Origin of the sequence: Pseudomonas sp. MOIL14HWK12:I1 (assembly GCF_000510705.1) — a bacterium.
Taxonomy (GTDB): Bacteria; Pseudomonadota; Gammaproteobacteria; order Pseudomonadales; family Pseudomonadaceae; genus Chryseomonas; species Chryseomonas oryzihabitans.
Map to the genome: position 1 here is coordinate 277,455 of NZ_AZNY01000003.1, position 55,932 is coordinate 333,386.

The 55,932-nt window shown below is 65.6% G+C and carries 53 protein-coding genes (2 of these 53 running past the window's edge); 34 read left to right on the forward strand and 19 right to left on the reverse strand.

Annotated features, from left to right (window positions below):
• A protein-coding gene (gene radC / locus PSEK12I1_RS0101250) for a DNA repair protein RadC (RefSeq protein ID WP_027598637.1) crosses the window boundary here: on the forward strand, positions 1-273 show its 3' end. Its footprint begins 402 nt before the window's first position; only the last 273 of its 675 coding nucleotides appear in the window; the start codon falls outside the window, past its left edge; it ends in the stop codon at positions 271-273.
• Positions 274-467: 194 nt separating this feature from the next.
• Here the strand turns inward: radC and PSEK12I1_RS24705 are convergent, their stop codons facing one another.
• Complete coding sequence (locus tag PSEK12I1_RS24705) at positions 468-608, reverse strand: hypothetical protein (protein WP_177323725.1); 141 nt, start codon at positions 606-608, stop codon at positions 468-470.
• 11 nt (positions 609-619) lie between these two features.
• Here PSEK12I1_RS24705 and tssA point away from each other — a divergent pair, with 11 nt between their 5' ends.
• The 22 genes from tssA (at position 620) to PSEK12I1_RS24505 (ending at position 26,416) form a co-directional block, all read left to right on the forward strand.
• On the forward strand, positions 620-2,149 hold the full coding sequence (gene tssA / locus PSEK12I1_RS0101255; RefSeq protein ID WP_051399172.1) for a type VI secretion system protein TssA: 1,530 nt from the start codon (positions 620-622) through the stop codon (positions 2,147-2,149).
• A 29-nt stretch (positions 2,150-2,178) separates the two neighbouring features.
• Entirely contained in the window at positions 2,179-2,673 is a 495-nt protein-coding gene (gene tssB / locus PSEK12I1_RS0101260; RefSeq protein WP_027600438.1) for a type VI secretion system contractile sheath small subunit, read from the forward strand.
• A gap of 14 nt (positions 2,674-2,687) precedes the next feature.
• Positions 2,688-4,166 (forward strand): type VI secretion system contractile sheath large subunit, encoded by a 1,479-nt coding sequence (gene tssC / locus PSEK12I1_RS0101265; protein WP_027600439.1) that lies wholly within the window; start codon positions 2,688-2,690, stop codon positions 4,164-4,166.
• Positions 4,167-4,172: 6 nt separating this feature from the next.
• On the forward strand, positions 4,173-4,577 hold the full coding sequence (gene tssE / locus PSEK12I1_RS0101270) for a type VI secretion system baseplate subunit TssE (protein WP_027600440.1): 405 nt from the start codon (positions 4,173-4,175) through the stop codon (positions 4,575-4,577).
• A 4-nt stretch (positions 4,578-4,581) separates the two neighbouring features.
• Complete coding sequence (tssF, locus tag PSEK12I1_RS0101275) at positions 4,582-6,366, forward strand: type VI secretion system baseplate subunit TssF (protein WP_027600441.1); 1,785 nt, start codon at positions 4,582-4,584, stop codon at positions 6,364-6,366.
• Positions 6,330-7,340, forward strand: a complete 1,011-nt coding sequence (tssG, locus tag PSEK12I1_RS0101280) for a type VI secretion system baseplate subunit TssG (RefSeq protein WP_027600442.1) — start codon at positions 6,330-6,332, stop codon at positions 7,338-7,340. The genes tssF and tssG overlap by 37 nt, the downstream gene beginning before the upstream one ends.
• A 15-nt stretch (positions 7,341-7,355) precedes the next feature.
• Positions 7,356-9,884, forward strand: coding sequence for a type VI secretion system ATPase TssH (tssH, locus tag PSEK12I1_RS0101285; RefSeq protein WP_027600443.1), 2,529 nt, complete (start codon positions 7,356-7,358; stop codon positions 9,882-9,884).
• Positions 9,881-11,377, forward strand: a complete 1,497-nt coding sequence (locus tag PSEK12I1_RS0101290; RefSeq protein ID WP_027600444.1) for a sigma-54-dependent Fis family transcriptional regulator — start codon at positions 9,881-9,883, stop codon at positions 11,375-11,377. The genes tssH and PSEK12I1_RS0101290 overlap by 4 nt, the downstream gene beginning before the upstream one ends.
• Positions 11,378-11,388: 11 nt before the next feature.
• A complete protein-coding gene (locus tag PSEK12I1_RS24485; protein ID WP_144945613.1) occupies positions 11,389-11,517 on the forward strand; it encodes a type VI secretion protein in 129 nt (42 codons plus the stop codon).
• Positions 11,518-11,531: 14 nt separating this feature from the next.
• Positions 11,532-12,722 (forward strand): type VI secretion system-associated FHA domain protein TagH, encoded by a 1,191-nt coding sequence (gene tagH, locus PSEK12I1_RS0101300; RefSeq protein ID WP_027600445.1) that lies wholly within the window; start codon positions 11,532-11,534, stop codon positions 12,720-12,722.
• 1 nt (position 12,723) lies between these two features.
• Complete coding sequence (tssJ, locus tag PSEK12I1_RS0101305) at positions 12,724-13,194, forward strand: type VI secretion system lipoprotein TssJ (protein WP_027600446.1); 471 nt, start codon at positions 12,724-12,726, stop codon at positions 13,192-13,194.
• A 3-nt stretch (positions 13,195-13,197) separates the two neighbouring features.
• Positions 13,198-14,529, forward strand: a complete 1,332-nt coding sequence (gene tssK / locus PSEK12I1_RS0101310) for a type VI secretion system baseplate subunit TssK (protein ID WP_027600447.1) — start codon at positions 13,198-13,200, stop codon at positions 14,527-14,529.
• Between the two features lie 2 nt (positions 14,530-14,531).
• On the forward strand, positions 14,532-15,419 hold the full coding sequence (icmH, locus tag PSEK12I1_RS0101315) for a type IVB secretion system protein IcmH/DotU (RefSeq protein WP_027600448.1): 888 nt from the start codon (positions 14,532-14,534) through the stop codon (positions 15,417-15,419).
• A 15-nt stretch (positions 15,420-15,434) separates the two neighbouring features.
• Positions 15,435-18,866 carry a type VI secretion system membrane subunit TssM gene (tssM, locus tag PSEK12I1_RS0101320; RefSeq protein WP_027600449.1) on the forward strand — a complete coding sequence of 1,144 codons (3,432 nt, stop codon included), beginning with the start codon at positions 15,435-15,437 and terminating at the stop codon, positions 18,864-18,866.
• The gene (locus PSEK12I1_RS0101325) at positions 18,866-19,597 is read left to right on the forward strand and encodes a PP2C family serine/threonine-protein phosphatase (protein ID WP_155951392.1); all 732 of its coding nucleotides are present in this window, start codon (positions 18,866-18,868) and stop codon (positions 19,595-19,597) included. The genes tssM and PSEK12I1_RS0101325 overlap by 1 nt, the downstream gene beginning before the upstream one ends.
• A complete protein-coding gene (locus tag PSEK12I1_RS0101330) occupies positions 19,594-20,559 on the forward strand; it encodes a serine/threonine-protein kinase (protein ID WP_027600451.1) in 966 nt (321 codons plus the stop codon). Before PSEK12I1_RS0101325 ends, PSEK12I1_RS0101330 begins: the two co-directional genes overlap by 4 nt.
• Before the next feature lie 27 nt (positions 20,560-20,586).
• Positions 20,587-22,626, forward strand: coding sequence for a type VI secretion system tip protein TssI/VgrG (tssI, locus tag PSEK12I1_RS0101335; protein ID WP_027600452.1), 2,040 nt, complete (start codon positions 20,587-20,589; stop codon positions 22,624-22,626).
• Positions 22,627-22,681: 55 nt separating this feature from the next.
• On the forward strand, positions 22,682-23,977 hold the full coding sequence (locus tag PSEK12I1_RS23440) for an SH3 domain-containing protein (RefSeq protein ID WP_051399171.1): 1,296 nt from the start codon (positions 22,682-22,684) through the stop codon (positions 23,975-23,977).
• 388 nt (positions 23,978-24,365) lie between these two features.
• A complete protein-coding gene (locus PSEK12I1_RS24490; RefSeq protein WP_155951391.1) occupies positions 24,366-24,893 on the forward strand; it encodes a glycoside hydrolase family 104 protein in 528 nt (175 codons plus the stop codon).
• Positions 24,890-25,345, forward strand: coding sequence for a hypothetical protein (locus PSEK12I1_RS24495; protein ID WP_155951390.1), 456 nt, complete (start codon positions 24,890-24,892; stop codon positions 25,343-25,345). Before PSEK12I1_RS24490 ends, PSEK12I1_RS24495 begins: the two co-directional genes overlap by 4 nt.
• Before the next feature lie 355 nt (positions 25,346-25,700).
• The gene (locus PSEK12I1_RS24500) at positions 25,701-26,006 is read left to right on the forward strand and encodes a hypothetical protein (RefSeq protein ID WP_152643581.1); all 306 of its coding nucleotides are present in this window, start codon (positions 25,701-25,703) and stop codon (positions 26,004-26,006) included.
• 53 nt (positions 26,007-26,059) lie between these two features.
• Positions 26,060-26,416, forward strand: coding sequence for a hypothetical protein (locus tag PSEK12I1_RS24505; RefSeq protein WP_155951389.1), 357 nt, complete (start codon positions 26,060-26,062; stop codon positions 26,414-26,416).
• Between the two features lie 2 nt (positions 26,417-26,418).
• On the opposite strand, the gene PSEK12I1_RS0101345 is transcribed toward PSEK12I1_RS24505, so the two are convergent.
• Positions 26,419-27,090, reverse strand: a complete 672-nt coding sequence (locus PSEK12I1_RS0101345; RefSeq protein WP_027600453.1) for a uracil-DNA glycosylase family protein — start codon at positions 27,088-27,090, stop codon at positions 26,419-26,421.
• A gap of 139 nt (positions 27,091-27,229) precedes the next feature.
• On the opposite strand from PSEK12I1_RS0101345, the gene PSEK12I1_RS0101350 reads away from it, so the two are divergent.
• The gene (locus PSEK12I1_RS0101350; RefSeq protein ID WP_027600454.1) at positions 27,230-27,607 is read left to right on the forward strand and encodes a glutathione S-transferase N-terminal domain-containing protein; all 378 of its coding nucleotides are present in this window, start codon (positions 27,230-27,232) and stop codon (positions 27,605-27,607) included.
• A 110-nt stretch (positions 27,608-27,717) separates the two neighbouring features.
• Here the strand turns inward: PSEK12I1_RS0101350 and PSEK12I1_RS0101355 are convergent, their stop codons facing one another.
• From PSEK12I1_RS0101355 to PSEK12I1_RS0101405, 11 genes are all read right to left on the reverse strand, one after another.
• Positions 27,718-28,266, reverse strand: coding sequence for a DUF3299 domain-containing protein (locus PSEK12I1_RS0101355; protein ID WP_027600455.1), 549 nt, complete (start codon positions 28,264-28,266; stop codon positions 27,718-27,720).
• 167 nt (positions 28,267-28,433) lie between these two features.
• Complete coding sequence (locus tag PSEK12I1_RS0101360; protein ID WP_007160058.1) at positions 28,434-28,682, reverse strand: GlsB/YeaQ/YmgE family stress response membrane protein; 249 nt, start codon at positions 28,680-28,682, stop codon at positions 28,434-28,436.
• Between the two features lie 128 nt (positions 28,683-28,810).
• On the reverse strand, positions 28,811-29,893 hold the full coding sequence (locus PSEK12I1_RS0101365; RefSeq protein WP_027600456.1) for a 5-(carboxyamino)imidazole ribonucleotide synthase: 1,083 nt from the start codon (positions 29,891-29,893) through the stop codon (positions 28,811-28,813).
• The gene (purE, locus tag PSEK12I1_RS0101370; protein WP_027598658.1) at positions 29,890-30,384 is read right to left on the reverse strand and encodes a 5-(carboxyamino)imidazole ribonucleotide mutase; all 495 of its coding nucleotides are present in this window, start codon (positions 30,382-30,384) and stop codon (positions 29,890-29,892) included. The genes PSEK12I1_RS0101365 and purE overlap by 4 nt, the downstream gene beginning before the upstream one ends.
• A gap of 373 nt (positions 30,385-30,757) precedes the next feature.
• Complete coding sequence (locus PSEK12I1_RS0101375; RefSeq protein ID WP_027598659.1) at positions 30,758-31,678, reverse strand: dihydrodipicolinate synthase family protein; 921 nt, start codon at positions 31,676-31,678, stop codon at positions 30,758-30,760.
• Complete coding sequence (locus tag PSEK12I1_RS0101380; protein ID WP_027598660.1) at positions 31,675-32,466, reverse strand: AraC family transcriptional regulator; 792 nt, start codon at positions 32,464-32,466, stop codon at positions 31,675-31,677. The genes PSEK12I1_RS0101375 and PSEK12I1_RS0101380 overlap by 4 nt, the downstream gene beginning before the upstream one ends.
• The gene (locus PSEK12I1_RS0101385; RefSeq protein WP_027600457.1) at positions 32,463-33,698 is read right to left on the reverse strand and encodes an FAD/NAD(P)-binding oxidoreductase; all 1,236 of its coding nucleotides are present in this window, start codon (positions 33,696-33,698) and stop codon (positions 32,463-32,465) included. The genes PSEK12I1_RS0101380 and PSEK12I1_RS0101385 overlap by 4 nt, the downstream gene beginning before the upstream one ends.
• Entirely contained in the window at positions 33,695-33,931 is a 237-nt protein-coding gene (locus PSEK12I1_RS0101390; RefSeq protein ID WP_027600458.1) for a (2Fe-2S)-binding protein, read from the reverse strand. Before PSEK12I1_RS0101390 ends, PSEK12I1_RS0101385 begins: the two co-directional genes overlap by 4 nt.
• The gene (locus PSEK12I1_RS0101395) at positions 33,925-35,040 is read right to left on the reverse strand and encodes an FAD-binding oxidoreductase (protein ID WP_027600459.1); all 1,116 of its coding nucleotides are present in this window, start codon (positions 35,038-35,040) and stop codon (positions 33,925-33,927) included. The genes PSEK12I1_RS0101390 and PSEK12I1_RS0101395 overlap by 7 nt, the downstream gene beginning before the upstream one ends.
• Positions 35,037-35,975 (reverse strand): 4-hydroxyproline epimerase, encoded by a 939-nt coding sequence (locus PSEK12I1_RS0101400; protein ID WP_027600460.1) that lies wholly within the window; start codon positions 35,973-35,975, stop codon positions 35,037-35,039. The genes PSEK12I1_RS0101395 and PSEK12I1_RS0101400 overlap by 4 nt, the downstream gene beginning before the upstream one ends.
• 106 nt (positions 35,976-36,081) lie before the next feature.
• The gene (locus tag PSEK12I1_RS0101405) at positions 36,082-36,987 is read right to left on the reverse strand and encodes a LysR substrate-binding domain-containing protein (protein ID WP_027600461.1); all 906 of its coding nucleotides are present in this window, start codon (positions 36,985-36,987) and stop codon (positions 36,082-36,084) included.
• A gap of 154 nt (positions 36,988-37,141) precedes the next feature.
• Here PSEK12I1_RS0101405 and PSEK12I1_RS0101410 point away from each other — a divergent pair, with 154 nt between their 5' ends.
• The 6 genes from PSEK12I1_RS0101410 to PSEK12I1_RS0101435 all read left to right on the forward strand — a co-directional run bounded on the left by PSEK12I1_RS0101410 (position 37,142) and on the right by PSEK12I1_RS0101435 (position 43,702).
• Positions 37,142-38,575: an aspartate ammonia-lyase gene (locus PSEK12I1_RS0101410; RefSeq protein ID WP_007160068.1), complete on the forward strand. Its 1,434-nt coding sequence runs from the start codon at positions 37,142-37,144 to the stop codon at positions 38,573-38,575.
• 99 nt (positions 38,576-38,674) lie between these two features.
• Positions 38,675-39,676 carry an AraC family transcriptional regulator gene (locus PSEK12I1_RS0101415; RefSeq protein WP_027600462.1) on the forward strand — a complete coding sequence of 334 codons (1,002 nt, stop codon included), beginning with the start codon at positions 38,675-38,677 and terminating at the stop codon, positions 39,674-39,676.
• 46 nt (positions 39,677-39,722) lie between these two features.
• A complete protein-coding gene (locus tag PSEK12I1_RS0101420; RefSeq protein ID WP_037006573.1) occupies positions 39,723-40,082 on the forward strand; it encodes a cupin domain-containing protein in 360 nt (119 codons plus the stop codon).
• A 114-nt stretch (positions 40,083-40,196) separates the two neighbouring features.
• Complete coding sequence (locus tag PSEK12I1_RS0101425) at positions 40,197-41,228, forward strand: histone deacetylase family protein (protein WP_027600464.1); 1,032 nt, start codon at positions 40,197-40,199, stop codon at positions 41,226-41,228.
• A gap of 23 nt (positions 41,229-41,251) precedes the next feature.
• Positions 41,252-42,352 carry a polyamine ABC transporter substrate-binding protein gene (locus PSEK12I1_RS0101430; RefSeq protein WP_027600465.1) on the forward strand — a complete coding sequence of 367 codons (1,101 nt, stop codon included), beginning with the start codon at positions 41,252-41,254 and terminating at the stop codon, positions 42,350-42,352.
• 144 nt (positions 42,353-42,496) lie between these two features.
• Positions 42,497-43,702, forward strand: coding sequence for a diguanylate cyclase (locus PSEK12I1_RS0101435; RefSeq protein ID WP_027600466.1), 1,206 nt, complete (start codon positions 42,497-42,499; stop codon positions 43,700-43,702).
• Here PSEK12I1_RS0101435 and PSEK12I1_RS0101440 read toward each other — a convergent pair.
• Positions 43,699-44,487 (reverse strand): helix-turn-helix transcriptional regulator, encoded by a 789-nt coding sequence (locus PSEK12I1_RS0101440; RefSeq protein ID WP_027600467.1) that lies wholly within the window; start codon positions 44,485-44,487, stop codon positions 43,699-43,701. The two genes, PSEK12I1_RS0101435 and PSEK12I1_RS0101440, sit on opposite strands and share 4 nt — an antisense overlap.
• 271 nt (positions 44,488-44,758) lie before the next feature.
• On the opposite strand from PSEK12I1_RS0101440, the gene PSEK12I1_RS0101445 reads away from it, so the two are divergent.
• Together PSEK12I1_RS0101445 and PSEK12I1_RS0101450 are read left to right on the forward strand one after the other, a co-directional pair.
• On the forward strand, positions 44,759-46,213 hold the full coding sequence (locus PSEK12I1_RS0101445; protein WP_037006575.1) for a sodium:alanine symporter family protein: 1,455 nt from the start codon (positions 44,759-44,761) through the stop codon (positions 46,211-46,213).
• Between the two features lie 87 nt (positions 46,214-46,300).
• A complete protein-coding gene (locus PSEK12I1_RS0101450) occupies positions 46,301-47,284 on the forward strand; it encodes an asparaginase (protein WP_027600468.1) in 984 nt (327 codons plus the stop codon).
• A 507-nt stretch (positions 47,285-47,791) separates the two neighbouring features.
• Here the strand turns inward: PSEK12I1_RS0101450 and PSEK12I1_RS0101455 are convergent.
• The gene (locus tag PSEK12I1_RS0101455; RefSeq protein WP_027598676.1) at positions 47,792-48,694 is read right to left on the reverse strand and encodes a D-hexose-6-phosphate mutarotase; all 903 of its coding nucleotides are present in this window, start codon (positions 48,692-48,694) and stop codon (positions 47,792-47,794) included.
• A 171-nt stretch (positions 48,695-48,865) separates the two neighbouring features.
• Between PSEK12I1_RS0101455 and ampC the strand changes: the two genes are divergently transcribed.
• Entirely contained in the window at positions 48,866-50,020 is a 1,155-nt protein-coding gene (gene ampC / locus PSEK12I1_RS0101460; protein ID WP_027600469.1) for a class C beta-lactamase, read from the forward strand.
• 193 nt (positions 50,021-50,213) lie between these two features.
• On the opposite strand, the gene PSEK12I1_RS0101465 is transcribed toward ampC, so the two are convergent.
• The 4 genes from PSEK12I1_RS0101465 to PSEK12I1_RS0101485 all read right to left on the reverse strand — a co-directional run bounded on the left by PSEK12I1_RS0101465 (position 50,214) and on the right by PSEK12I1_RS0101485 (position 55,436).
• Positions 50,214-51,884, reverse strand: coding sequence for a Na/Pi cotransporter family protein (locus tag PSEK12I1_RS0101465; protein WP_027600470.1), 1,671 nt, complete (start codon positions 51,882-51,884; stop codon positions 50,214-50,216).
• 164 nt (positions 51,885-52,048) lie between these two features.
• A complete protein-coding gene (locus PSEK12I1_RS0101470; RefSeq protein WP_027598678.1) occupies positions 52,049-52,801 on the reverse strand; it encodes a TerC family protein in 753 nt (250 codons plus the stop codon).
• Positions 52,802-52,917: 116 nt separating this feature from the next.
• Positions 52,918-54,252: a CitMHS family transporter gene (locus PSEK12I1_RS0101475; protein WP_027598679.1), complete on the reverse strand. Its 1,335-nt coding sequence runs from the start codon at positions 54,250-54,252 to the stop codon at positions 52,918-52,920.
• A gap of 242 nt (positions 54,253-54,494) precedes the next feature.
• Entirely contained in the window at positions 54,495-55,436 is a 942-nt protein-coding gene (locus tag PSEK12I1_RS0101485) for a LysR family transcriptional regulator (RefSeq protein WP_028700295.1), read from the reverse strand.
• 99 nt (positions 55,437-55,535) lie between these two features.
• Here PSEK12I1_RS0101485 and PSEK12I1_RS0101490 point away from each other — a divergent pair, with 99 nt between their 5' ends.
• Positions 55,536-55,932 carry the 5' portion of an SDR family oxidoreductase gene (locus PSEK12I1_RS0101490; RefSeq protein ID WP_027600472.1) on the forward strand. 356 nt of this gene lie beyond the right edge of the window, so the window shows 397 of its 753 coding nt (coding positions 1-397); its start codon is at positions 55,536-55,538; its stop codon lies off the right edge, out of view.

Sequence of the window (55,932 nt, forward strand, 5' to 3'; positions counted from 1 at the left end):
CGGGTGCTGGCCTTCGAAGCCCTGTTCCACGGCACCATCGACGGCGCCAGCGTCTACCCTCGCCAGGTGGTCAAGCGCGCCCTCGCCCACAACGCCGCTGCCGTCATCCTCACCCACAACCACCCTTCCGGCATCGCCGAACCCAGCCAGGCCGACCGCCTGCTCACCACACGCCTCAAGGACGCCCTGGCGCTGATCGATGTGCGGGTGCTGGATCATTTCATCGTGGGGGATGGGGAGCCGCTGTCGATGGCGGAATATGGATGGCTTTAATAGCTTCGCGAACAGGCAAGCCCGACCCAACTTAAAATCTAACTTTATAGTTGTGACTTATCATATCTTTTAAAACTGACGATGACTGTCAGATTTTCACAGTTAGTTCGGACAATTTTTGTCACTTCACTAAATAGGCTTATTTTTCATTAAGAATTAAGCAATAAAAATTGGACATAGATCACAATTTTTTGCTACCAAAGCTCATTAAACAGCTCTAGGATGCGCACCTCAGACATTTTGAGCCAATAGCTGCTCAGCAACAGGCTGAAAAATTCTCCAGCATTTTTCGCCTTGGGAAGTTCAAGGAATGGAACTTCAACCTGTGAGGTCATGGATGACTTTATTGTCTTCGTTCGCCCAGATTTATATAGCGGTCGCCGATCACCCCATTACCACGGACAACTTCGTCGGGGAAGATCGCCGCTATAGCCCCGAGTTCGAGAGACTCGAAGCGGTCTGTCAGAACACCCAGGCGCTACATCGCGACGTCATGCCGGACTGGGAGTCCACGGCCGAGCAGGCGACCACCTTTCTGCGTGAGCACTCCAAGGACCTGCGCGTTGCCGTCTGGCTGACCTGGGCCCTGTACTGCACCCGGAGCTGGACGGGGCTGGAAGCCGGCCTGGCTCTGCTTGAGCGATTGCTGGAGGCTCACTGGCAGGACCTTTATCCCCGCAAGGAGCGCACCCGCGCCGCGGCGCTCGGTTGGCTCCAGATCCGCCTGGAAGGCGTCTTCGATACCACCGCCCTGACGACGCTGGAAGCATCCTGGCTACAGACCTTCAGTACCCAGCTCGGCCAGTTGGAGGCACTCCTCCAGCCACGCCTGGGCGAGGCCGCTCCGCTGCTGTTGCCGTTGGTACGTCGCCTCGATGAGCAACGACGTCGCCAGATCCAATCCACCGCTCCGGCGGAGTCGACCATCGCAGCCCTGTCACCCAGCCCGGTCGTAACCGCTCAGGCACCCCAGGGCCCGCTGGACTCGGACAAGGACGCCCATCGTCTGCTGCGCCAGCTGCAGGAAAGCGCCCGCACGCTGAGCGGCTGGTGGCTACGTCAGCGGAGCGGCGACCACCGCGCCCTGCGGCTGAATCGCGCCTTGCTGTGGAGCGGCATCGACAGTCTGCCCGCTCATGATACCAGGGGTGTCACCGGCTTGCGCGGCCTGCCAGCTGATCGCCTGAGATATTTCCAGGAGTGCCAGGCCGCTGGTGATTTTTCTCTGCTGCTCGGCGAACTGGAGGTCAGCCTGACGCGGGCGCCTTTCTGGCTGGATGGCCAGCGGCTGGCCTGGGAGTGTCTGCAGGCCCTCGGTGCAACAACGAGTTGTCGAGAAATCGAGTGGCCGCTGATGTTGCTGCTGGAACGGCTGCCAGGTCTGGAAGCCCTGGCCTTCCATGACGGGCAACCCTTTGCCGATGCCCAGACCCGCCTCTGGCTGTCCGGCCTGACGGCGGCTAAGGCGACGCAACCCGTCTCCGCCTCAAGCGAGGCGTGCCAGGACAGCTGGAGCGAAGCCCTTGCCGAAGCCCTTGGGGAGTTGCGCGCGAGCGGCCTCAGGAGCGCCGTGCGCCACCTGCGGCAGCGCAGCTGCAGTGCCCAGGGCGAACGCCAGCGCCTGCTGTGGGATCTGGCCAGCGTCCGGTTGCTGATCCAGGCCCGCCAGTTCGAACTGGCACACCTTCAGCTCGCGGCCCTGGATGCCGAACACGGCGCCCTGCTGGCGCACTGGGAGCCGCAACTGGCGCTGGAGATCCTGCAGGCCCGCCGCCAGTGCCTGGAAGCCCTCCCCGCCACCGCCGACAGCCGGATGCAGCTGCAACAGCTGCGTCCGCGACTCTGCCGCCTCGATCTCGAAGCGGCTCTCGACTGAGGCTTGTCCTCATACCCAAGGAGAAACACATGGCCAAAGAAGGCTCGGTTGCCCTGAAAGAACGCATCAACGTCACGGTTCGACCCGCCAGCGGCGGTACCGAGGAAGAACTCGAACTGCCCCTCAAGCTCATGGTGCTGGGCGATTTCACCCAGCGAGCCGACGACCGCAAGCTCGAAGACCGCAAGCCGGTAGCCGTCGACAAGGACAACTTCGATGAGGTGATGGCCAAGCAGCAGTTGGGCCTGACCCTGGCGGTACCCAATCGCCTGCAGGACGACAGCCAGGACGATCTGGCCGTCCAGCTCGACCTCAAGGCCATGGCCGACTTCAGCCCGGCGCGGCTGGTGCAGCAGGTGCCCGAACTCAAGCAACTGATGGATCTGCGCGATGCCCTGGTGGCGCTCAAGGGGCCGCTCGGCAACGCCCCGGCGTTCCGCAGGGCCATCGAGCAGGTGCTCGCCGATCCGGTCGCCCGGGCCACGGTGCTCGGCGAACTCGGCTTGCCGAATCAAGACGTCTGATCAGGAAGATCATCATGACCGCTACCCTGCTCCCGCAACCCGCTGCCGACGTCGCTGAAGACCGCGGCATCCTCGACCGCATCATCGCCGAGACTCGCCTCGCGCCCCACGACGAGGGCTATGGCGTGGCCAAACGCGGCATCTCCGCCTTTATCGAAGAGCTGCTCAAGCCGCAAAACGCCCAGCAACCGGTCAAGAAGGCGCTGGTCGATCGCATGATCGCCGAGATCGATGAGAAGCTCAGCCGCCAGGTCGACGAGATCCTCCACCACGCGGAGTTCCAGTCGCTGGAGGCCGCCTGGCGCGGCCTGCACCTGCTGGTGGAGCGCACCGACTTCCGCGAGAACAACAAGATCGAGATGCTCAACGTCTCCAAGCAGGATCTGCTGGAAGACTTCGAGGATTCGCCGGACATCGTCCAGTCGGGCCTCTACAAGCACGTCTATACCGCCGAATTCGGCCAGTTCGGTGGCGAGCCGGTCGGCGCCATCATCGCCAACTACGACTTCGACCCCACCGCACCGGACATCCGCACTCTGCAACAGGTGGCAGCGGTCTCGACCATGGCTCATGCGCCCTTTATCGCCGCCGCCGGTCCGCGCTTCTTCGGCCTGGAAAGCTTTACCGGTCTGCCCGACCTCAAGGACCTCAAGGATCACTTCGACGGTCCGCAATTCGCCAAGTGGCAGAGTTTCCGCGAGCAGGAAGACGCGCGCTATGTCGGCCTGACCTTGCCGCGCTTCCTGCTACGCACGCCCTACGATCCGGAAGAGAATCCGGTCAAGACCTTTGCCTATCGCGAAAACGTCAGCCGGGACCATGCCCACTACCTCTGGGGCAACACCGCCTACGCCTTCGCCACCCGCCTGACCCACAGCTTCGCCACGTACCGCTGGTGTCCGAATATCGTCGGTCCGCAGAGCGGCGGCGCGGTGGAAGACCTGCCGCTGCATCACTTCGAGAGCATGGGCGAGATCGAGACCAAGATCCCCACCGAGGTGCTGATCTCCGATCGTCGCGAATACGAGCTGGCCGATGCCGGCTTCATCGCCTTGACCATGCGCAAGGGCAGCGACAACGCCGCCTTCTTTTCCGCCTGTTCGACGCAAAAACCCAAGTTCTATGGCAACAGCGAAGAAGGTCGGGCAGCTGAGCTGAACTACAAGCTGGGTACCCAGTTGCCCTATTTGTTCATCGTCAGCCGCCTGGCCCACTACCTCAAGGTGCTGCAGCGCGAGCAACTGGGTGGCACCAAGGAGCGCACCGACCTCGAGCTGGAACTCAACAAGTGGATCCGTCAGTTCGTCGCCGATCAGGAAAACCCCAGCGCCGAGGTGCGCGGTCGTCGACCGCTGCGTGCCGCCAGCATCCGCGTCAGCGATGTCGAGGGTAATCCGGGCTGGTTCCGCGTGGGCCTGAGCGTGAGACCGCACTTCAAGTACCAGGGCGCCGATTTCACCCTGTCGCTGGTCGGCAAGCTGGACAAGGAGTAACGGCTCATGAATTACGGCAGTCTGTTCGAACGCCTGGCCGGTCCGGGCAGCGCGCACAGCCGGGGCGCGTCCGCCGACGCCTTGAGCGCCTCGGTGGCCGCCCACCTGGCCAAGATGCTCAGCACCCGTGCCGGCAGCGTCCCGATCCAGGTCGACTACGGACTGCCCGACCTCAATGACTTGCGGCTGTCGCTGCACGACTCGCTACAGCGTGCGCGGCTGGCCATCGAGGCGTTCGTGGCCGCCTACGAGCCGCGCCTGTCCGGTGTGAAGGTGCTGCCGCTGCAGCGGGAAAACACCACCCTGGCGTTCGCCCTCGAAGGCCAGCTCGAGCTCGACGGCCAGCGGTGCCCCATCCGTTTCACCGCGAGCCTGGATGGCAGCGGCCAGGTCAAGGTCAGCCAGGGATAGGTCCATGTCCTTCAATCACTACTACCAGAGCGAGCTGGCCGAGTTGCGTCAGCTGGGCGCGCGCTTCGCCGAACGCAATCCTGCGCTGGCACCCTTTCTGGGCCAGGCTGGTCAGGATCCGGATGTCGAGCGCCTGCTGGAAGGCTTCGCCTTTCTCACCGGTCGGCTGCGGCAGAAGCTCGACGACGAGTTGCCGGAATTGACCCATTCGCTGCTCAACCTGCTCTGGCCCCATTATCTACGGCCCCTGCCGAGTTGCGCCATCCTCGAATTCGATCCGCTACCAGCACCAGGCGCGGCCATTCAGGTTCCACGTGGAACGGAAGTGGAATCCCGGGCGCTGGACGAGGTGAGCTGCCGCTTTCGAACCTGCTTCACCACCGACGTTCAACCGCTACGCGTGGATGAGCTGAGCCTTGCCCAGCAGGGCAGCGGCGCGCGCCTGACGCTGCGCCTGCAGATCACCGGCAATGGCACCCTGGACGCGCTGGACCTGCGTCAGTTGCCGCTGCATCTGGCGGGCGATCGCACGCTTAGTCAGGATCTCTATCTTGCACTGCTGCACAACCTGGACGGCCTGAGCCTGGTACCCCTGGATGCCGAACGCCAGCCGCTGACTGACCTCCAGGGCAGCGAACTCGTCCTGCCGCTCGCTCGCGACCAGGTCCAGCCGCTGGGCTTCGGCGAAGACGAGGCGCTGCTGCCCTATCCACCCAATGCCTTCCGCGGCTATCGCCACCTGCAGGAATATTTCGCCTTTCCGGAGAAATTCCTCTTCGTCTCGATTCAGGGAATGACGAAGCTGAAGCAACTGGCAGACCCGGTGCGCCGCCAGATCCGCGGGCTGGAGGTGCGCTTCGACATCGCCCGGATCGCCCGGCAGCCGCGGCTTCCCAGTCGCGACAACCTGCGCCTGCACTGCGTCCCGGTGGTCAATCTGTTCCGCCATGACGCCCTGCCGATCCGCCTCGACGGCAAGCGCGACGAGTACCCGTTGTTTCCGGCCGGCCACGGCCGCGAACACCTGGGGGTCTTTGCCGTGGAGCGGGTGACCGGCTGGCAACCGGGCGGCCTGGGCCATCGTGACTATCTACCCTTCGAATCCTTTGCCCACGACCTGAGCTTCGGCGGCCAGAGCTGTCGGCCGCACTATGCCGTACGCCAGCGCAGTGCCCTGCTGCACGGCGGCATCGATACCTATCTGGCGTTTGGCGATCCGGGTACCGATCAGGACACCCTGTCCATCGAACTGACCTGCACCAACCAGAACCTGCCCCAGCGCCTGCGCGCCGGTGATCTGTGCCTGCCCACCGAAAATACCCCGGGTGGTCTGGGCTTTCGCAATCTGGCCGCCCCAACTGCCTGTCATGCGCCGGTGCTGTCCGGCAACCGGCTGTGGCAGCTGGTTTCCAATCTATCGCTCAATTATTTGTCGCTCACCGATGTCGCGGCCCTGCGTACGGTGTTGGCCAGTTACGACCTGCCCAGTCAGCACGACCGGCAGGCCGAGCGCATCAGTCACCAGCGCCTGGCGGCCCTGCAGGGCATCAGCCATCGCCCGGTGGATCGCCTCTACCGGGGCCTGCCGATCCGCGGTATCGCCACCCAGCTGGACATGGATGCCAGCGGCTTTCGCAGCGAGGGCGAGCTGTACCTGTTCGCCAGCGTACTCAACGAGTTCTTCGCGCTCTATGCCAGCCTGAATTCCTTCCATCAACTCAGTGTTCGCAGCCTGCAGGGAGAGGTGTATCTATGGACACCGCGCATGGGTCAGCAGCCGCTGATCTGAATCGCTCGGCGCTGTGCCGCGAGATTCGCGAGTACTCGCTTTTCCAGGGTATCGGACAGGTGCTCCTGCAGTTGCAGGGCCTGATGCCGAGTCTCTCGGAGGAGCAGCTCTATGAACGGCTGGAGTTCCATGCCAACCCCAGCCTGGCCTTTCCGGGTAGCGATATCGAGCACCTGCACTTCGTCGAGGACGCCGATGGGCTGCGCGCCCGCCTGCAACTCAACCTGGGCGCCCTGATGGGCAGCGGTTCGCCGCTGCCGGCCTTCTACAGCGAACAGGCGCTGAGCGATGGCGAACAAGGGCGTACCACCCGCGACTTCCTCGACCTCTTCAATCACCGGCTGCACCGGCTGCTGTTGCCGATCTGGCGCAAGTATCGCTATCACGCCCGCTTCCGGGAGGGCGCGCGTGACGAGTTGTCGGCCCGGCTGTTCAGTCTGATCGGTCTGGGCGACAGCAGCCTGCGCCAGGCGCCGGAGCTGAACTGGAAACGCCTGCTGCCCTATCTCGGCCTGCTCAGCCTCAAGGTGCATTCGGCGACGCTGATCGAAGCGGTGCTGCGCTATTACCTGGAGCAGCCCGAGTTGCAGCTGGAGCAGTGCCTGGAGCGCGCAGTGGTCATTCCCCCAGAACAACGCGCGCATCTCGGGCGGGCCAGCGCCCAGCTCGGAGAGACAGCCGTCCTGGGTGTGCAGGTGCGCGATCGTGGCGGCAAGTTTCGCCTGCACCTGCTCGAACTGGACTGGGAAGCCTTTCATTCATTCCTGCCCGGGGGCAGTCGGTACGCCGCCGTGCGTGCCTTGCTGAATTTCACCCTGCGCGACCAGCTGGACTACGACCTGCGCCTGCATCTGCGGCGGGACGCGTTGCGGCAATGGCGGCTGGAAGCCGCCAGCCCCTGCCGTCTCGGCTGGACCACTTGGCTCGGCCTCGGCCGAGCCAAGGGCCAGGTCACCCTGGCCTGCCACCGTTAATCAAGGACGATCAACATGCTCACCCTGGACCTGAACCTCCTTATCAACAGCCTTTCCGTGACCGCGCGCCAGGACCTGGAACAGGCGGCGCAGCGCTGCGTCCGTCGGGGCGGCCGGCAGATCCTGATCGAAGACCTGCTGGCGGTCCTGCTGGAATCCCGCGACGGACTGCTCACTCGCGTGCTGAAAGCGGCTGACCTGGACCCGGTGGATTTCGCCGCGACGCTGCAGCCGCGCCAGGGCAATGGAGAAGGCGGCGACCCGGTCTTCGATCCTGCACTGCTGCTGTGGCTGCAGGATGCCGTGCTGCTCGCCCGTCTCGAACTGGAACGGGCTGAGACCGATAGCGCCGCCCTGCTGCTGGCGTTGTTGCGCCATCCCGAGCGGCTATTGGGCACAGGTTACGGTCGCCTGCTGGAGCGGGTGGATGCCGCGCAGCTCCTGGACTTCGTCAGGGCTCAGCGGCCCGAGGGGTCACCGGTCATCAGCGAGTCCCCTCTGGACCGCTTCACCCATGACCTCAGCGGCCAGGCCCGTGCCGGGCGCCTGGATCCGGTGCTGGGCCGCGAGGCCGAGATCCGGCAACTGGTGGACATCCTCTCGCGGCGGCGCAAGAACAATCCCCTCGTGGTAGGCGAAGCCGGCGTTGGCAAGACCGCCATCGTCGAGGGGCTGGCGCTGCGCATCGCGGCAGGCGAGGTGCCCGACAGTCTGCGGCGGGTGGAAATACGCAGTCTCGATCTCGGGTTGCTGCAGGCCGGCGCCAGCGTCAAGGGCGAATTCGAACGCCGCCTGCAAGGTGTGATCGATGCCGTACGCCAGGCACCGTACCCCATCATCCTGTTCATCGACGAGGCCCATACCCTGATCGGTGCGGGTGGCCAGCCCGGGGGCTCGGACGCGGCCAATCTGCTCAAACCTGCCCTGGCGCGCGGCGAGCTGCGCACCATCGCCGCCACCACCTGGGGCGAGTACCGGAAGTACTTCGAAAAGGACCCGGCCCTGGCGCGGCGCTTCCAGCCGGTAAGGCTGGACGAATTCGACGTCGCCACCGCCATCACCGTCCTGCGTGGGTTGGCGCCGACCTATGCCGAGGGCCATGGCGTTTATCTGCGCGACGATGCGGTAGTGGCCGCCGCCGAGCTGGCCGCCCGCTATCTGAGCGGGCGCCAGTTACCGGACAAGGCCGTGGATGTGCTCGACACCTGCTGCGCCCGGGTGCGTATCAGCCTGGCCAGCCCGCCTCCGGCCCTGGATGCCTTGCGCGCACGCCTGGCCGCTACCGAGCGCACGCTCTCCGCCACCCGCCGCGATGCCGATCTCGGTCTGCCCGTCGCGCCCGGCCATCTGGATAGCCTTACCGCCATGCGGGACGCCGAGCACCTGGCAGCCACTGCGCTGCAGGCCGACTGGGAACGCCAGCGGGAGCTGGCCGAGCGCATCCTGACCCTGCGTACGGCCTCGGTCAGCACTGCGCTGGCTGCCACCCAGGCAGAGCTGGAGCAGCTGCAACGCCAGCATGGGCGCCTGGTCAACCTGGAGGTCTGCCCGCACCTCGTGGCGGAGGTGATCGCGGCCTGGACCGGCCTCCCGGTCGACCAACTCGCCCGTCGCCATAACCAGCGCCTGGCCCGCTTTGCCAGCGATCTACGCGGACGCCTGCGTGGCCAGGAGCAGGCGGTGGTCGCCCTGGATCGCGCCCTGCGCGCAGCCGCGGTGGGTCTGAACGCTCCCGAGGCGCCAGTCGGCGTCTTCCTGCTGGTCGGCCCCAGCGGGGTCGGCAAGACCGAGACCGCCCTGGCGCTCGCCGAATTGCTCTATGGCGGAGAGCGCTTTCTCACCACTCTCAACCTGTCGGAATTCGCGGAAAAACATAGCGTGTCGCGCCTGATCGGCGCGCCGCCCGGCTATGTCGGCCATGGCGAAGGAGGTCTGCTCACCGAGGCCGTGCGCCGCCAGCCCTATTCGGTGGTCTTGCTGGATGAAGTGGAAAAGGCGGATCCCGAGGTACTCAACCTCTTCTACCAGATCTTCGACCGTGGCCAGGCCACCGACAGCGAGGGCCGGCAGATCGACTTCCGCAACGTGCTCTTCCTGCTGACCTCCAATCTGGCCAGCGGCGAGATCCAGCGGTTGTGCGCCGACGTACGTCCGGACGTGGCCCAACTGACCGAGGCGATTCGCCCCACCCTGACAGGCCACTTCAAGCCTGCCCTGCTGGCGCGGATGCGCGTGGTGCCCTACTACCCGCTAGATGCCGAGCTGCTGCGTGAGCTGATCGTGCTCAAGCTCGAACGACTCGGCGTCCGGCTGGCCGCCCGCCGGGTCGCCTTCAGCTATGCCCCGGCCCTGCTGGAGGACCTGGCGGCACGTTGCTTGGACGCCGACAGTGGTGCTCGCCGGATCGACCTACTCCTGGAGCAGCGAGTGCTGCCGCTGCTTACCGACCAGTTGCTCGACGCCCTCGCCCGTGGTCAGACGCCAGGGCGGCTGCACCTCACCTGCAACGACCAGGGTGATTTCCGCTGTGAGGTGGCGGCATGATCCCGTCCCCCGCGCCAGAAGCCATGCTGCCCCTGTTCATCGCGCTCGGCCAGCACGAAGACCCCGCCCAACTCGCCCTCGGCCTGGTGGAAGGCATCCAGCGTCTGGCCCGGCTCGACCTGGTGCAGTACTACCGTCTGGACGCCACTCATACCCAACTGGTGTGCCTGGCACAAAGTCTGGACAGCACCGCCGCCATGGCCGGTGACGCCCTGCCGCTGGAGCAGGAGAGTCTGCTGCACTACTGCCTTTCGCAGAATCGCAGCCTGCACCTGCGTGAGCTGGACCCGCTGCTGCACACCACTACCTTCCTGCCTGGCGACGGCTGGCTCAGCCTTGGTTGCCTACCCCTGACTGGCCCGTCGGGCAGCGTCGAGGGTCTGCTGGTACAGGCCAGCCGCTGCCGCCGCGAACTGGAAACCCATGCAGAGGTACTGACACCGCTCGGATGCTTCGCCCTGGCGCAGAGCCAGCTGCTAGAGCGCGCCCAGACTCAGCCATTGGGCGCCGTAACGGAAAGGCCAACGTCACCGGCAGTGGGCGATGGCTTCGGCATGCTTGGCGATAGCGGCGCCATGCGGCAGGTCCATCGCTTGATCAGCAAGATACTGCACAGCCCCATCACCGTGCTGCTGACCGGTGAAACCGGCACCGGCAAGGAACTGGTGGCCCGGGCCATCCACGAACGGGGCTCGCGACGGACCCAGCCCTTCGTGGTGCAGAACTGCGCGGCGTTGCCCGAGCACCTGCTGGAAAGCGAGCTCTTCGGCTATCGCAAGGGCGCCTTTACCGGTGCCGAGCGCGATCGCGCCGGTCTGTTCGATGCGGCCAATGGCGGCACCCTGTTTCTCGACGAGATCGGTGATATGCCGCTGACCTTACAGGCCAAGCTGCTGCGCGTGCTGCAGGAAGGCGAGGTCCGCCCGCTGGGTAGTGCCGAAACCCACAGGGTCGACGTACGCATCGTTGCGGCGACCCATCGTCAACTGGTGCGGCTGGTCGAGCAGGGCACCTTTCGTGAGGATCTCTACTATCGCCTCACTCACTTTCCCATTCAGCTGCCGCCCCTGCGCGAGCGCGGCGAGGACCTGCCGCTGCTGGCCCGGCACTTCGCCGACCAGGCCTGCGCATGCCTGCAGCGGTCACGTTGTCGCTGGTCCAGCGCCGCCCTGGACCTGCTGGCGGGCTATGCCTTTCCCGGCAATGTCCGCGAACTCAAGGGGCTGGTGGAGCGCGCCGTCCTGCTTTGCGACGGCAACGAGCTGTTGCCCGAACACTTTGCCATCCGCTCCGCCGCCCTGACCGGCAATGCCGGCAGCCTGACTTTGCGTGAGCGCCTGGATCAGCTCGAACGCGGCCTGCTGATGGACTGCCTGCGCAAGAACCGCGGCAACCAGACCCAAACTGCCCAGGAATTGGGACTGCCTCGCCGCACCCTGCTCTATCGCCTGCAGCGACTGAGCATCCGCAGCGCCGATCTGCAACTTTCCTAGAGGAACGCCCCATGCCTGCACTACTTCGCTCCCTGTTGCTGCTGACGTTACTCGCCCTGGCCGCCTGCACCTCGTCGCCCGGGGATCTGCAGGACTATCGCCCCCTGGGCGAACCCCAGACATCCCACCGCCTCACCTAGGACAGGACAAGACCATGGAACTGGTATTCGATCTGGTCGGCAGTCGAGCGCACGCCCCCGGACTGCTCACCCAAAAGACCTTTCGCCACGTTGGCGGACTCATCGGTCGCAGCGAAGACTGCGATTGGTACCTGCCCGATCCGCAGCGGGTGCTGTCCAGTCAGCATGCCCGCATCAGCTACAGCGAAGGCGACTACTTTCTTACCGACCTGAGCAGCAATGGCGTCCAGCTTGCCGATGGTCAGCGTCTGACCAAGGGCGAGCCCTGGCGGATCCAGCATGGCCAGACCTTCGCCCTGGGCACCTTCGCCCTTGCTGCCCGCCTGATTCGCGATCCGGCCGGGTTCACCGACGATTTCCAGGTCCCCACCAGTGCCCCTGGACTGATCCCGGACGACGCCTTTCTCGAACTGGATCCGTTGCAGGCGCTGGAGCGTCGCGATCCTCACGGCATCGACGAGCTCGAGGGTCTGGATCCCTTCGCCACTGACATTACTCGCAGCGACTATGCCCGGGTCGATCTGGACAGCCTGGGCATTCCTGCTCTGGTAGAGCACAGCGCTCCGGCTCCGGTCGAGCGCCCGGCGGCGGCTCCGCAGCGCCAGACACCAACGTTCTGGAAGGCCTTCGGGGCGGCCCTGGGTCTGGAGCTTGCCGACCTCGACCACGAGGCGCGTGAAACCCTGGCACTCGAGGTCGCGCGCCTGCTGCGCCTGGCGACCCAGGGCCTGCACGGCTGCCTGCGGACCCGCAACGAAACGCGCAATGAACTGCGGCTGCCGCTTACCACGGTACAGAGCAGCGGCAACAACCCCTTGGCCTTCGCGGCCGACGGCGACGCGGCCTTGAGTCAGTTGTTGCGCCCCAGCGCTTCCGGCCAGCTCACCGCGGACCAGGCTCTGCTCCGCGCCTGTCGCGAACTTCAGGCCCATCAGGTTGGCCTGGTCGCGGCCAGTCGCCAGGCGGTGCTGGCCACCCTTGAACAGCTGGCACCGGCCCAGTGCGAAGCCCGCCTTGAGCGTGACGGCCGACGCCTGCGCTGGGGGCGCGATGCCAGACTCTGGCGTGCCTGGCAGCGCCAGTATCGCGAGCTGCGCCAGGACGACGACTGGCGCGAACGGCTGTTCGCCAAGGACTTCGCCCAGGCCTACACCGAGCAGGTCCGCCTCATCGCCACCCTCAATCCCACCCAGCAAGGACGCTGACATGAACACCCTATTACGCCTCGGCGCGCTCGGCCTGGCCCTGCTGCTAGGTGCCTGCACCAGCCCCAGGGCACCTGATCCGACCCGCATCGACCTGACCCTGAAGGGCGGTGAGGACCTCAATCCCGACCTCAACGGCCGGCCCTCGCCGCTGGTGGTGCGCCTGATCGAACTGAAGAATCCGGTCGGCTTCGAAAATGCCGAATTCTTTTCCCTCTATGAAAACGCCAAGCAGACCCTGGCTCCCGACTGGGTCGCCGAGGAAGAAGTCGAGCTACGGCCCGGTGAGTCACGCGAACTCAAGCTGAGGGTGCAGGACGCCAGCCGCTACGTCGGCATCTATGGCGCCTACCGCAACCTGGGCGGCAGCCAGTGGCGGCAGGTCATCCAGCTCAGGCCCGCGGCGCTGGCGCAGATCCGCCTGGATTTCACGGCGGATGGCATCCAGGCCGCTCCGCCGATCAAGGAGTAGGCCATGCAGCAACTCAAGGTGATCTGGCAGGAAGGCATGCTGCTGCGGCCGCAGCACTTCCAGCAGAACGACCGCTATCACGCCCAGCAGCTGCAGATTCGTACCCGTCGCCTGGGCGAGCCGGCATGGGGCTTTTTCGAGCTGACTCTCGATCGCCAATTCCTCGCCATGGGCAAGGTAGTGGTCAGTCAGGCCAGTGGCATCCTGCCCGATGGCACCCTCTTCGAACTGGGCGCCGACGGCGAGCCCCTGGCTCTCGATGTACCGGCCAATACCCGCGACAGTGCGGTCTGGCTGGCGCTCCCCCTGACCAGCGGCCAGCGCCTGGAGAGCCGTCCAGTCGACCAGGACGACGTCATCGCCCGTTACCTGAGCGTCGACAGCGAGATCGCCGACTCTCATGCCGGTTTCGGCGAGCGGGGGGCGGTCACCTGCGGACGTCCCGATTTCCGGCTGCTGCTCGATAGCCATCCGCGACTGGACGCCTATGTCCGCCTGCAGGTCTGTCAGCTGCTGGAAACGGCGCCAGACGGCAGCCTGGAGCTGGATACCGCCTTTACCCCCAGCGTCATCCAGGTGCGGGCAGCCGAGCCTCTGCTGGCGGGTCTCAAGGAGGTCGCCTCCCTGCTCGCCCATCGTGCCGAGGTACTTTCTCAACGCCTGCGCCAGGCTGGCAGCCTGGGCACCGCAGAGATCGGTGACTTCCTGCTGCTGCAACTGGTCAATCGCCATGAAGCGGTTCTGCGCCACTGCCTGGACTATGAACAACTGCATCCACGCAGCCTCTTTCGCGAACTGCTCGCCCTGCACGGAGAGCTGGCTACCTTCGCGGCTGCCGACCGGCGTCCGGCACTGGACCTTCACTATCGCCACGCCGATCAGGCCGGCAGCTTCGCACCGCTGTTCCAGGCCCTGCGCCAGGCATTGTCCATGGTGCTCGAACAGCATGCCCTGCCACTGCCCCTGCAACAGCGTCAGTACGGCATCCAGGTCGCGCCCCTGCAGGACCACGGTCTGCTAGCCAGCGCCAGCTTCGTGCTCATCGCCGGGGCCGAGTGCAGCACCGAGGAATTGCGTCAGCGCCTGCCGGCGCACCTCAAGGTGGGACCGGTGGAGCGCATCCGCCAGCTGGTGAATCTGCACCTGCCAGGACTCACCCTCAAACCGCTGCCGGTCGCGCCGCGTCAGCTGCCCTTCCATACCGACAAGGCTTATTTCGCCCTCGAACTCAGCGCCACCGACATCGCCCAGCTCGAGCAATCCGGTGGCTTCGCCTTTCATGTCTCCGGCGCCTTTCCGGGCCTCGACCTCGCCTTCTGGGCGATCAGGAGCTAAGCATGCAGACCGCAACCGACGCAGGCCGGGACGACAGGACCGTGGTGCTGAGTCGCCACGCCCAGGGGCCGGACACCCCCCGCAGCCGGCTCACCGACTTTGCCGAGCCACCGCGCTACGCCCAGCTGGAGGAACGCATGGTCCAGGCGGCACGCCTGCGACCGGGCGAGACCCTGAATCTGAGCATCAATCCCATGATAGGCGCTGCCGCGCCACTGCTCTCCGAGGTGGTGCGCCTGCGCCAGAGTTACGCCGCGGAAGACCTGCATGTGCTCAAGGAGCGCCTGGCCGCCAGCCTGCGGCTGTTCGAACAGCGTGCCCTGGCCAGCGGGCTGGACAGCGGTGAGGTCATGGCCGCCCGCTATGCCCTTTGCACCACGGTCGACGAGGCGGTGGTCACCACCCCCTGGGGCAATGCCGGTGACTGGTCGCAGCTCAGCCTGCTGAGCTGCTTTCACAACGAGACCTTTGGCGGCGAGAAGTTCTTTCTGCTGCTCGAACGCCTCAGTCGCAATCCGGCCAAGCACCTGGCTCTGCTGGAACTGCTCTACCTCTGCCTGGCGCTGGGCTTCGAGGGCAAATATCGGGTGCTACCGCGCGGCATGCTCGAGCTGGAAGCCATCCGCGACAGCCTCTATCGGCAACTTCGCCAGCTGCGCGGGGATGTGCCGCGCGAGTTGTCTCCGCACTGGCAGGGACTGGATGCCCGGCCACGACGGCTGGTCCGCCTGGTGCCCTGGTGGCTGGTCGCGCTGTTCACCCTGATCTGCCTTGCCAGCCTCTATGGCGGTTTCAGGCTGGCGCTGGAACAGCAGCGCGACAGCCTGCTGCAAGGCTATCCGGGTGGCCCTGCGGTCACCGCGCCAGTGGCCGCCCCACCCCACACCTGATACGGAAGCGCACCCATGAAAGGATTCATCATTGCACTCGGACGCATGCTGCGCCGTCCCTGGACCTGGACGCTGCTCGTGACCCTGGGTCTGGGCGGTCTGGTCTGGACCCTTGGCCCGCTGCTGGCCTTTGCCGGCTACAGCCCCTGGGCCTCGGTCACCCACCGCCTGGCCACCCTCTGCGGTCTGTTCCTAGGCTGGGGCCTGGTCATGGCGCTGCTGCAGGGCTGGCAGCAGCGCAAGCAACGGCAGCGTCTCGCCACCGAAGCGGGCCAGCACGATCAGCTGCGCGCCGAGCGCATCGACGACGAGGCCCACGAACTGGAGTCCCGCGCCCGTGACGCCTACCGCACCCTGCATGGCGCCGGCCTCTATCGGGGCCGCAGCCAGCGCTGGCGGCGCGAACTGCCGCATTACCTACTACTGGGGCCGCAGGGTGCCGGCAAGACCTCGTTGCTGGATTTCTCCGGTCTGGAATTCCCGCTCAATACAGAGCGTTCCCGGTTGACCCGCGATGTCAGCGGCACCCGTCACTGCGACTGGTACTTCGCCGAACAGGGGGTGCTCCTGGACACCGCCGGCCGCTACCTGACCCAGGGCGACGCTCTAGTGGACAGCAGTGCCTGGCAGACCCTGCTGCACCTGCTACGGCGCCAGCGGCGAACGCACCCGCTCAATGGCATTCTCATTGCTATCCCGGTAGCGCAGTTAGCCAGTGGCAACGAAGTCGCCCAGGAAATCCTGGCACGTCAAGTACGCGCCCGCCTGCACGAGGTGGCTCGCGAGCTCAAGGTCGAGGTCCCCGTCTATCTGGTGCTGACCCAGGCGGATCACCTGCCTGGCTTCGACGCCTTCTTCGACGGTCTTTCTCGCGAGGAAAATGAGCAGGTCCTGGGCACCACCTTTCGTGAAGCCCAGAACGGTACCGATCCCGGAGTGCTGCGCCAGGAATTCGAGGAACTGCTGCGCCGCCTCAACAGCCAGGTCATCCCGCGTATCCATCAGGAGCGCGACGGCCAGCGCCGCGGCCAGATCCTCGACTTCCCACATCAGCTGGGTCGTCTGGGCGATGGCCTCGCCCTCTTCGTCGAATTGGCCTTCGCGGGCAATCGCTACCAGCGCGCGGCCCAGTTACGCGGGTTCTACCTGACCAGCACCCCGGCGCTGAGCCAGCCACTCGACGCCCAGACCCAGGGCATCGGCGATCAGCTCGGTCTGCCCAGCAGCCTGCTGCCCCAATACCGTAGCGGCCAGCCACGTTTCATCCGCCAGTTGTTCAGTCGCGTGATCTTTCCCGAGGCGGCTCTGGCTGGCCTGGACCAGCGCGAGCTGCGCCGCCTGAGCTGGGGGCAGCGGGGTCTCTATGCCGCAGCCCTGGCCGGCCTGGCCTTGGGTGCGGCGCTCTGGACCAGCAGCTTCGCCGGCAATCACGCGCGACTGGAGCGCCTGCGCGACCTGGTGCAGCACGGCGTGCAGGCGCGCAGTCAGCTCAAGGCCGACGCCGATGCCCGCGCGGTGCTGCCGATACTGGATAACGCCTATGCCGGCACCCAGGTCTTTCCAGCCGCAGACGCTACGCCGCTGCGCGAACGCACCGGGCTCTATCAAGGAGAGGCCGTACGCCCAGTCACCGAGGCCGCCTATCACCAGGCCCTCGACAACTATCTGCTGCCGCGGCTCAAGGCGCAGCTGGAAGAGCGCATCCGTGGCAGCCTCGGCGACCGGGAGCGGCTGATCGGTCACCTGCGGGCTTACCTGATGCTGCAACTGCCCGAACGCCGCGACGCCCGCACCCTGCGCGATTGGGCCGCCGCCGACTGGTCTCAGCGCTATCCGGGTGACGCCCTCACCCAGAACAGTCTGGATACCCATCTGGCGCGCTTGCTGGAGCAGGGCTTTGACGCCTATCCGGTGGATACCCAGCTGGTGACCCAGGCGCGCCAGGTACTGCGCAGCGAATCCCTGGCCGCGGTGGTCTATCGCATCCTGCGCGACCAGGCCAGCGGCCTGCCGATCTATCGGCTGAGCCAGCAGCTGGGCGCCCAGGCCCTGACCTTCGAAGGCGCCGACTACCCCATCCCCGGGTTCTATACCCGTCAGGGCTATGCGCAGACCTTTTCCACCCAGGGCCTGACCGTGATCCAAGAGCTGACCGCCGACAACTGGGTGCTGGGCGATGGCGACGGCATCACCGGCATGGACCTGCGCCACCTGCAGGTGGAACTCGAGCAACTCTATTTCCGCGACTACGCCAATCAGTGGAGCGATGCGCTCGCCCGGATCACGCTGCAACCCGTGGGCGACGCCAACCAGGGCGCCACCCTGCTGGCCGGGCTCACCTCGGCCAACTCGCCGCTCTTGCAGCTCCTGACCGAAGTCCGCAACAACACCCGCCTCGCCGCGGCGGCCAGCCAGGGTGGAGCCCTGCCGGACACCGCGCGCCGCAGCCTGCAGAGCCGCTTCGAGAATCTGCATCGGCTGCTCGACGACCAGGGCGCTGCAGTGGCCGACCTTGCTCCAGCCATGGCGGCACTCAATGACCTCCAGCAACAACTGGCAGGCCTGGCCCACGCCAGCGCTCCGGAGCAGGCCGCCTTCGAACTGGCCAAGGCGCGCATGGCCGGCAACCGCGACGCACTCAACAGCCTGCGTAGTGCCGCCAGCCGGCTGCCCACCCCGGTCAACGGCTGGCTCGGTCTGCTGGTCGACGACAGCTGGAATCTGATCCTGGCCGGCGCCTACGACTACATCAATGGGCGTTACCAGAGTGAACTGCTGGCGAGCTATCGCAACGGCCTGGACAGGCGTTATCCGTTCAAGGCCGACAGCGAAAGCGATGTCTCTCTGGTCGATTTCCGCGAATTCTTCAAGGCCCAGGGTATCGCCGACAGCTTTTTCGAGACCTATCTGAAGCCCTTCGTGGTTCGCGGCGAGAGCGACGCCTATCGCGCGCGCAGCATTGATGGCCACAGCCTGCCGCTGTCTCGGGACTTCCTCGCCCAGATGAGCCGCACCCAGCAGATCAGGCGCGGCTTCTTTGCCGAGAATCCGGCCGAGCCCGGCATCGTCTTCAAGCTCGAGCCCTATTCGCTGGATCCAAGCCTGACCCGCGCCGACCTCAATATTGGCAAGGAGCGTCTGGAATACCGCCATGGCCCCATCGTCGCCGCCACCTTTCGCTGGCCGCAGAACGATGCCTTGAGGACGACCTTGGTCCTGGAGGAGCTGGGTGGACGCCGCGTGGGCCTGGAGCAGGACGGTAGCGCTTGGTCGCTGTTCCGCCTGCTGGACCGCATGAAGCTGCAACAGCACAGCGCCCGCGACGTGCTGCTGGTACAGGCCGACCTGGAGGGCCGCCATGCCGGCTATCTGCTGTCCAGTCAGCGTTCGCCCAACCCCTTCGACGTGGCCACCCTGCGCGGCTTCAGGCTGCCGGAGCGGCTCTGATGGCGACGGCCCTGAGCATTGCCCGTACCCATCCGGGCAAGGTACGTGCCCATAACGAAGATGCGCTGCCAGAGCGCCCCAGCGACGGCCTTTGGGCGGTGGCCGACGGCATGGGCGGCCATCAGGACGGTGCGCGCGCCAGTCGCCTGGCTATCGAGCGCCTGGCCGAGACGCCTTTGAGCGGTGGGCTCGACCAGCGTCTGGAACAGGTGCGCCGAGTGCTTCACGACATCAATCGACGACTCACCCAGGATCTCACGGTACTGGCCGAAGGTCCCGAGCGCCTGATCGGCACCACGGTCGTGGCGCTGGTGGTCAGTGGAGGCGAGGCGGCCTGCATCTGGGCGGGTGACAGTCGCGCCTATCTCTGGCGTGGCGACCGGCTCTACCAGCTGACCCGCGACCATCGCCTGCTGGAGCGCCTGATCGATGTCGAAGGCCTCAGTCCCCGCCAGGCAGCCCGCCATCCGGGCGCCCGCGCCCTGACCCAGGCGCTGGGTGCCCGGGAGGCCTTGGCCCTGGACATCGTCCGCTTCGGGTTGCAGCCCAGTGACCGCCTGCTGTTGAGCAGCGACGGCCTGCACGATGCCCTGGAAGAGCGCGCCCTGGGCGCCGCACTCTCGCTGCCCTCGCCCGCCCTGGCCCTGGAGCGCCTGCTCGATGGCGTGCTCAAAGGCCCCGCGCGCGACAACCTCACCGCCATCGTCATCCATCTTCGGGAGGCTGCATGAACCTTCAGGATCCAGCCGTCGATGACGGTCTCACCCACTTCGCCTTCGCTTCTCCCAGCACGACGGCTGCTACCCGCCAGCTGGCTCCACTGCCCGATGTGCTGGGCAGCCGCTATCGACTGGAAAGCCTGCTGGGCGTTGGCGGGATGGGCGCCGTCTACCGCGCCCGCGACCTGTTGCGCGAGCAGTATGGTGATCCCGCACCCCAGGTCGCGATCAAGGTGCTCAACGACGACTTCGCCGAGTACGGCGATGCCAACGCCCTGCTCTATGGGGAGTTCGCCCTGACCGTACGGCTGCGCCATCCGCATATCGTTCGCCTGCATGGTTTCGAGATCGACCCTGGCAGCGAGCGCGCCTTCATCACCCTTGAGCTGTTGCGCGGCCCAACGCTCGATGCCCTGCTCTGTGACCGTCCCGAGGGACTCGACTGGACCGAACTGCAGGAGATCGCCCTGCCGCTGCTGGATGCCCTGCAGTTCGCTCACGCCAACGGCGTCCTGCATGGCGATCTCAAGCCCAGCAACGTGATCCTCACGGAGAGCGGTCTGCGCCTGTTCGATTTCGGTCTTGGTCAGCCCTGCGAAGACCTGCTGCCCGGCCTGCCGCGGTTGAGTCGTGGACGCTTCAATGCCTGGACCGTGCGCTACGCCGCGTTCGAATTGCTCGAAGACGGACGGCTGACCCCAGCGGGCGATCTCTATGCCTGCGCCTGCGTGCTCTATGAACTGGCAACCGGCAAGCATCCCTATCGCCGCCTTAGCGCCAAGCAGGCCCGCAGCCTGCAAATCGAACCCGAACGGCCAGCGGCCATGCCTACCGACGCCTGGCAGGTGCTTCGCAAAGCCCTGGAAATCGATCCCGCCCGCCGCCAGCAGGACCTTGGCGAGTGGCGCACCGCGTGGCAGGCGCCGGCGCCTCCGCAGCCGTGGTGGCAGCGTCTGCTCTCGCGTTCCACGTGAAACCTCTCACTGTCAGGAAGACACTCCATGTTCAGCCCCGCCAATGCTCCGCGCTTCACCCTGACCCTGCCGGGCCTGGTCCATGACTTTCAGGTGCTGGCCTTCCATGGGCAGGAAGCCCTCAACGAACCCTATCGTCTGCGGGTGGAAGTCGTCAGCGAAAAGCCCGACTGGGCCCTGGAAGACCTGCTCAACCGTCCCGCCTGGCTTGGCTTGGGCCCTATGGACGTAGGCCTTCACGGACTGCTGGGCGCCATCGTTCAGGGGGACTCAGGACGACGCCTGACCCGCTATCGGCTCGAACTGGTTCCCCGTCTGACCTATCTGGCCCAGCGTACCAACTCCCGGATCTTCCAGAACCTCGCGGTACCCCAGATCCTCGCCAGGTTGCTCGAAGAGCATGGGATCCTGGAGGGTGCCTATCGCCTGGCACTCGGCCCAACGCCCTATCCTGCGCGCGACTACTGCGTGCAGTATGGCGAGAGCGATCTGCACTTCCTCAATCGCCTGTGCGAGGAAGAAGGCATCCACTACCACTTCGAGCACCGGCCTGACGGCGCCGTGCTGGTGTTCGGTGATGACGCCACCAGTTTTCCCCGTCTCGCCGCCACGCCCTATCATCCAGGCAGCGGTCAGGTCGCCGATCATCCCGTCGTGCGCGGACTCGAAGTCGGAGTCCAGACCCGCAGCACCCAGCTGATCCTGCGCGATCAGGATGCCCTGCAGCCCCGGCTGCGCCTGGAAAGCCGCACCGACCTCGAACAGCAGCCGACCTTGGAAAGCTACCGTTTTCCTGCCGGCTTTCGCGATCGGAATCGCGGCAAGCAGCTCAGTGCCCGCGGCCTCGAGGCGTTGCGCGTCGACAGCCAGACAGCCCAGGGCCACGGCGATCAGCCGCGTCTGGCCAGCGGCCACTTCCTACCCCTGACCGAGCATCCCCGCGCAAGCTGGAACCAGTTGTGGCTGCTCACCCGTATCGAGCATCAGGGCCGCCAACCCCAGGTGCTGGAAGAAGGCCTGGGCACCTCTGCACTGCTGAGGCTGCCAGACGACGATGGCTGGAGCCAGGGGTACCGCAATCGTTTCCACGCCATTCCCTGGCAACTGCCCTTTCGCCCTCTGCCTCGTCATGCCAAGCCACGCCTGCTCGGCCAGCAGAGCGCCGTGGTCACCGGCCCGGCTGGAGAAGAGATCCATTGCGACGCCCTGGGTCGGGTCAAGGTCCAGTTTCATTGGGATCGTGAAGGGCAGGCAGACGAACGCACCAGTTGCTGGCTACGGGTAGCCAGCAACTGGGCCGGTAATCGCCAGGGTGCCCTGGCCATCCCGCGGGTCGGCATGGAAGTTCTGGTGGGCTTTCTCGAAGGGGATCCCGACCAGCCCCTGATCCTTGGCTGCCTGTACCACGCCGAGCATCAGCCACCGGTACAACTACCCAGGGACAAGACCCGGAGCACCTTCAAGAGCCTGAGTAGCCCAGGCGGCCAGGGCTACAACGAACTGCGCATCGAGGATCGCCAGGGGCAGGAGGAAATCCACGTCCATGCCCAGCGCGACTGGGATGAACACATCCGCCACGACCACCGTAGCGAGATCGGCCACGAGCGCCATCAGCGTATCCATGGCAACAGCCACAGTGAGCTGCACGCCGAAGAGCACCGCCTCGTCCATAGCCTGCGCAAGGTCGAGGTCAAGGCCAGCGATCACTTGCTGATCGGCGGCAGTCAGCATCTCAAGCTGGGCAGCGGCCAGTTCGTCGAGGCCGGCCAGGAAATCCATATCAAGGCGGGTGATCGTGTCGTCATCGAGGCCGGCACCGAACTTACCCTGACTGCCGGTGGCAGTTTCATCAAGCTCGACCCCAGCGGTATCACCTTGGTCGGTCCCCTGGCTCGCCTGAATGCCGGCGGCGCACCCGGCAAAGGCTCGGGCATCGCCCTGCAGCGACCGCGAGCACCAGGTACCACCCAGCCGGGCACGGCTGGCGATTCAAACCAGCTGGCGCTTGCCAACGAACCGCAGCACCAGGACGCAAGGCCCCAGCGAATGCTCCATTTTTCCGTCTGACCCGGCCACTCGAGGGACCTGCCGCGACGACGCGGCCTCTGCAAAGGACAGCAGCATGACCAGCAACCCCACAGCACCCCAGCCCAAAGTGGAAAACTGGGCCTATCCCTTCAAGGCGAAAGGCGGCCAGGACGTCACCGATCCCCAGCTCTATCAGCAGGCACTCGCCCATGCCCAGGGTGGTACCTATCTGTTGGGTAGTAATGGCCTCTGGCACGGCGGTATCCACTTCGACGAAGGCACCTCAGCCTTTCTGGATCAGTCTCGCATTCACTGCATCGCGGACGGCGAGGTGGTCGCCTATCGTATCGACGACAGGGTTCATCGCTTCGCGCCCGAGGCGGATTCGGAGGGCAAGACCTACTCCACCAGCTTCGTCCTGATACGTCACCGTCTGGAAGCTCCGCAGTTGCCCAACGGCACCGAAACGCCTCCCTCGCTGGTCTTCTTCAGCCTCTACATGCACCTGCTGGACTGGGCCGGCTACGAAGCCAAGCCCACCCTGCCTCGCCCGGCCTTCTGGGGTAACGATCGCTATCGTGTACGGACCCAGGGGGGCAAACTCAATGTTCGCCAAGAGCCGCGCGCTGATGCGCCAGTCCAGGCCGAACTCGCCAACGGTAGCCGGATACGGATTGCCGGAGATGGCGAGTGGTGCGAGATCATCGAGATCCTCGATAACGGCTTGACCCTTCGCCCTAGGCGTACCCAAACCGGCCTGGGCTACGTCGCGCGCCGCTACCTCGAACCGGAAGCCGCGCCCAAGGCACAGAACACCGTAGTTGTCCTGGACCAGCCCTTTCCCATCAAGGCCGGCGCTCTGCTCGGCCACCCAGGCCTATACGAAGGTCGGCAGCAGATCCACCTCGAGACCTTCAGCTGCGACGACGTTCCCGCCTTCATTGAGCGCAGCCGGGCCTGGGCTGCTCGTTTGCCGGAAAGCGAAAGAACCCTGCTGAAAATCCATGCTGGCGCCAGCAAGCTGATCACCCACCGCTCCAATATCGATGCCAACCATCCGCCGCGGATTAGTGATCCAGGCGTACAGGTGGGCGTGGACCTCATCCTCAGCCAGGCTCAACTGGAGACCTTGCCCGCTACCGACAAGGTCGTCGTACCCGCACGAAACGAAGGTGGCATTTGCACGCCGGAAGTGCGCTGGTGGCATCTGAAGGATCGACTGGCGGATGGTGAAGGGAAACCCATTGATGGATGGATTTGCGAGCAGGAGTTGATTACTAGCAGACATAGTCCGTGGGAGTGGGTTGACTATAAGACTTTAGTAGACAATGTTACTCCAGCAGCAAAACTTGCGCGCCACTTAAACACAGCTGAATCCTTTTTCTTATGAAGAAAAAAGAGAATTTGAAAATTTAATTAGCGAAGCCTCCTTAGATCCAACCAGAAAAGAAATTGAAAGTATCCTAAGAAAACAGGACACAGAGAGCAACTCACATTCTTATAAACCCACAAGCTATAAAAAACTCTCACCATACCAAGCTATTTGCAGATTAGCTGTAAGACATAGAACAGAGTGGATCTACGAACCAAATTATTGGGATGATCTAGATAAGCTAGTCGGGAACTTTAAAGAAAATCCGAATTTTGCATGGCAGCAGGAGAAGAGCAAAATAGAAACGATTAGCTGGTGGAGCCAAGTAGCCAGCACAATTCGAACACATATAAAAGATCCGTGGCATTTTCATCCTATAATCCTAATAGAAGCCACACAAAGCGATATGAGAGAACTGAGAGTTCGCGCCTTTATCAGAATGATCAGAGTTGGCGAGGGGACCTCTGGAAAGTCTGGTTACGAAAAACTTTTCGGCGGACAGTCCTTTATAAAGGATTATTCGAAAAACTTCGACAACCATCCAAATATAAAAATAAGGAGACAGGGTTATATATCTTCAGCGGCAGGCGCCTATCAAGTGATGGCGTATACTTGGAACGACAAAGCCATGATAAGAATCCGCGAGAAACTACAGATCAAGGATTTTACACCCGAATCTCAGGACCGGTTTTGCATTGCTCTATTAAGATACAAAATACGATCAAATCCACTTCTAACGATTTGCGATGGAAAAATCGAAGAAGCCATAAAGAAATGCAGTACTGAATGGGCAAGCTTGCCGACTAGCCCTTATGGCCAGCCTGTGAAAACTATGGAAGAGTCTCTCAAGAGCTATGAAATTTTTCTAAAAGAAGAAATTGAAGGCCGAACAGAACTCTATTTAAGGAAAGGTTTTTTGAGTACCTACTTATGAAAAAAATCATCACCAAAAGCATCAAGTTACTATTTCTCACTATACTTTTTAGTGCTTATTCTCTATCAAATGCAGATGAGAAAAATGAGTTTACGGGTCATTGGTCACCTGACTGCGAGGCCCTGCAAGGATTTCAGATAGTTAGCCATAAAGCTGCTGAACTGGAAGTCAACTCCAATCAAATTTATATAAAGACCAAGCTTGCCACTGAAAAAAACGATACAGCTGTTTATTTTGACGAAGTATTGGATCTGGGTTCAGGGGGAATGCAGCTTGACTGGGAAAATTTCTCAAAAGACAAAGCTATCGGCAAAATAAAAAGCTGGTCAGATGAAGAATTTATCTTTGAGTGGGTCGGTTTTTACAATAAAAGAAGCAGCACGACATACTGGAAAGAAAATCCTGATTTTTTCCAAAAGAAAAAAATCGTGTTTTATAAATGCCCACGCTAACCATAAGTGACAACCCCGATTGATAGCTCGTTATGCGCATTCATCTATAGCGAAAGAAAGCTTCAAAGGACTTATCTAATTACTTAGAGTTAATTCAAAGTGACGGCAAACCAAATGCACTCCATCCTACTCGCAGGAAAGCCAAGAAATCGCGAAAAATAAAGCCATCAAGTCAATTATTAACGCTTCCTCAAACACATATACCTGAGTATATTTTAACTTTTCTTGCTTTCACATACGCAGGCGCTGCAACTCAAGAAGCAGCTGCTCGCACAGACAATGGACTTTGCCTACACGAGGAAGATACAATTGTTTGGTTCAAAACAGAAGCAAGCAGAAAACCGCATCTATATGTGTGAACCCTAAAGACAACTATCTTTTTTATAGATATGGAGCTCGAAGCCATATACAGCTGACCTACCCTGCTGAAGCCAGCTCCAGCCCATGGAAAAACTTCTCCTTCAACAGTTATGTAATAGCAAGAAGTGAGACAAATGATCCCAAAGGAGAGTATGGCATCTCCTTTACAAATAACGACTATGAGGCAGGCATTATCATCACTCACAAAGGCGGCGATTACAAAATATTAGGGATGCCCCAAACCCAGAAAGGCTCACTCGCTCGTTTGGAAAAATTTAAAAGCATCTTAAACTATCAGTAGCGCAAAAATTACGGACTCGAACTATAAGCATGCGCAGTGCAACGTACAGAACCATGGCACTATTTGCCTTTATGTCAGCCGTAGATAGTACAAGTGCTAATTTAGAAATAGAACTCAAGCAGCAAAAAGCAGATGAAGACGTTCTAAAATCTCAGTTAGAGATGGCAAGGCGAGACGCTACCACAGCCTACAACAACGCAAAAAAATTCTATGAAGATGATCCAATAATGCAAGCAGAAAAGATTAAAAACCTTGGGGAATCCAGCATCGCATGGGACAATTTCATTGAAAAAACGTGTCTATTCGAAAGCATTGAGAGCTTGGGAACGCGAGCCGAAGAAACCTCCAAGCTAAATTGCCTGATTAAAAAATACAAATCTAAAACCGAGTACCACCTAAACTCCTTATAATTCTATGCGAGAAGCTCTTCTACTCTACTCGCCAGCAACCCAGGAAACCTCGTATACCACGTCTGATTTAAAGGCGACGGATGCGGCAGCGGATAGAGCGTTAGCGTCTTGCGGATGCCCTCCTCCGTTTCCAGGGTGACCTCGATGCTGTTTTCGAAGCGCTCTTCGCTTTTCCAGAAGGCTTCCAGGCGGGCGCGTTCTTCCTTGGATTGGCCGATGCCGAACCAGAGGAAGGCTTCGCGGCCGAGGGTGATGAGTTGGGTGCCGTGCCAGTGCTCTATGAGCAGTCGGCGCATCAGGGGGTGGAAGGTCTTTTTCACCCGTTCCGACCAGGCTTTGTTGCCGAGCGGCTTGTAGGGCACGGTGTTGGCCCAGAAGAATTGCTGGCTCAGGCTGCGGGTGGCTTCGAAGTCGGCCGGGGGCTGGCCGTGCAGGTGGGTATAGAGGACCTTGCGGGCGATCTGGCCGCCGCTGCCGATGAAGGGCTCGCCGTACTTCACCTCGTCCCGCCCTGGATCGCGACCAAAGAAGCCCAGGGGCGCATCGGGATCGCCCAGACCGATGATGGGGTCCAGCGGGTCCTTGGCGAACTGTTCATAGACCGGAAGATCGACACCCGGAAGATCGGCAGCGAGCTGGCGAAAGGCTTCGCGCTCTGCGGAAGACAGCGGCATGCAACAGGTCTCCATCGAGGAATTAATCCCTCTAGTAGAGCCTGCCCTGCGGGTGACGTTCCGTAACGACTGGCGGAGCGGCAGCCCTGGGTCGATAGGGTAAACTGCCCGGCTCGAACGACCCTCAAGGTGAATCGCGTTGATCAATCTGCTACGCAACGGCCTCGGCCAGGTGATCGTCGGCCTGGATCTGGTGACCCGGCCCCGCAAGCTCCAGCGCACTGAGCAGGCTCAGGCTGCCATCGAGGCGGAGCTGGCGAATCTGTCGCTCTATCAGTTCCAGGCCTGCCCCTTCTGTGTGAAGACGCGCCGGGCGCTGCATCGGCTGAACCTGCCGATCCGCCTCAAGGACATCAAGAAGGACCCGCAACTGCGCGCCGAGCTGGAACAGGGCGGTGGCCGGGTGAAGGTGCCCTGCCTGCGGATCGACGAAGGCAGCCAGAGCGTGTGGATGTACGAGTCGGACGACATCATCGCCTATCTGGAGCAGCGCTACGGCAAGCGGCAGCCGGCCTAGGGTCTGCGTGTGATCGTTGGTGGACAAGGCTGCGCCGTTGTCCACGCTACGTTGCCACCTCTGGCTGTTGGGCTGCGACGGTGGAGCTGTCTTAGCCCAACCTACGATCGTCAGAGATCGCTTTCTTCGACCTTGCGGACCTTGCTGGCGTCGAGGGTGTATGACGCCTCGGCCAAGGCGTTGTCGACCGCCTCGGTGTGCAGGGTGCCGATGACCCAGTAGGGCTCGTAGATGTCGGGAAGCGGCACGCCCTTGGGGTAGCGCACCAGCACGATCTGGTTGGGCGGCGGCGGCGGGACGTGGATGCAGGCGCCCGGGTAGGGCACCAGGAAGAATTCGCGGAAATTGCCCTTGGCGTCGGTTTCCAGCGGCACCGGGAATCCCCCCAACCGAACGTTCTTGCCATCCAGGGCGGCCACGGTGCGGGTGGAGTGCATCACCTCGGGCAGGCCGTTGTCCTTCTGCTTGAGCCCGCCCGGTGAGCCGAAACCACCGGGGGCCTCGGGGCTGTTGTGGCTGATCTCGGGCATGGTTTCCAGGGCGTGGCGATCCTCCGCGGTGAGTAGATCGAGCCAGTTGGTTTCCGGGGGTTCGCCCTTGGCGGCATGGGTCAGCAGCGGCAGGCTGGCGAGCAGCAGGGTGATGAGCAGTCTGGGCATGGTCGGCAGGTCGGACGCAAAAGTCCGAGTGTGAGGCGCGCTGGGTCAGGGGTCCAGTCTCCAGGCCGCAAAGCAAAGCCTCGCCCATGAAAAAGCCCCTGGGTCGACGGGCGACACCAGGGGCGAAAACGCTGTGCTACTTGGCTTCGCCGAGGCGAAGCGGCGTCTTAGCGACGCTTGGTCACCATGCCGTAGATGAACAGCACGATGATGGCGCCAACCACGGCACCAATGAAACCTGCGCCTTCACCGGCACGGTAGATGCCCAGAGCCTGGCCCAGGTAGGTGGCGACCACGGAGCCGACGATGCCCAGGATGATGGTCATGATCCAGCCCATGCTGTCGTCGCCCGGCTTCAGGAAGCGGGCAACCAGGCCGACGATGAGACCGATGATGATGGTTGCGATGATGCCCATGTGAAGAATCCCCTGTTTGAGTGCTGGTAAGACAACGCCGGTCAGCAGGCGTCGTTGTAGTCTCCGACCACCGGTGATCCGTCGAGGTTCAGGGGAAAACGGCTTCCGTGTGCGGAAGCCGTCTGGCATCAATCCTGGATCAGGGCTTCCAGGGCGGCGATGCGGGTCTGCAGGGTCGCGGCATCGGCGCTGCGCAGGGTGGCGTGACCGACCTTGCGCCCGGCCTTGAAGGCCTTGCCGTAGTGGTGCAGGTGGCAGTCTTCCAGGGCGGTGACGGCGGCCACCGGCGGTACCGAGCCGATGAAGTTGACCATGGCGCTCTCGCCAACCTTGGCGGTGGAGCCCAGCGGCAGGCCGGCCACGGCGCGCAGGTGGTTCTCGAACTGGCTGCACTCGGCGCCTTCGATGGTCCAGTGCCCGGAGTTGTGCACGCGCGGGGCGATCTCATTGGCTTTCAGCCCACCCTCGACCTCGAAGAACTCGAAAGCCAGCACGCCGACGTAGTCGAGCTGCTCCAGCACGCGGCGGGCATAGTCTTCGGCCAGGGCCTGCAGCGGATGGTCGGAGCTGGCCACCGACAGGCGCAGGATGCCGCTCTCGTGGGTGTTGTGCACCAGCGGGTAGCAGGCGACCTCGCCATCACGACCGCGCACCGTGACCAGGGAGACCTCGCCAGTGAAGGGCACGAAGCCTTCCAGCAGCAGGGGCACGCTGCCCAGCTCGGCGAAGGCGTTGGTGACGTCTTCCGGCTGGCGCAGGACCTTCTGGCCCTTGCCGTCGTAGCCCAGGGTGCGGGTCTTGAGCACCGCCGGCAGGCCGATACGGGCCACGGCAGCGTCCAGGTCGGCCTGGGAGAGGACGTCGGCGAAGGCCGGGGTGGGGATCCCCAGGTCGCGGAACATGGACTTCTCGAACAGGCGGTCACGGGCGATGCGCAGGGCTTCGGCGGACGGATAGACCGGCACGAATCGCGAGAGAAAGGCCACGGTCTCGGCCGGGACGCTCTCGAATTCGAAGGTCACCAGATCGACCTCGTCGGCCAGCTGGCGCAGGTGATCCTGGTCGCCGTAGTCGGCGCGCAGGTGTTCGCCCAGGGCGGCGGCGCAGGCGTCAGGCGCCGGATCGAGAAAGGCGAAGTTCATGCCCAGCGGCGTGCCGGCCAGGGCGAGCATGCGGCCCAGCTGGCCGCCACCGATGACGCCGATCTTCATGCCTGCTCCCTCGGATCGGGATTGTCCAGCACGGTGCGGGTCTGCTCTTCGCGAAAGGCGTTGAGCCGCTCGTGGTATTCGGGGTACTTGCCGCCGAGAATGCTGGCGGACAGCAGCGCGGCGTTGATGGCGCCGGCCTTGCCGATGGCCAGGGTGGCGACCGGTACACCGGCCGGCATCTGCACGATGGACAGCAGGGAGTCGACGCCCGAGAGCATGGACGACTGCACCGGCACGCCCAGCACCGGCAGGTGGGTCTTGGCAGCGCACATGCCCGGCAGGTGGGCGGCGCCGCCGGCCCCGGCGATGATCACCTCGATACCGCGCCCGGCGGCCTCTTCGGCGTACTGGAACAGCAGATCGGGGGTGCGGTGGGCGGAGACCACCTTCACTTCGTGGGGAATGCCCAGCTTGTCCAGCATGTCGGCGGTGTGGCTCAGGGTGGACCAGTCGGACTTGGAGCCCATGATCACGCCTACGAGTGCGCTCATCGTCGTGCCTCTGAAATGAAGAAGCCACGCGGTGGACGTGGCTTGGGAAATGAGCGGCCTAGTATAGACGAAAGCGGGGCGGAGCGTGCCCCTGCGCCGGGTATCGCCTGTCGGTTGGAGGACAGGCTGTGGCGCTCACGGGACGGGTGGTGGTGTGGGGCGAGAGGTGCGGGCTAGATGCCTGGACGCTTGAGGTGGGATCGCGCTAGAGAGCGCCCTCACCCCGGCCCTTTCCCGCAGGCAGGAGAGGGGGTGGATTGGCGCGGCGTGAGGGGTGGTTTTTATCGCGGCCATGGGCCGCTCCTACAGTCGTATCTGAACCTGTAAGAGCGGCCACGTCGGCGGACCGCCATGGCCGCGATAAGGCCTTGCCTCAGATCCCCACGTCAGGCAACTGCGGGCGGGTTTCCAGGGCCTTGGCCATCAGGCGTTCGACGAAGGCGCGGTCCGCGTCGGGCAGGGCCAGGCGTGGCGGACGGGTCAGGGCGCTGCCGCGGCCGGCGAGTTCTTCGCAGAGCTTGATGCACTGCACCAGGTCCGGGCGGGCATCCAGGTGCAGCAGCGGCATGAACCATTCGTAGAGCGGCATGGCCTCGGCGAAGCGACCGGCCTTGGCCAGGCGGAAGATGGTTTCGCCTTCGGTGGGGAAGATGTTGGACATGCCCGAGACCCAGCCTTCGGCGCCCACGGCGATGCTTTCCAGCACCACGTCGTCGAGACCGGCGAAGAGCACGAAGCGGTCACCCACCTCGTTGCGCACGTCGATGAAGCGACGGGTGTCGCCGGAGGAATCCTTGAAGCAGACGATGTTGTCGACGTCGGCCAGGGAGATGAGGATGTCCGGGGTGACATCGTTCTTATAGATCGGCGGGTTGTTGTAGACCATCAGCGGCAGGTCGAGGGCGCTGGCCACGCTGCGGAAGTGGGCGGCGGTCTCGTGGGGCTTGGCCGAGTAGACCAGGGCCGGCATGAGCATGATGCCGTCGGCGCCGGCGCGACCGACCGCCTGGGCGGTGCGGGTGGCATTGAGGCTGGTGAATTCGGCCACGCCGCAGATCACCGGTACGCGACCACCGGCGGCGTCCTTGGCGACCTCCACCAGGGAGATCTTTTCTTCCAGGGTCAGGGAGGTGTTCTCGCCCACGGTGCCGCACATCACCAGGCCGGAGACGCCATCGCGCACCAGGTTGCTGATCACGCCATGGGTCTTTTCCAGGTTGACCGAGAAGTCGTCGTTGAATTGGGTGGTGACGGCGGGAAAGACGCCGCTCCAGTTGACGCGGGGAGTGCTCATGCGGGGGTTTCCTCCAGACGGGAACGGGGCTTGAGAGAGTCGCGGTATTGCCGGGGCGACAGGCCGGTGAGACGGCGGAACTGACGGCTGAAGGCGCTGTGGTCGGTATAGCCACAGGCCAGGGCCACCTCGGTGACGGGCAGGTCGCGGGCCAGCAGGCGCGAGGCGGCGTCGAGCCGGGCCTTGTGCAGCAACTGCTGGGGCGTGAGGCGCAGGATGCGCTTGCACTGGCGTTCGAGCTGGGAGACCGACAGGCCGACCCTCTGACTCAGTTCGCCTACCGAGAGCGGCTGGGCATAGTGCTCGCGCAGATAGCGATCGACCTCGGCCACCTTGGCGTGGGCCGGATGATCGGCGGCCGGAGCCTGGAGATCGTGGGAGATGCCCGCCATGCCCATCAGCCGGCCCTGGGCGTCGTGCAGTGGCAGCTTGCGGGTCAGGCACCAGCCCGGGGTACGACCGGCGTAGAGGTGCAATTCCAGTTGATCGTCCAGCGCCAGGCCTTCGCGCAGCACGCGGCGATCCTGTTCGGCGTAGGCGCCGCCCAGGGGGGCGGGAAAGACTTCCTCGGCGGTCCGGCCGAGCAACTCGCTGACGTCCTCGAAGCCGCAGCGCTGGGCCAGGGTCAGGTTGACCAGCACATAGCGCGCCTCCAGATCCTTGACGAAGAACACCACGCCGGGGATGGCGTCGAGCAGCGGCGCCACCAGGCTCAGGCTGGCGAGCAGCGCGGGCAGGTCGGCGGGCCGGGCGCGGCTCAGGGCGTCCAGGTGGGCGGCGGCGTTCATCTCTCGTCCTCGGTCAGGGCCAGCAGGCTGTCGATACGGGTGGGTTGCAGGGGAAAGCGCGGCGCCGGGGGCGTCCAGCCCAGCAAGACGCGGGTGGCCTGGCCGCAGATGCGGCCCTGGCAGGCGCCCATGCCGCAGCGGCTGCGCAGCTTGGCCTGGGTCCAGTCGGCATGGCCGACCAGGGCGCCGAGGGCGACGTCTTCGCAGCGGCAGACCAGGGTATCCGGCTGGGCCAGCCGGGCAATGGCCGGATTCAGGGCGAAGGTGCGAGCCAGTTGGGCGACGAAGCGGCGCCAGGCCCGGGCTTCGGCCTGCACGGGGGCCACGGCGTCAAGCTGGCTGCTGGCGACCAGACCAGCGATACGACCGGTGGCCTGGGCCAGTTCGTTGCCGCCGATGCCGGTGCATTCGCCGGCGGCCAGGATGTGCGGCTGGCCGGTGCGCTGCTGGTCATCTACCGCCACCGCGCCATCCAGGGTCGCACAGCCAAGGCTCTGGGCCAGTTCGACATTGGGCACCAGGCCATAGCCACAGGCCAGGCGATCGCAGGCGATCTCCCAGCGACGCTCGCCCTGGCGCAGGCGTACGGCTTCGAGACGGTCGGTACCGAGCGCCGCCTCGACCCAGGTGCCGGGGCTATAGCGGGGGGTGGCCAAGGTCAGCGCCTGGCGCAACTTGTTGGGCCAGCGCCAGAGCTGCAGACCGAACTCGAGTACCGCTCGGCGCCCGGCCTGTTCGGCGACCAGGGCGACCCGGGCACCCGCCTGGCGCGCGGTGGCGGCGCTGGCCAGCAGCAGCGGACCGGTACCGGCGACCACCAGGCGCTCGTCGGCCACCTCCACGCCACCCTTGATCAGCGCCTGCAGACCACCCGCGCCGGTCACTCCGGGCAGGGTCCAGCCAGGGAACGGCAACAGCAGTTCGCGGGCACCGGTGCAGAGGATCAGGGTGTGGAAATCCAGGGTACGGCTGCCGTGGGCGTCTTCCAGCAGCAGCTGGTGTGAGCCCAGGACCGCGGCGACGCGGGTCTGGGTAAGCAGGGTGACGTCTGCCGGCAATTGACCGACTTCGGCGGCGACCTGGCCCGCACGAGCGCGCCAGATCTGACCACCGGGCAAGGGATTGTCGTCCAGCAGCACCAGGTTCAGGCCCCGACCACTGGCGGCGCGGGCGGCGGCGAGACCGGCCGGGCCGGCGCCGATGATGAGCAGATCGCAGCGCGTGGCGTTCATGACAGGCGCTCCACCTGCATGCCGTCCTGGCACGGCGTCTGGCAGGCCAGGCGGCGCACGCCGTCGACCTGTACCCGGCATTCCTGGCAGATGCCCATGCCGCAGAAAGGGGCCCGGGCTTCTCCGCCTACCGAACGGCGCGCGGCGGGGTTGCCGCTCTTGGCCAGGGCCGCGGTGAGCAGACTGCCGGGACGGATCTCCAGGCGCTCGCCATCGATAAACAGGGTCAGCATGCCAGGCTCCTCGGGGTGGTCGCGAAGCGAGCCGGTGCGAAGGGTTCCACGTGGAACGTGGAACCCTCGTCGAACAGTCCGTTGACGATGGCTTCGGCGGTCGCCGGCGCGGTGGTGACGCCCAGGCCCTCGTGACCGACCGCCAGCCACAGACCGGGCTGATCGGGATGGGCGCCGATCAGCGGCAAGCCATCGGGACTGGCGGCGCGCTGGCCGGTCCAGCCGCGGATCAGCGAGGTATGGGTCAGACCGGGCAGGAAATCCAGGGCGCGGCGCAGCAGCTGGCCGACCACCGCAGGTTCCACGGCCATGTCCGGACGCTCGAACTGGCGCGACGAGCCGATCAGCAACTGGCCGGTGGGGCGCGGCTGGACATTGAAGGCCACCGAGGCACCACTGCTGGCATGGGCGCTGGCGCCGTAGCCGATCTCCACCAGCTGGTGGCGGACCTGCTCGGGATAGCGGTCGGTGATCAGCAGATGGCCCTTCTTGGGCACCAGCGGCAGGTCCGGGCAGAGACTGGCGGCCTGCAGGCCGGCGGCGAGCACCACGGCGTCGGCGGTCAGCCAGCGCCCGTCATCCAGGCGCACCCGTCTGCCTTCGACGGCGCTTACCCGGGCACGCTGGAATTCGATCAGCGGCGAGCGTTGCAGCAGCCAGGCGGCCACCACGGGTGCATAGAGCAGGCCGTCGCCGGGCACCTCCAGGCTACCAGCCAGGGCGGTCAAGGCCGGTTCCGCCGCGGCGGTCGCCGCAGCGTTCAGCGGCTGGTTGGCGACGCCCTGGGCGTCCAGGCGCTGGCGCTTCGCCTCGATCAGATCCAGCTCGGCGGCATCGCGGGCCAGCCAGAGGGTGCCGCAGTTGCGGTAGTCGGCGGCGGCTGGCAACTGGGGCACAAGCTCGCGCCAGAGCGCCAGGGAGCGTGCGCTCAGGGTCAATTCGGCGGGGTCGTCGTCCATCACCACCAGGTGGCCCATGCCGGCGGCGGAGGCGCCAGGCAGGCCGGCGTCCAGCACCCGCACGCGACAGCCGCGCGCGGCCAGGGCCGCGGCGCAACTGGCCCCGACGATGCCGGCGCCGACGACGAGGACGTCCGCCACCTGCTTCACCCCGGAATACCCCAGGCGAAGGGATCGTCCGCGGCCAGCAGCAGGGTGGCTTCGGCCATGACATGGGCGCGGCCGCGGATCACCGGCAGGATGCGGCCTTCGTCGCCGGGCTGATAATGGGCTTCGAAACGGCTGCCGATGACGCTCGCCTGCTGCCAGACGGCGCCAGGGGCCAGGTCGCCATCGGCCGCGAGACAGGCCAGCTTGGCGCTGGTGCCGGTGCCGCAGGGCGAACGGTCGTAGGCACGGCCCGGGCAGAGCACATAGCTGCGACTGTCGGCGCCGTCCGGATCCTCGGCGAAGAGTTCGATGTGATCAATGTGCCCGCCCTGCTCGCCGGTGATGCCGGCGGCCTCCAGGGCGCCACGCAGGGCCAGGCTGAAGGTGAGCAGGCCGTCGAGATTGTCGGCGGCGATGCGCTGGCCGTGATCGGCACAGAGAAAGAACCAGTTGCCACCCCAGGCGATGTCGCCGGTGACCGGGCCATGGCCGGGAATCTCCAACTGGACGGCGTGGCGATAGCGATAGGCCGGGACGTTGCGCACGCTGACGCTGCCATCGTCATGCAGGGTGGCGGTGACGTCGCCGACCGGGGTCTCGATCAGGTGATCGCCGGGGCCGATCCGGCCGAGATGGGCCAGGGAGACCACCAGGCCGATGGTGCCGTGACCACACATGCCCAGATAGCCGACCTCGTTGAAGAACACCACGCCAGCACTGGCCGCAGGCGATACCGGCTCGCAGAGCAGCGCCCCGACCAGCACCTCGTTGCCGCGCGGTTCGCGCATGCAGGCCTGGCGGAAGGCGTCGTGCTCGCCGGCCAGACGGCTGCGGCGTTCGGCCATGCTGCCGTGGCCGAGCTCGGGAAAACCATCCAGCACCAGGCGCGTGGGTTCACCGCCGGTGTGGGAGTCGATGACGCGGATGCGCTGCATGGCTGACCTCCGTGAGAGAGAGGCCAGTGTCGCGCAGATCGGCACAAAAGGCTTGCAGGACGTCGGCTAGCCAAAAGCCGATATCAGCACAATCAGGGCTAGATGTTCAGCTCGAGGGCCCCTGCTTTTCAAGATGTCGCCAGACCTGCTGCACCAGCCGCTTGCGCAACAGGGCACAGCGGTAGAGGCGGATCTCCAGGCCGACCTGCCAGGCGGCATCGCCGCAGATGGCCAGTTCGCCGCGAGCCAGTTCCGCGGCCACCGACAGCTGCGGCACCCAGGCCACGCCCAGGCCCTGCAGCGCCATGGTCTTGAGACTGTCGGCCATGGCGGTTTCGTAGAGGGTCACGGCGCGCAACTTGCGCTGGCGCAGCAGGAGATTCACCGAGCGACCAAGGAAGGCGCCGGCGCTGTAGGCCAGCAGCGGCACACTGCTTTGCCCGTCGAGCTGGAACAGGGGTCGTCCTTCGCTATCGGTGGCGCAGACCGGCAGCATGGCGGTGTGCGCCAGGTGCAGCGAAGGGAACAGCTCCGGGTCCATCTGCAGGGCGGCATCAGGATCGTGGAAGGCCAGCATCAGGTCGCAGGCGCCGTCGCGCAGGGCGTGGATGGCATCACCGACGTTGGTGGCCACCAGCCGACTGGCCAGGGCCAGGCCCTGGCCGCGCAGGCCGGCGATCCACTGCGGAAAGAAGCCCAAGGCCAGGGAGTGCGCGGCGGCGAATTGCAGCACCTCGCCCTGCCCGCCTTCGAGATGGTGCAGGTGGCGCACCGTCTCGCCCAGCTGCTCCACCACGCTGCGCGCCGTGACCAGGAACAGTTGCCCGGCCTCGGTGAGGCTGACCGGGGTGTGGGATCTGTCCACCAGGGTCAGGCCGACGCTTTCCTCCAGGGCGCGGATGCGCCGGCTGAAGGCGGGCTGGGTGACGAAACGCTTTTCGGCGGCCTGGGAAAAACTGTAGGTGGCCGCCAGGGCCACGAAGTCTTCCAGCCATTTGAATTCGATGTTCATGGCACCCATACGTCATCTGATCTCGTGAGGTCACAACCCGAGTTATGCCGATCCGGCATGAGGCTTGGCGGATCGGCATTGGCCGAGATCGGCTGGCAAGCCTAGATTCTAGGGCATCGCGGCGCCCGCCGCTCGATCGAAGCCCAACGCTATCATGTCCGACTCTGCATCATCCGTCCGCCTCGAAAAAGATCTCCTCGGTACCCTCGAAGTCCCTGCCGATGCCTACTACGGCATCCAGACCCTGCGCGCCGTGCAGAACTTCCGCCTCTCCGGCGTGCCCCTCGGTCACTACCCCAAGCTGGTGGTGGCCCTGGCCATGGTCAAGCAGGCGGCGGCCGACGCCAACCACCGACTGGGCCATCTGCCCGCGGAAAAGCACCAGGCGATCAATGACGCCTGCTCGCGCATCATTCGCGGCGAATTCCACGACCAGTTCGTGGTGGACATGATCCAGGGTGGGGCCGGCACCTCGACCAACATGAACGCCAACGAGGTGATCGCCAACGTGGCCCTGGAGCTGCTCGGCCACGCCAAGGGCGAGTATCGCCACCTGCACCCGAACAACGACGTCAACATGGCGCAGTCGACCAACGACGCCTACCCCACCGCCATTCGCCTGGGCCTGCTGCTCGGCCATGACGCCCTGCTCGCCAGCCTGGACAGCCTGATCACCGCCTTCGCCGCCAAGGGCGTGGAATTCGCCGAGGTGCTGAAGATGGGTCGTACCCAGCTGCAGGACGCGGTGCCCATGACCCTCGGCCAGGAATTCCATGCCTTCGCCACCACCCTGGGTGAAGACCTGGCACGCCTCAAGAGCCTGGCGCCGGAGCTGCTCACCGAGGTCAACCTGGGCGGCACCGCCATCGGCACCGGCATCAATGCCGACCCCGGCTACCAGCTGCTGGCCGTGCAGCGCCTGGCGGAAATCAGCGGCCAGCCGCTGACCCCGGCCGCCGACCTGATCGAGGCCACCTCGGACATGGGCGCCTTCGTGCTGTTCTCCGGCATGCTCAAGCGCACCGCGGTGAAGCTGTCGAAGATCTGCAACGACCTGCGCCTGCTCTCCAGCGGCCCGCGCACCGGCATCAACGAGATCAACCTGCCGCCGCGCCAGCCGGGCAGCTCCATCATGCCGGGCAAGGTCAATCCGGTGATCCCCGAGGCGGTCAACCAGGTGGCCTTCGAGATCATCGGCAACGACCTGGCCCTGACCCTGGCGGCCGAGGGCGGCCAGTTGCAGCTCAACGTCATGGAGCCCCTGATCGCCTACAAGATCTTCGACTCCATCCGTCTGCTGCAGCGCGCCATGGACATGCTGCGCGAGCACTGCATCACCGGTATCACCGCCAACGTCGAGCACTGCCGCCGCCAGGTGGAGCACTCCATCGGCCTGGTCACCGCACTCAACCCCTACCTCGGCTACGAGACCTCCACCCGCATCGCCAAGACGGCGCTGGAAACCGGTCGTGGCGTGCTGGAGCTGGTGCGCGAGGAGAATCTGCTGGACGAGGCGACCTTGGACGACATCCTGCGCCCGGAAAACATGATCGCCCCGCGACTGGTACCGCTGAAAGCCAAGGTCTGAGTCCCGCACGCCAGACCTGAGCGGTAACCGACGGCAACTCCCCGCGGGCGCGGTATCCTTCTTGCTTGGAAGGCTGCCACCGCCCCGGGGAGTTTTCGTATGCGTCAGTCCGGTCTGATCAATCTCAACCTGGTGTCCTTGGTGCTCCAGCAACTGGCCGCCGACACGCCCGCCCGGGCGGCGCCCCTGCTGGCCGGCAGCGGCCTGCGACTGGACGACCTCGAACAGCCCCATAGGCTCATCACCCTGGCCCAGGAACAGCGGGTCATCGCCAACGCCCTGCCGGTGGCACCGCCCGAACTGGGGCTGCTGCTGGGCTGGCGGCTGCGTGTCTCCGGCTACGGCCTGCTCGGCTATGCCCTGCTCAGCGCCCCGACCCTGGGCGCCGCGCTGCAGGCGGCCCTGGCCCACCAAAGCCTGCTGGGCGCCTATTTCACCCTGCGCCTGGAGCGCCACGGCGAATTGGCCTGGCTCAGGGCCGACGACCATCCCTTCGCCCCGGAGCTGGAGCGCTGCAACGCCGAGTGCTGTCTGGCCTCGCTCCTGGCGATCTGCTGCGACCTCCTGGGTACGTCCCTGCCGCTGGTGCAGGTGGCCTTTCGGCACGCCGAGCCGGTCTATCGCGCGCGCTATGGCGACTGCTTCGGCGCCACGCCCCTGGCCTTCGCCGCCGCCTTCAACGGCCTGGCCTTTCCCGCTGCCTGGCTTGATCGCGGACTGCCACTGGCCGATCCGGTGACCCATCGCGACGCCCTGGAGCAGTGCGGGCGCCTCGCCCCCGAACAGGATCGTCAGCGCGCCCTGCTCGCCCGCATCCGCACTCTGCTGGGTGCCGACCTGGCGGCCCCACCCTCCTTCGCGGCCCTGGCCGGCCACCTCGGCATGGCACCGCGCAGCCTGCGTCGCCACCTGCAGGCCGGCGGCAGCAGCTATCAACGGTTGCTGGATGAGTTGCGCTTCGCGCGGGCGCGCGACCTGCTGGCCCAGGAGCGGCTGCCCATCTATCGCATCGCCGAGGCGATGGGTTTCAGCGAGACGGCCAGCTTCCGCCATGCCTTCCGCCGCTGGAGCGGCCAGTCGCCGCGGGGTTATCGACTCTAGCGGCCGGCGTATGCTGAGCGCTTCCCGTCCCCATGGAGGATTCCCCATGCCCTCGCTGACCCTGCTCGCGGACCGCGGCCAACCCACCGATCAATACCGCCTGCCGGCGGAAAAACGCCTGGAGGGCGATCCGCTGCAGAGCCTCTGGCTCGACTACGAGGATGGCAGCGGCGTGTTCGCCGTCGGCCATTGGCACAGCGAGGTGGGCAAGTGGCGGGTGAACTACACCGAAGAGGAGTACTGCCAGATCCTCGAAGGGGTGAGTCTGGTCACCGATGACCAGGGCCACGCCACCCGTCTCGGGCCCGGCAGCAGCTTTGTCGTGCCGCGCGGCTTCCAGGGCACCTGGGAGGTGCTGGAGCCGACCCTGAAGCGCTTCGTGGTCTACGAAGCCAAGGGCACCTGATGGCCGACGCCGGGCGCAATCTGGCCGGATCTATCCCCTTTTGGCCGCAGCGCCTCTCGTCGCGGGCCGCCGGGCTGGCAAGAATCTGGAGAGAGCCCGCCGCCCGGAGTCGCCATGCGCATCCACCACAGTCCCGATCACGCCCTGCATCACGGCCGCTGCGAATTGATCGATGGCCAGTTGCAGCCCTGTTTCGAAAAGCCCCAGCGCGTCGAATTCATCCTCGCCGAGTGTCACCGTAGGCAGCTCGGCGAGGTGGTGCCGCCCAGGGACTTCGGCCGGGCGCCACTGGCACGCATCCACAGCACGGCCTATCTCGACTTTCTCGCCGGCGCCTGGGACGAATGGGCGGCCCGCGGCGAGACCGTGGACCTGCTGCCCTATACCTGGCCGGCGCGCACCCTGCGCCAGGTACTGCCGCCCACCAGCCTGCACGGGCGCCTGGGTTACTACAGCTTCGACGGCGGCGCGCCCATCACCGCCGGCACCTGGCAGGCCGCCTACAGCGCCGCCCAGGTGGCCTTGAGTGCCGGAGCCGAGGTCGCCGCAGGTGCCCGCAGCGCCTTCGCCCTCTGCCGCCCGCCGGGCCACCACGCCGCCGCCGATGTCATGGGCGGCTACTGCTATCTGAACAACGCCGCCATCGCCGCCCAGGCCGCCCTCGACGGCGGCGCCCGGCGGGTGGCCATCCTCGATGTCGACTACCACCACGGCAACGGCACCCAGGACATCTTCTATGCGCGCGACGATGTGCTGTTCCTCTCGCTGCACGGCGATCCGGGTTTCGAGTTCCCCTTCTTCCTCGGCTATGCCGACGAGACCGGCAGCGGGGCGGGCCAGGGCTTCAACCTCAATCTGCCGCTGCCCGCCGGCAGCGCCTGGGACAGCTGGAGCGCCGCCCTGGAGGTAGCGCTGGCGCGCGTGCAGGACTATGCCCCGGACCTGCTGCTGGTCTCCCTGGGCGTGGATACCTTCAAGGCCGATCCCATTTCCCAGTTCAAGCTGGAGAGCGACGACTACCTGCGCCTGGGCGAACGCCTGGCGCGGCTCGGCCTGCCGACCCTGTTCGTCATGGAAGGCGGTTACGCCGTGGCGGAGATCGGCATCAACACGGTGAATGTCCTGGCCGCCTTCGACGGCGCCTGATCCCTATCGCGAGGAATCCGACCATGCACAGCCTCCTGCGTCCGCTCACCGCCCTGCTCGGTGGCGCCCTGCTCGCCACCGCCGTCCAGGCCGCCGATCCCGGCGAACTGCGGGTCTACAACTGGGCCGACTACATCCTGCCCGAGACGCCCAAGGACTTCGCCAAGCAGACCGGCATCCGCGTCACCTGGGATACCTTCGACAGCAACGAGTCGCTGGAGGCCAAGCTGCTCACCGGCCGCTCCGGCTATGACCTGGTGATTCCCTCCAACCAGTTCCTGGAAACCCAGATCAAGGCCGGCGTGTTCCAGAAGCTGGACAAGAGCAAGCTGCCCAACTGGCAGAATCTCGATCCCGAGCTGCTCAAGCTGCTGGAGGTCAACGACCCGGGCAACCAGTACGGCGTGCCCTACATGTACGGCACCATCCTCATCGGCTTCAACCCGGCCAAGGTCAAGGCGGCGCTGGGGGCGGACGCACCGGTGGACAGCTGGGACCTGGTGTTCAAGCCGGAGAACATGGCCAAGCTCAAGAGTTGCGGCGTGGCCATGCTGGACTCGCCCTCGGACATCCTGCCGGTGGTGCTGCACTACCTGGGCCTGGATCCCAACAGCGCCAACGCCAAGGACTACGAAAAGGCCACGGCGCTGATGCTGAAGATCCGCCCCTACATGGCCTACTTCAATTCCACCAAGTACATGACCGATATCGCCAACGGCGACATCTGCGTGGCGGTGGGCTATTCGGGCAGCTTCTACCAGTTCGGCAATCGCGCCAAGGAAGCCGGCAACGGCGTGGTGGTGGACTGGCGTCTGCCACGCGAGGGCGCGCCCATCTGGTTCGACACCTGGGCCATTCCGGCCAGTGCGGCCAATGTCGACCAGGCCCATGCCTTCATCAACTACCTGCTCGAGCCCAAGGTGATCGCCGGGATCAGCGATTACCTCGGCTACCCCAACGCCAACAAGCCGGGCATGCCGCTGGTGACCGCCGCCATCCGCGACAACCACGACCTGGTGCCCACCCCGGAGATGCTCAAGAAGCTCTATGTGGTGCAGCCGCTGCCGCAGCCCATCGAGCGGGTCCGCACCCGTGCCTGGAGTCGTATCAAGGCCGGTAATTGAAGGTCGAGTCCTCCACGATCATCCGAATGGTAGCCAATGGCTACCATTCGGCGGTTACATCCCCGCGTCCGGGAACCCTCTATCGCGCTAAGGGACTTATTGTGCTGAAGTGACCCATTGGATTTACCTGCCAGGTACGGCGTCATGTCCCTCAGTCTCGCCCTCACCCGAGCGCTGGCTCGGCCTTTCTGGGCCCTGCGCTTCGAACCGGTATTGGAACGGCATTACCAGCACGACATCGCCCGTTCGCGCCGGCGGCACCTGCGCATCAGCCTGACCGTGGCCATCCTCGCCTACGCCAGCTTCTCGATCTGGGACTGGATCCTGATGACCGATGCCTTCTGGCTCATCAGCCTGCTCAGCGCGCTGGTGGTGATCGGCGGCGGGCTGGTATTGCTGGCGCTCGGGTTGATACGTGCCGAACATCCCGCGCGCGAGTGGCTGGGCATCCTGCCCTGTCTGCTGGCCTATCTCCCGCCGCTGCTCGACGTCGAGGCCACCGATGCCGCGCATCGCGCCCTCTGGCTGGCGACCATGCCGCTGATGACGCTCTTCACCAACAGCTGCATCGCGCCGCCCCTGCGCCAGGCCGCGGTCCACACCCTGATCGCCCTGCTGGCCATCGGCCTGGCCACCCAGATGCATACCCTGCCGGCCCTGGAGGCGTCGCTGGTCATGACCCTGGCGTTCGCCACCGCGAGCTTTACCCTGCTCAACAACTTCTGGATGGAGCGCGCCCGCCGTCAGGGCTATCTGCTGATCCTGCGCGACCGCTTGCGCAACGAAGAGCTGACCGCCTCCAACCGCTTCCTGGCGCAGCAATCCGCCACCGATCCCCTGACCGGCGTGGCCAATCGCCGGGCGCTGATGCAGGCCCTGGCCACCGCCCTGGCCCATCCCCCGCCCCGGCCGCTGCTCCTGCTGATGATCGACGTCGATCACTTCAAGGCCTTCAATGACCGCTATGGGCATCCGGCGGGCGATCGCTGCCTGCAACAGGTCGCCAGCGCCCTGGCCGACGAATTGCGCGCCGGCGATTGCCTGGCCCGCTACGGCGGCGAGGAATTCGCCATCCTCTGCACGCCGTCGCGCGAAGAGGATGCCGCCAAGCTGGCGCAGCGCCTGCTCGACGCGGTACGGCGCCTGGAGATCCCCCACCTCGGGCCCCAGGCCGGTCCGCGGGTGACCGTGAGCATTGGCGGCGCCTGTGCGCGGCCGGATCACGACTCTGCCGAGAGCTTTATCGAAGCCGCCGATCGCCAGCTCTACTGGGCCAAGCAGGCCGGGCGCGACCGCGCCATCCTCGAGGACTGCGATCGCTGCCACCCAGCGATGGAGGAATCCCTCTAGCCCAGGCGATAGACCCGATCGATCAGGACCACGCTGGCCAGGCGCTGGCGCAGATCGTCGTCCAGGCTGGGATCCTGCCAGTCGTAGAGGCCGATGCGGGCATAGGCCCGCCCCCGCGGCGGGCGGGTGCCCAGGTACTCCCAGACCACCCGGGTGCAGGCCGGCTCGCGCCGGTCGGAGGCGCTGACGCCCAGCTTGAGTCCGTTGAGGCGATCGATGCGGTTGCGCGCGCTGGGCAGCAGCACCGTCTGCGACAGCTCGTTGCCGGTGAGGGATTCGTAGTCGGTAAAGAACAGCCGGCTTTCCAGGCTCATGGCCAGGCCCAGGTAGCGAAAGCGTGCCTGGCTGGTGGTCTCGCCGCGGCGACGCAGGCGCTCGAAGCGCACATAGCGGAAGACACCCGCTTCCGCGAACAGCCAGACCAGTCCGCAGAGCACCACGCCCGGCGTGGACAGCGACGGATAGTATTCGTGGTAGTAGCCCTGGTAGCGCGCCAGGCCTTCCTGACGCTCGCCGAACAGGGCCAGGGCCTGCCCGGCCCACCCCGTTTCCTGGCCGACCGGCGCCGCCAGACGCGCCGCGAATTGCCGCTGTGGCAGCTGCAGATCGCCCACCGGCAGGCCGAAGAACTCCGCCAGTCGCTGCAGGTTGTAGGGCGACGGACGGCTCTGCCCGTTGAGGTAGCGATTGAACTGGGCGCGGTTGATGCCGACGGCGCGACAGACGGCGGCAATCGAGCGGTGGCGCTGGCAGAGCAGCTGCAAATTGGCGGAAAAGTCGCTCATGAGTCCGGCCCGAGCTTGACAGACGGCCAGAAAACTAGCATCAAGTCGCGCCATTTTGAAGCGAGGCGCGGAATTGTTCACGCCGGTGGGATAGCCGAATCTAGGCGCCCGGTCCGACCTACTGCCCGTTCCACCCGGACCGACCCGTCCCAGCGCCTGTTGCCGTCGTCTCCCCACGACGGGAGCAGACCCTGGCGGGATATTCCACAATAATAGCCCCAAGGCTTGCGAGCCGGCCTTGGAGCATCACTAGCATGCTCGAGGATTCTTCATGCACTACCTAGAAATGCTCAACGACTTCCTGTCCGGCCACGTGCTCATCGTGCTGATCGTCGGCCTGGGCAGCTATTTCACCCTGCGCTCGCGATTCGTGCAGGTGCGCCATTTTCCGCACATGTTCACCGTGTTCAAGGACTCCCTGCGCAACAGCGGTGATGGCCTGAGCTCCTTCCAGGCGCTGATGCTCAGCCTGGCCGGTCGCGTCGGTGCCGGCAACATCGCCGGCGTGGGCCTGGCCGTGACCCTGGGCGGCCCCGGCGCGGTGTTCTGGATGTGGGTGACCGCCCTGGTCGGCATGGCCAGCAGTTTCTTCGAGTGCACCCTCGCGCAGGTCTACAAGCGCGCCGACGGCGACGGCCTCTATGTCGGCGGCCCGGCGTACTACATCCAGCACGGCCTCAACAAGCGCTGGATGGCGCTGGCCTTCTCGGCGCTGCTGCTGGTGACCTACGGCTTCGCCTTCGTCGGCCTGCAGTCCTTTACCGTGACCCATTCGCTGGAAAACGCCTTCGGCCTGCCGGTGCAGTACACCGGGATCGCCCTGGCCATCCTGCTGGGCCTGGTGTTCATCGGCGGCATCAAGCGCATCGCCGCGGTCTCCGACATCCTGGTGCCGGTCAAGACCCTGGCCTACATCGCCGTCACCCTCTATGTGATCGTCACCCAGATCGACCTGGTCCCCGGCACCCTGCTGACCATCGTCAAGAGCGCCTTCGGCCTGGAACCGGCCTTCGCCGGCCTGCTGGGCGCCGCCATCACCATGGGCGTCAAGCGTGGCGTCTTCGCCAACGAAGCCGGCCTGGGCGCAGCGCCCAACGTCGCCGCCGTGGCCGCGGTCAAGCACCCGGCCGCCCAGGGCGTGGTGCAGGCCTTCAGCGTCTTCCTCGACACCTTCGTCATCTGCACCTGCACCGCGCTGCTGATCCTGCTGTCGGGCTTCTACACCCCGGGCTTCGAAGGCGACGGCATCGTCCTGACCCAGAACTCCCTGGCCGCGGTGGTCGGTGACTGGGGGCGCATCTTCATCAGCGTCGCCCTGTCGCTGTTCGTCTTCACCTGCATCCTCTACAACATCTACCTGGGCGAGAACGGCCTGCGCTACCTGCTCGGCCGCGGCAAGGCCGTGCTGCTCGGCTATCGCGGCCTGGTGCTGGTGCTGATCTGCTGGGGCTCCATGCAGAACCTGACCACGGTGTTCGCCTTCGCCGACATCACCATGACCTGCCTGGCCTTCGTCAACCTGATCGCCCTGGCCATGCTGATCAAGGTCGGCATGCGCGTGCTCAACGACTACGACGCCCAGCGCCGTGCCGGGGTCGACCAGCCGGTGTTCGACGCCGACCAGTTCCGCGACCTGGACCTGGATCGCCAGGCCTGGCCGGCGCTGGAGCGTCTGGAAGAGACCGTCGCCGAAGCCCGCGCCGCCCAGCCGCGCCAGGCGCACTGACCGCCGCCACCGGGTCGCCCTGACCCGGACCGCGATCGCTTTCCTGCCCCCACCCCGTGTGGGGGCAGTCTTATCAGGAAGTCCCTCATGAATTCACCCTACCTGCACATCCTCTACACCGGCGGCACCATCGGCATGCAGGCGACCGCCGCCGGTCTGGCCCCGGCCGCCGGTTTCGAGGCGCGCATCCAGGCCCTGCTGGCCAGCCGTCCGGAGCTGGGCAATCCCGCCTGGCGACTGCAGGAACTGCTGCCGCTGATCGACAGCGCCAACATGACTCCCGCCGCCTGGGAGCGCATGGCCCAGGCGATCATGGCGGCGGCCACCGATCCGGCCTGTCGCGGCGTGCTGGTGCTGCACGGCACCGACACCCTGGCCTACAGCGCCGCCGCCCTGGCCTTCCGCCTGCTGGGCCTGACCATCCCGGTGCTGCTGACCGGCTCCATGCTGCCGGCCGGCGTGCCGGACAGCGATGCCGACGGCAACCTGGCCGACAGCTTCGCCGCCTTCTCGAGCGGACTGGCGCCGGGAGTTCAGGTGCAATTCCATGGCGAACGCCTGCCCGCGGCGCGCTGCACCAAGCAGGCCAGCAGCGGCTGGAAGGCCTTCGTGGCAAGCGCCCGGCCGCGCAGCGGTGACGCCCTCGTCGCCGCACCTGCCGCGCTGCGCTTCGACCAGCCGCGCCAGCCGGTACGGATGGCGGTGCTGCCGCTGTTTCCGGGGGTCGATGGCGCGGTCCTGCGCGGCCTGATGGGCAGTGGCGTGCAGGGGCTGGTGCTGGAGTGCTACGGCAGCGGCACGGGGCCGGCGGACGACGCCGACTTTCTCGCTGCCCTCGCTGAACTGCGCGACGCCGGGGTCCCCGTGGTCGCCCTCAGCCAGGGTGCCCGTGGCACCGTGGAATTGGGCACCTACGCCGCCGGCAGCGGCCTGGCCGACGCCGGAGTCATCTCCGGTCGCGGCATGACCCGCGAAGCCGCCCTGGGCAAGCTGCACGCCCTGCTCGGCTGCGGCCTGGAGCGCGCCGCGGTGGCCGAGTGGATCGGGCGGAATCTGTGCGAGGAGTTGTGATCGTCGGCTAGGTGCCGGCTGCTCCCTCACCCCGGCCCTCTCCCTGGGGGAGAGGGGGCGTTTGGGTCGACTTCGTGCGGGCTCCTGTGTGACCTCTGCCGCCCGCTAGCCGCTGCATCCTGGCCTGGATCCAGGCTTGCCCTCGACACGCTCATCACCCCGCGCCAACCTCTATCGGAGCACCCGCTCTCCCTCTGGGAGAGGGCCAGGGTGAGGGTGCGCTTGAAGCCTGGCAGCCCCAAGTCCTGCGCACCAAATTCCCCCTTAAGCGCCCCCTCTCCCTCCGGGTGAGGGTCGGGGTGAGGGTGCGCTTGAAGCCTGACAGCGCCAAGCCCTTCGCACCAAACTCCCCCTTAAGCGCCCCCTCTCCCTCCGGGAGAGGGTCGAGGTGAGGGTGCGCTTGAAGCCTGACAGCCCAAGCCCTTCGCACCAAACTCCCCCTGAGCGCCCCCTCTCCCTGCGGGAGAGGGTCGGGGTGAGGGCCGCCCCAGGCGCCCGCTCAGTCCCTTACAGCGCCTCGCGCCACAGGCTCACCGCCATCTCGGCGGAGGCGCCCGGTGCCACGGTGAGGACGTCGTCCATCACCCGGGCGGTCTCGATGCAGAGCATGCCGGTCCAGGCGTCGTCGGCGAACTGGCTCAGGCGCGCGGCCTTGTCGATCCAGGGATTCCACAGCACCGCCGAATGGCTGTTGCGGGTCTCGACGAACAGCCGGCGCTGCCACTGGGGATCGCGGATCGCCAGGCGGGCCGGCAGGCCGACATAGACCCGGTCGGTCTCGGCGGTGATGGTCGGCTCGCCGTTCTGCCGCTTGCGGGTCCAGCCGTCCAGGCAGTCGTAGTAGTCGGCATTGGCCAGGCCTTCGATACCTACTTCACGCACGTCGCTCACGGCGAAATAGGTGTGCAGTGCCTGGCTCAGCACCAGCGGATGATCTTCCAGATTGCGCACGCTCAGGGTCAGCTCCAGGCGCTCCCCGACGCTCAGGCTCAGGGTCAGCTCGGTGGCATGGGGCCAGCCCGGGGTGGTCTCGGCGGAGGTGCGGTGATGGAAGTCCAGGCGCACCCGGTCGGTGTCCACCTCGACGCCGCCGGCCTGCCAGGCCACCTGCCGCGCCAGGCCGTGGGCCGGGGCGTCCGCGGTGGTGGTGCACATGGCCTGGACCGCGGGCGGATTTTTCAGCAGGTCGCCGAACCAGGGCCAGCAGACCGGGATGCCGCCACGGATCGGGGTACCGGGCTCGAACACGGCTTCCGGATTGCCCCAGACGATGTCCGGCTCGCCGTCGAAGCCGTAGCGCAGCACATGGGCGCCCTGGCAGGCCACCAGGGCTTCGGCCTGGCCGACGCGGATGCGCCAGACGGGCAATTGACCCAGTTGGATCTGTTCGACGAGGGGGGCAGCGGACATGGGATGACTCCTGGAAAAGGTGAGAGGCGACTGTAGTCCAGTCGAGGACCGGGCTCCAGCCAGCCATGGACAGCAGCGGCGGTAAAATCTTCCAACGCTGGCCGCGTCTCATACCGGTGCCGCACCGCTCGGCTAGACTCCTGGCCTCCCCTCTTCAGGAATGGCTCCCGCATGTCGGCTTTCCCGCGTCTTTCCCTGCTGCTCGGCCTGGGCCTGGCCCTGCCGCTCCTGGCCAACGCGGCCAATCCCCTCGACGACGAGGTCCGCGCCGCCGCTCGCGCGGTGATGGCCGAGCAGGACATCCCGGGCCTGGCGATAGGCGTCAGCGCCCCGGGCCTGCGCCGGCTCTACTACTTCGGCACCGCCGACCGCCGCAGCGGCCAGCCGGTGGACGCCGCCACCCTGTTCGAGATCGGCTCCCTGAGCAAGACCTATACCGCCACCCTGGGTGGCTACGCCTCGGTGACCGGTCGCCTGCGGCTGGACGAGTCCGCCGCTCAGGTCCGCCCGGCCCTGGCCGGCAGCGCCATCGGCCAGGCCAGCCTGCTGCAACTGGCCACCTACAGCGCCGGCGGCCTGCCGCTGCAATTTCCCGATAACGTCACCACGGATGATCAGGCGACAGCCTTCTACCAGGCCTTCCAGCCGCCCTTCCCCGCCGGCAGCCGCCGCCTCTACGCCAATCCCAGCATCGGCCTGTTCGGCGCCCTGGCGGCCCAGCGGCTCGACGAACCCTTCGCCACAGCGCTTCTGCGCCACGTACTCAAGCCCCTGGGACTCGATCACACCTATCTGCAGGTGCCGGCGGCCGAGCAGGCCCACTACGCCTGGGGCCATGGCAAGAATGATCAGCCGCTGCGGGTCAATCCGGGTGTCTATGCCGAAGAGGCCTATGGCATCAAGACCACCGCCGGCGATCTGCTCGCCTTCGTCGAGGCCAATCTCAATCCCGGCCGGTTGCCGGCGTCCCTGGCCAAGGCGCTCGACGCCACCCAGCAGGGCTACTACCGCAGTGGTCCCCTGACCCAGGGCCTGGGCTGGGAGGCTTACCCCTATCCGCTGGCCAAGACCCAGCTGCTGGCCGGCAACACCCCGGCGATGGCCCTGGAGCCGCAACCGGTGGACTGGCAACACCCGCCCCTGCCGGCGAGCGGTGCCCGCCTGCTGAACAAGACCGGCTCCACCAACGGCTTCGGCGCCTATGCGCTGTATATCCCGGAGCGCCAGCTCGGCCTGGTGATCCTGGCCAACCGCAATTATCCGATCCCGGCGCGGATCGAGACGGCCTGGCGGATCTTGCAGAAGCTTGATAGCCAGGTGCAATGAGCGAAGGGGTTATCGCGGCCATGGGCCGCTCCTACAGGGTGTGATGCTTCTGTAGGAGCGGCCCATGGCCGCGATAATGCGAGCAGACAGTCATCTGTAGGAGCGGCCGCATCGGCGGACCGCCATGGCCGCGATAAATCATTGAAGCCCCGTAGGGTGGATGACGGCGTAGCCTCATCCACGAACCTGCGCGTCAGGCCCCACCCGACTCCTCGCGCCCTTCCACCGGCAGTTCGTGCTCGGTGGCGTAGCCGGCGTCGGCCGCCTCCAGCACGCCGTGGGCGATGCTGCAGAACAGCGAATTGACCCGCCGCATGTCGCTGAGCAGGCCCAGGTGCAGGGAGCTGGTCTCGAAGCTCTCAACCACCTGCTGGTGCAGCCGCTCGACGTGGGCATGGGCATAGCGCCGTTCCAGCAGGCGGAAGCGCTGCTTGAGCCGACGCAGGCGCCGCGCCGCGTCCAGGTCGCCGGAGAGATAGACCGACAGGCACAGCTTGAGGCTGTCGACCAGCAGCCGGTGCAGGGCGGAAAGTTCATCCACCCCGGAAGCCGAAAAGGAACGGCGGGCGGCGATCTTCTTGCTGTCGACGTCGCTGGCCATGCGCTCGATCAGGTCGCCGGCCTGCTCCAGGTTGATCGCCAGTTCGATGGTCTCGGCCCAGCGCCGGCTGTCGCGCTCGTCCAGGTCGTCGCGCGGCATGCGCGCCAGGTACAGCTTGATCGCCGTGTAGAGGGCATCGACGTCATCGTCGAGACGGCGCACCTCGCGCGCCAGCTGCTTGTCGCCGGCGTTGATCAGCACCAGCAGGTGCTGCAGCATCTGCTCGATGACGTCGCCCATGCGCAGGAGCTCGCGGGAGGCGTTGGTCAGCGCCAGGGCCGGAGTGTCCAGGGCGGCGGTGTCCAGGTGGCGCGGCCGCAGGATGGTCTCGGCGCTGTCCTTGGCCGGCAGCATGGCGGTGCAGAAGCGCGCCAGGGGTCCGGTCAGCGGCAGGAACAGCAGGCAGCGCACCAGGTTGTAGGCGACGTGGAAGCCAATCACCACCTCGGCGTCGTTGAAGTCGTAGCCCTGCAGCCAGTCGGCCAAGAGGCCGATCCAGGGCAGCACCAGGATGCAGCCGGCGAGCTTGAACAGCAGGCTGCCCACCGCCACCCGCCGTGCCTCCACGCCCTGCTTGGCCGCGCCCATCAGCGCCAGCACGCCGCTGCCCAGGTTGGCGCCCACCACCAGGCACAGCGCCACCTTGAGCGAGATGACCCCGGAGCCGGCCAGGGTGGCGGTCAGCAGCACCGCCGCCAGGCTGGAATAGGAGACCATGGCGAAGACCGCCCCGGTCAGGGCGTCGAGCAACTGGTCGCCGGTCAGCGAGGAGAACAGCACCTTGACCCCGGCCGCGTGGGTCATCGGCGAGGCGGCTTCGACGATCAGCTGCAGCGCCAGGATGATCAGCCCCAGGCCGATGGCGACCCGGCCGAGCTGGCCGGCGCGGGTCTGCTTGCGACCGAGAAAGAACACCACGCCCAGAAAGATCAGCAGCGGCGACAGCCAGGACAGGTCGAAGGTCAGCACCCGCGCCATCAGCGCGGTGCCCACGTCGGCGCCGAGCATGATGGCCAGCGCCGGGGTGAGCGGTACCAGGCCCTGGGCGACGAAGGAGGTCACCAGCAGCGCCGTGGCGTTGCTGCTCTGCACCAGGGCGGTGACGGCGATACCGGAAAGAAAGGCCAGCGGCATGCGCTGCATGCTGCGGCTGAGCACCCGGCGCAGACTGGCACCGTATACCCGCAGGATGCCGGTGCGCACGATATGGGTGCCCCACACCAGCAGGGCCACAGCGGATAGCAGATTGAGCAGTGTCAGCATCGTGGCGCCCTCCCGGCGCGTGTCCAAGAGCTCCTGGCGAGCTTGTCACAAAATCGTAATGACCGTTCTGCACAGACGCACGAGCCCGAAGGCAGGGCACCTTCGGGCTCGTGGGGACTTGCTGGATTAGGCGGCGGAGAGCCGGGTGGGTTCCGCCGCTGGGCTCAGATCTGCTCTTTGCGCAGCTTGACCGCTTCGCGGGCCTTGGCCTTGCCGCGCAGGCGGATGTTGATGGCTTCCACCGCCAGCGAGAAGGCCATGGCGAAGTAGACGTAGCCCTTGGGCACGTGGACCTCGAAGGCCTCGGCGATGAGCACGGTGCCGACCACGATCAGGAAGGACAGCGCCAGCATCTTCAGACTCGGGTGCTTGTCGATGAAAGTGCTGATGGCGCCGGCCGCCAGCATCATCACCAGCACCGCGACGATGATCGCCGCGACCATGACCGGCACGTGGCTGACCATGCCGACCGCGGTGATCACCGAGTCCAGCGAGAAGACGATGTCGATGATGGCGATCTGGATGATGGTGCCGATGAAGCCGCTGCCCTTCTTCGTGGGCGCGTCTTCGTCCTGCTCTTCCTCGCCTTCCAGGCCGTGGTAGATCTCGGCGCTACTCTTCCACAGGAGGAACAGGCCGCCGAAGAAGAGGATGAGGTCACGGCCGGAGATGCCCTGGCCGAAGACGAAGAACAGGTCGGCGGTGAGGCGCATGACCCAGGTGATGGACAGCAGCAGCAGGATGCGGGTGACCATGGCCAGGGCCAGGCCGAAGAACCGGGTCCGCGCCTGCATGTGCTTGGGCATGCGGCTGACCAGGATGGAGATCATGATGATGTTGTCGATGCCGAGGACGATCTCCAGGGCCGTCAGGGTAAAGAAGGCGACCCAGATTTCCGGGTTGGTCAACCAGTCCATTGCAAATCCTCTCGTAGCTAAGGCGCGCTCGGGCGCGCGCTCTAATGGAAAAGGCGCATCGGGCGACGCGCCGTTTTCGAGCAGCCGGCAAGGCTAGTCGTAGCTCTGGCAAAACTCTAGCGGCTGTACAGCGGAAACACACCCAGTAACAAAGCGCCGACCAGCAGGAACATGCAGGTCACGGTGGCCCACTTCAGGGTGAAGCGCTGATGGTCGCCGAATTCCACCTTGGCCAGGCCCACCAGCAGGTAGGTCGAGGGCACCAGCGGGCTGAGCAGGTGCACGGGCTGACCGACGATGGAGGCCCGGGCGATCTCCACCGGACTGATGCCATAGGCCGCGGCGGCCTCGGCCAGCACCGGCAGCACGCCGAAGTAGAAGGCGTCGTTGGAGATGAAGAAGGTGAACGGCAGGCTGACCAGGGCGGTGATCACCGCCATGTACGGGCCCAGGGCGTCCGGGATCACCGCCAGCAGGCCCTTGGACATGGCGTCGACCATGCCGGTACCCGAGAGGATGCCGGTGAAGATGCCCGCGGCGAAGATCAGCGAGACCACCGCCAGGACGTTTTCGGCATGGGCGGCGATGCGCTGCTTCTGCATGTTCAGGCAACGGTAGTTGACGGTCATGGCGATGCCGAAGGCGATCATGAACAGCACCGGCATCGGCAGCACGCCCATGATCAGCGCGGCCATCAGCGCCAGGGTCAGCAGGCCGTTGAACCAGCGCAGGTGCGGGCGGCGGGCCTCGGCGCACTGGGAGACGGTGACGTCGGCGCCTTCGGTCTCGCCGATCTGCAGGATGCCCAGGCGCGCGCGCTCGCTGCGGCCATAGAGGTAGGCCAGGAAGAACAGCCAGGCGATGGCCAGCAGCATGGGCGCGATCATGGGCACGAAGACGTCGGCCGGATCCACGTGCAGGGCACTGGCGGCGCGCGCGGTCGGACCACCCCAGGGGGTCAGGTTCATCACGCCACTGGAGAGCAGCATCAGGCAGGTCATGATCAGCGGATTCATGCCCAGGCGCCGGTACAGCGGGAACATGGCCGCCACGCAGATCATGTAGGTGGTCGAGCCGTCACCGTCCAGGGAGACCACCAGGGTCAGGAAGACGGTGCCCATGGCCACCTTGAGCGGATCGCCCTTGACCAGCTTGAGGATCCAGCGCACCGCCGGATCGAACAGGCCGGTGTCGATCATCACCGCGAAGTAGAGGATCGCGAACAACAGCATCACGCCGGTGGGCGCCAGTTTGCGGATGCCGTCGAGCATCATCGGGCCGAGGGCGTCGAGCTTGACGTGGCCGAGGCTGGCGAATTCGCTGGACAGCGCCCAGGCCAGCACGGCGAAGGCGATCGGCACCATGGTCAGGGCGATCAGCGGAGACAGGCGCTTGGTCATGATCAGGTACATGAAGGTCATGACCATGGCGAAGCCGAGGAAAGTCAGCATGGGAATACCTCTGAATTTTCGCGAAGAGAAGGAGGGTTCAGCCGCGGCGCAGCGGCGCGGAGAGGGCGAAAATCCAGGGGAGAGGGGCGCGCGGGGACGCCTGGAAGGACAGATACGACATGGCAAGAATCCTGGTTATTTTTGTAGGCACGTCGCCCGCTCACGGGGGCGGGTCTTGAGGGGATCCTAAGAGGTCAACCTTTCGCCAGCCTTGCGTGGTGGCGAGTGGATGTTGCCGGATGTCACGAAGCCGACAGGGACAGGTGCTGTTCGCCTCGCTGCCAGACGGGAGCACTCAGGTGCTCGACGAAGAAATCGAGCAGCACCTGGATCTTGGTGGGTCGGCTGCGCGCCGAGGGGGTCACGAAGTAGAGGCCGCCACGGGTCAGCTGCCAGTCCGGCAGCAGCTGCACCAGCCGGCTATCGGCCAGGTAGTCGGCGGCGATGAAGTCCGGCAACTCGGCGATGGCGAGGCCTTCCAGCAGCACCGGCAGCAGGGCTTCGGAATTGGTGACGCGCAGGGGGCCACGGGGTAGCACGCTTTCTTCGCGACCCTCGTCCCCGCTGAAGCGCCACACCTGGCTGCGCGCCCGATAGGCATAGCTCAGGCAGGCATGGTCGGTCAGTTCCTGCGGATGGCTTGGCCAGCCGTGGCGCTCGACATAGGCCGGCGCCGCCACCAGCAGCTGGCTCACCGCGCAGAGCCGCCGGGCGACCAGCGAGGAGTCCGGCAAGGCGGCGATGCGCAGGGCGGCGTCGAAACCCTCCGCCACCAGATCCACGGTGGCATCGGACAGGTGCAGATCCACCGACAGCTGGGGATAGCGGCGCAGCAGCTCGGGCAGCAGCGGCGCCACCCAGCGCAGGCCGAAGGCCATGGGCACCGCCAGCCGCACCTGGCCACGGGGCTGCACGGCGCGGGCCTGGGCAGCGCTTTCGGTCGCCTCCGCCTGGCGATAGAGATCACCGGCCTGAGCGGCCAGCTCGCGGCCGAATTCGGTCAGCGCCAGCTGCCGCGAGGTGCGATTGAACAGCCGCCCGCCGAGGCGTTCCTCCAGGCGCGTCACCGCCCGCGAGACGGTGGCCACCGACACGCCCAGCACCCGCGCCGCGGCGGCAAAGGAGCCCTCTTCGGCGACCTTGGCGAACATCGCCAACCCTTCGAAATCCGGCAATCTGCTCATTTCATTTCTGCAACGATGACTTGCCAATCATTCTATTTTGCAAGGAAGCCAGGGTCGATAGGCTGACTCCACCTGATCACAACCCTCGGAGTTCCCGCCATGACCCTCAAGCTCGCAGACAAGATCGCCCTCGTCACCGGCGCCACCAGCGGCATCGGCCTGGCCGCTGCCAAACTCTTCGCCCAGCAGGGCGCCCACGTCATCCTCACCGGTCGGCGGCAGGCGGAACTGGACGCCGCGGTCGCCCAGGTCGGCAATGCCACCGGCATCGCCGTGGACTCATCCCGCCTGGACCAGCTCGATGCCCTCTATGAGCGCATCCGCCGCGAGCACGGACGACTCGATGTGCTCTACGTCAACGCCGGGGGCGGCAGCATGCTGCCCCTCGCCGAGGTGACCGAGGCCCACTACGACGACACCTTCGATCGCAACGTGAAGGGGGTGCTGTTCACCGTGCAGAAGGCTCTGCCGCTGCTGGCGGACCATGCCTCGGTGA

Bases quoted from the DNA above. Each gene is read 5' to 3' on its own strand.
- PSEK12I1_RS24705 (WP_177323725.1), bottom strand. From the start codon at position 608: ATGACCTCACAGGTTGAAGTTCCATTCCTTGAACTTCCCAAGGCGAAA.
- tssB (WP_027600438.1), top strand. From the start codon at position 2,179: ATGGCCAAAGAAGGCTCGGTTGCCCTGAAAGAACGCATCAACGTCACG.
- tssC (WP_027600439.1), top strand. From the start codon at position 2,688: ATGACCGCTACCCTGCTCCCGCAACCCGCTGCCGACGTCGCTGAAGAC.
- tssE (WP_027600440.1), top strand. From the start codon at position 4,173: ATGAATTACGGCAGTCTGTTCGAACGCCTGGCCGGTCCGGGCAGCGCG.
- tssF (WP_027600441.1), top strand. From the start codon at position 4,582: ATGTCCTTCAATCACTACTACCAGAGCGAGCTGGCCGAGTTGCGTCAG.
- tssG (WP_027600442.1), top strand. From the start codon at position 6,330: ATGGACACCGCGCATGGGTCAGCAGCCGCTGATCTGAATCGCTCGGCG.
- tssH (WP_027600443.1), top strand. From the start codon at position 7,356: ATGCTCACCCTGGACCTGAACCTCCTTATCAACAGCCTTTCCGTGACC.
- PSEK12I1_RS0101290 (WP_027600444.1), top strand. From the start codon at position 9,881: ATGATCCCGTCCCCCGCGCCAGAAGCCATGCTGCCCCTGTTCATCGCG.
- PSEK12I1_RS24485 (WP_144945613.1), top strand. From the start codon at position 11,389: ATGCCTGCACTACTTCGCTCCCTGTTGCTGCTGACGTTACTCGCCCTG.
- tagH (WP_027600445.1), top strand. From the start codon at position 11,532: ATGGAACTGGTATTCGATCTGGTCGGCAGTCGAGCGCACGCCCCCGGA.
- tssJ (WP_027600446.1), top strand. From the start codon at position 12,724: ATGAACACCCTATTACGCCTCGGCGCGCTCGGCCTGGCCCTGCTGCTA.
- tssK (WP_027600447.1), top strand. From the start codon at position 13,198: ATGCAGCAACTCAAGGTGATCTGGCAGGAAGGCATGCTGCTGCGGCCG.
- icmH (WP_027600448.1), top strand. From the start codon at position 14,532: ATGCAGACCGCAACCGACGCAGGCCGGGACGACAGGACCGTGGTGCTG.
- tssM (WP_027600449.1), top strand. From the start codon at position 15,435: ATGAAAGGATTCATCATTGCACTCGGACGCATGCTGCGCCGTCCCTGG.
- PSEK12I1_RS0101325 (WP_155951392.1), top strand. From the start codon at position 18,866: ATGGCGACGGCCCTGAGCATTGCCCGTACCCATCCGGGCAAGGTACGT.
- PSEK12I1_RS0101330 (WP_027600451.1), top strand. From the start codon at position 19,594: ATGAACCTTCAGGATCCAGCCGTCGATGACGGTCTCACCCACTTCGCC.
- tssI (WP_027600452.1), top strand. From the start codon at position 20,587: ATGTTCAGCCCCGCCAATGCTCCGCGCTTCACCCTGACCCTGCCGGGC.
- PSEK12I1_RS23440 (WP_051399171.1), top strand. From the start codon at position 22,682: ATGACCAGCAACCCCACAGCACCCCAGCCCAAAGTGGAAAACTGGGCC.
- PSEK12I1_RS24490 (WP_155951391.1), top strand. From the start codon at position 24,366: ATGAGAGAACTGAGAGTTCGCGCCTTTATCAGAATGATCAGAGTTGGC.
- PSEK12I1_RS24495 (WP_155951390.1), top strand. From the start codon at position 24,890: ATGAAAAAAATCATCACCAAAAGCATCAAGTTACTATTTCTCACTATA.
- PSEK12I1_RS24505 (WP_155951389.1), top strand. From the start codon at position 26,060: ATGGCACTATTTGCCTTTATGTCAGCCGTAGATAGTACAAGTGCTAAT.
- PSEK12I1_RS0101345 (WP_027600453.1), bottom strand. From the start codon at position 27,090: ATGCCGCTGTCTTCCGCAGAGCGCGAAGCCTTTCGCCAGCTCGCTGCC.
- PSEK12I1_RS0101355 (WP_027600455.1), bottom strand. From the start codon at position 28,266: ATGCCCAGACTGCTCATCACCCTGCTGCTCGCCAGCCTGCCGCTGCTG.
- PSEK12I1_RS0101360 (WP_007160058.1), bottom strand. From the start codon at position 28,682: ATGGGCATCATCGCAACCATCATCATCGGTCTCATCGTCGGCCTGGTT.
- PSEK12I1_RS0101365 (WP_027600456.1), bottom strand. From the start codon at position 29,893: ATGAAGATCGGCGTCATCGGTGGCGGCCAGCTGGGCCGCATGCTCGCC.
- purE (WP_027598658.1), bottom strand. From the start codon at position 30,384: ATGAGCGCACTCGTAGGCGTGATCATGGGCTCCAAGTCCGACTGGTCC.
- PSEK12I1_RS0101375 (WP_027598659.1), bottom strand. From the start codon at position 31,678: ATGAGCACTCCCCGCGTCAACTGGAGCGGCGTCTTTCCCGCCGTCACC.
- PSEK12I1_RS0101380 (WP_027598660.1), bottom strand. From the start codon at position 32,466: ATGAACGCCGCCGCCCACCTGGACGCCCTGAGCCGCGCCCGGCCCGCC.
- PSEK12I1_RS0101385 (WP_027600457.1), bottom strand. From the start codon at position 33,698: ATGAACGCCACGCGCTGCGATCTGCTCATCATCGGCGCCGGCCCGGCC.
- PSEK12I1_RS0101390 (WP_027600458.1), bottom strand. From the start codon at position 33,931: ATGCTGACCCTGTTTATCGATGGCGAGCGCCTGGAGATCCGTCCCGGC.
- PSEK12I1_RS0101400 (WP_027600460.1), bottom strand. From the start codon at position 35,975: ATGCAGCGCATCCGCGTCATCGACTCCCACACCGGCGGTGAACCCACG.
- PSEK12I1_RS0101405 (WP_027600461.1), bottom strand. From the start codon at position 36,987: ATGAACATCGAATTCAAATGGCTGGAAGACTTCGTGGCCCTGGCGGCC.
- PSEK12I1_RS0101410 (WP_007160068.1), top strand. From the start codon at position 37,142: ATGTCCGACTCTGCATCATCCGTCCGCCTCGAAAAAGATCTCCTCGGT.
- PSEK12I1_RS0101415 (WP_027600462.1), top strand. From the start codon at position 38,675: ATGCGTCAGTCCGGTCTGATCAATCTCAACCTGGTGTCCTTGGTGCTC.
- PSEK12I1_RS0101420 (WP_037006573.1), top strand. From the start codon at position 39,723: ATGCCCTCGCTGACCCTGCTCGCGGACCGCGGCCAACCCACCGATCAA.
- PSEK12I1_RS0101425 (WP_027600464.1), top strand. From the start codon at position 40,197: ATGCGCATCCACCACAGTCCCGATCACGCCCTGCATCACGGCCGCTGC.
- PSEK12I1_RS0101430 (WP_027600465.1), top strand. From the start codon at position 41,252: ATGCACAGCCTCCTGCGTCCGCTCACCGCCCTGCTCGGTGGCGCCCTG.
- PSEK12I1_RS0101435 (WP_027600466.1), top strand. From the start codon at position 42,497: ATGTCCCTCAGTCTCGCCCTCACCCGAGCGCTGGCTCGGCCTTTCTGG.
- PSEK12I1_RS0101440 (WP_027600467.1), bottom strand. From the start codon at position 44,487: ATGAGCGACTTTTCCGCCAATTTGCAGCTGCTCTGCCAGCGCCACCGC.
- PSEK12I1_RS0101445 (WP_037006575.1), top strand. From the start codon at position 44,759: ATGCACTACCTAGAAATGCTCAACGACTTCCTGTCCGGCCACGTGCTC.
- PSEK12I1_RS0101450 (WP_027600468.1), top strand. From the start codon at position 46,301: ATGAATTCACCCTACCTGCACATCCTCTACACCGGCGGCACCATCGGC.
- PSEK12I1_RS0101455 (WP_027598676.1), bottom strand. From the start codon at position 48,694: ATGTCCGCTGCCCCCCTCGTCGAACAGATCCAACTGGGTCAATTGCCC.
- ampC (WP_027600469.1), top strand. From the start codon at position 48,866: ATGTCGGCTTTCCCGCGTCTTTCCCTGCTGCTCGGCCTGGGCCTGGCC.
- PSEK12I1_RS0101465 (WP_027600470.1), bottom strand. From the start codon at position 51,884: ATGCTGACACTGCTCAATCTGCTATCCGCTGTGGCCCTGCTGGTGTGG.
- PSEK12I1_RS0101470 (WP_027598678.1), bottom strand. From the start codon at position 52,801: ATGGACTGGTTGACCAACCCGGAAATCTGGGTCGCCTTCTTTACCCTG.
- PSEK12I1_RS0101475 (WP_027598679.1), bottom strand. From the start codon at position 54,252: ATGCTGACTTTCCTCGGCTTCGCCATGGTCATGACCTTCATGTACCTG.
- PSEK12I1_RS0101485 (WP_028700295.1), bottom strand. From the start codon at position 55,436: ATGAGCAGATTGCCGGATTTCGAAGGGTTGGCGATGTTCGCCAAGGTC.